The sequence below is a fragment of the Mycobacterium venezuelense genome (assembly GCF_054919535.1).
In genome coordinates, this window is sequence record NZ_JBONDW010000016.1 from 55,072 (window position 1) to 110,676 (window position 55,605).

The 55,605-nt window shown below is 67.9% G+C and carries 56 protein-coding genes and 1 riboswitch (2 of these 57 cut by a window edge); of the genes, 15 read left to right on the top strand and 41 right to left on the bottom strand.

The window, feature by feature from the left end; all coding sequences use genetic code 11:
- The 4 genes in view from cysS to carD are tightly spaced (at most 45 nt apart) and all read right to left on the bottom strand, a layout consistent with a single transcriptional unit that may run on beyond the window.
- Nucleotides 1-317, bottom strand: partial view of a cysteine--tRNA ligase gene (gene cysS, locus ACRCUN_RS23925; RefSeq protein ID WP_462144104.1) — the 5' portion only. It extends 1,090 nt beyond the left edge of the window; the window shows 317 of its 1,407 coding nt (coding positions 1-317); it begins with the start codon at nucleotides 315-317; the stop codon falls past the left edge of the window.
- A gap of 45 nt (nucleotides 318-362) precedes the next feature.
- Nucleotides 363-836 carry a 2-C-methyl-D-erythritol 2,4-cyclodiphosphate synthase gene (gene ispF / locus ACRCUN_RS23930; protein WP_462144105.1) on the bottom strand — a complete coding sequence of 158 codons (474 nt, stop codon included), beginning with the start codon at nucleotides 834-836 and terminating at the stop codon, nucleotides 363-365.
- On the bottom strand, nucleotides 836-1,501 hold the full coding sequence (ispD, locus tag ACRCUN_RS23935) for a 2-C-methyl-D-erythritol 4-phosphate cytidylyltransferase (RefSeq protein WP_462144106.1): 666 nt from the start codon (nucleotides 1,499-1,501) through the stop codon (nucleotides 836-838). The genes ispF and ispD overlap by 1 nt, the downstream gene beginning before the upstream one ends.
- A 6-nt stretch (nucleotides 1,502-1,507) precedes the next feature.
- Nucleotides 1,508-1,996 (bottom strand): RNA polymerase-binding transcription factor CarD, encoded by a 489-nt coding sequence (gene carD, locus ACRCUN_RS23940; protein WP_003921720.1) that lies wholly within the window; start codon nucleotides 1,994-1,996, stop codon nucleotides 1,508-1,510.
- Nucleotides 1,997-2,281: 285 nt separating this feature from the next.
- On the opposite strand from carD, the gene ACRCUN_RS23945 reads away from it, so the two are divergent.
- The 3 genes from ACRCUN_RS23945 to disA are packed head-to-tail and all read left to right on the top strand — an operon-like array spanning nucleotide 2,282 to nucleotide 5,449.
- Entirely contained in the window at nucleotides 2,282-2,863 is a 582-nt protein-coding gene (locus ACRCUN_RS23945) for a copper chaperone PCu(A)C domain-containing protein (protein WP_462144107.1), read from the top strand.
- Nucleotides 2,864-2,917: 54 nt separating this feature from the next.
- Complete coding sequence (gene radA / locus ACRCUN_RS23950; RefSeq protein WP_462144108.1) at nucleotides 2,918-4,309, top strand: DNA repair protein RadA; 1,392 nt, start codon at nucleotides 2,918-2,920, stop codon at nucleotides 4,307-4,309.
- Between the two features lie 60 nt (nucleotides 4,310-4,369).
- Nucleotides 4,370-5,449: a DNA integrity scanning diadenylate cyclase DisA gene (gene disA, locus ACRCUN_RS23955; protein WP_462144213.1), complete on the top strand. Its 1,080-nt coding sequence runs from the start codon at nucleotides 4,370-4,372 to the stop codon at nucleotides 5,447-5,449.
- Nucleotides 5,450-5,455: 6 nt separating this feature from the next.
- Here disA and ACRCUN_RS23960 read toward each other — a convergent pair whose 3' ends face one another.
- Both ACRCUN_RS23960 and ACRCUN_RS23965 read right to left on the bottom strand, forming a co-directional pair.
- The gene (locus ACRCUN_RS23960; RefSeq protein WP_462144109.1) at nucleotides 5,456-6,226 is read right to left on the bottom strand and encodes a hypothetical protein; all 771 of its coding nucleotides are present in this window, start codon (nucleotides 6,224-6,226) and stop codon (nucleotides 5,456-5,458) included.
- A 71-nt stretch (nucleotides 6,227-6,297) separates the two neighbouring features.
- Nucleotides 6,298-6,918 (bottom strand): carbonic anhydrase, encoded by a 621-nt coding sequence (locus tag ACRCUN_RS23965; RefSeq protein WP_462144110.1) that lies wholly within the window; start codon nucleotides 6,916-6,918, stop codon nucleotides 6,298-6,300.
- Between the two features lie 25 nt (nucleotides 6,919-6,943).
- On the opposite strand from ACRCUN_RS23965, the gene ACRCUN_RS23970 reads away from it, so the two are divergent.
- Complete coding sequence (locus ACRCUN_RS23970) at nucleotides 6,944-7,831, top strand: iron-sulfur binding domain-containing protein (protein WP_462144214.1); 888 nt, start codon at nucleotides 6,944-6,946, stop codon at nucleotides 7,829-7,831.
- Nucleotides 7,832-7,882: 51 nt separating this feature from the next.
- Nucleotides 7,883-9,286 carry an FAD-dependent oxidoreductase gene (locus ACRCUN_RS23975; RefSeq protein ID WP_462144111.1) on the top strand — a complete coding sequence of 468 codons (1,404 nt, stop codon included), beginning with the start codon at nucleotides 7,883-7,885 and terminating at the stop codon, nucleotides 9,284-9,286.
- Here the strand turns inward: ACRCUN_RS23975 and ACRCUN_RS23980 are convergent.
- Entirely contained in the window at nucleotides 9,226-10,206 is a 981-nt protein-coding gene (locus tag ACRCUN_RS23980) for a helix-turn-helix domain-containing protein (protein ID WP_462144112.1), read from the bottom strand. The genes ACRCUN_RS23975 and ACRCUN_RS23980 overlap by 61 nt on opposite strands.
- Nucleotides 10,207-10,277: 71 nt before the next feature.
- On the opposite strand from ACRCUN_RS23980, the gene ACRCUN_RS23985 reads away from it, so the two are divergent.
- A complete protein-coding gene (locus ACRCUN_RS23985) occupies nucleotides 10,278-10,499 on the top strand; it encodes a hypothetical protein (RefSeq protein ID WP_462144113.1) in 222 nt (73 codons plus the stop codon).
- Here ACRCUN_RS23985 and ACRCUN_RS23990 read toward each other — a convergent pair.
- Nucleotides 10,482-11,243: an alpha/beta fold hydrolase gene (locus ACRCUN_RS23990; protein ID WP_462144114.1), complete on the bottom strand. Its 762-nt coding sequence runs from the start codon at nucleotides 11,241-11,243 to the stop codon at nucleotides 10,482-10,484. The two genes, ACRCUN_RS23985 and ACRCUN_RS23990, sit on opposite strands and share 18 nt — an antisense overlap.
- Nucleotides 11,244-11,282: 39 nt before the next feature.
- On the opposite strand from ACRCUN_RS23990, the gene mhuD reads away from it, so the two are divergent.
- Both mhuD and ACRCUN_RS24000 read left to right on the top strand, forming a co-directional pair.
- Nucleotides 11,283-11,600: a mycobilin-forming heme oxygenase MhuD gene (gene mhuD, locus ACRCUN_RS23995; RefSeq protein ID WP_085143313.1), complete on the top strand. Its 318-nt coding sequence runs from the start codon at nucleotides 11,283-11,285 to the stop codon at nucleotides 11,598-11,600.
- On the top strand, nucleotides 11,575-12,939 hold the full coding sequence (locus ACRCUN_RS24000; protein ID WP_462144115.1) for a serine hydrolase: 1,365 nt from the start codon (nucleotides 11,575-11,577) through the stop codon (nucleotides 12,937-12,939). The genes mhuD and ACRCUN_RS24000 overlap by 26 nt, the downstream gene beginning before the upstream one ends.
- A gap of 8 nt (nucleotides 12,940-12,947) precedes the next feature.
- On the opposite strand, the gene ACRCUN_RS24005 is transcribed toward ACRCUN_RS24000, so the two are convergent.
- The 6 genes from ACRCUN_RS24005 to lysS all read right to left on the bottom strand — a co-directional run bounded on the left by ACRCUN_RS24005 (nucleotide 12,948) and on the right by lysS (nucleotide 19,515).
- Entirely contained in the window at nucleotides 12,948-13,496 is a 549-nt protein-coding gene (locus tag ACRCUN_RS24005) for a histidine phosphatase family protein (protein ID WP_462144116.1), read from the bottom strand.
- Nucleotides 13,493-14,269 carry a CbtA family protein gene (locus ACRCUN_RS24010; protein WP_462144117.1) on the bottom strand — a complete coding sequence of 259 codons (777 nt, stop codon included), beginning with the start codon at nucleotides 14,267-14,269 and terminating at the stop codon, nucleotides 13,493-13,495. The genes ACRCUN_RS24005 and ACRCUN_RS24010 overlap by 4 nt, the downstream gene beginning before the upstream one ends.
- Before the next feature lie 22 nt (nucleotides 14,270-14,291).
- Nucleotides 14,292-14,504 carry a CbtB domain-containing protein gene (locus ACRCUN_RS24015; protein WP_462144118.1) on the bottom strand — a complete coding sequence of 71 codons (213 nt, stop codon included), beginning with the start codon at nucleotides 14,502-14,504 and terminating at the stop codon, nucleotides 14,292-14,294.
- A riboswitch (cobalamin riboswitch) is annotated at nucleotides 14,461-14,651 on the bottom strand. Its footprint overlaps the gene before it by 44 nt.
- A gap of 37 nt (nucleotides 14,652-14,688) precedes the next feature.
- Complete coding sequence (clpC1, locus tag ACRCUN_RS24020; protein ID WP_462144119.1) at nucleotides 14,689-17,238, bottom strand: ATP-dependent protease ATP-binding subunit ClpC; 2,550 nt, start codon at nucleotides 17,236-17,238, stop codon at nucleotides 14,689-14,691.
- Nucleotides 17,239-17,492: 254 nt separating this feature from the next.
- Nucleotides 17,493-17,837: a histone-like nucleoid-structuring protein Lsr2 gene (gene lsr2, locus ACRCUN_RS24025; protein WP_462144120.1), complete on the bottom strand. Its 345-nt coding sequence runs from the start codon at nucleotides 17,835-17,837 to the stop codon at nucleotides 17,493-17,495.
- Between the two features lie 118 nt (nucleotides 17,838-17,955).
- Nucleotides 17,956-19,515 carry a lysine--tRNA ligase gene (gene lysS / locus ACRCUN_RS24030; protein WP_462144121.1) on the bottom strand — a complete coding sequence of 520 codons (1,560 nt, stop codon included), beginning with the start codon at nucleotides 19,513-19,515 and terminating at the stop codon, nucleotides 17,956-17,958.
- Between lysS and ACRCUN_RS24035 the strand changes: the two genes are divergently transcribed.
- Complete coding sequence (locus tag ACRCUN_RS24035) at nucleotides 19,503-20,732, top strand: alanine racemase (protein WP_462144122.1); 1,230 nt, start codon at nucleotides 19,503-19,505, stop codon at nucleotides 20,730-20,732. The two genes, lysS and ACRCUN_RS24035, sit on opposite strands and share 13 nt — an antisense overlap.
- Here ACRCUN_RS24035 and ACRCUN_RS24040 read toward each other — a convergent pair.
- The 12 genes from ACRCUN_RS24040 to ftsH all read right to left on the bottom strand — a co-directional run bounded on the left by ACRCUN_RS24040 (nucleotide 20,729) and on the right by ftsH (nucleotide 33,331).
- The gene (locus ACRCUN_RS24040; RefSeq protein ID WP_462144215.1) at nucleotides 20,729-23,347 is read right to left on the bottom strand and encodes a LuxR C-terminal-related transcriptional regulator; all 2,619 of its coding nucleotides are present in this window, start codon (nucleotides 23,345-23,347) and stop codon (nucleotides 20,729-20,731) included. The two genes, ACRCUN_RS24035 and ACRCUN_RS24040, sit on opposite strands and share 4 nt — an antisense overlap.
- A 35-nt stretch (nucleotides 23,348-23,382) precedes the next feature.
- Complete coding sequence (locus tag ACRCUN_RS24045) at nucleotides 23,383-24,198, bottom strand: type III pantothenate kinase (protein ID WP_462144123.1); 816 nt, start codon at nucleotides 24,196-24,198, stop codon at nucleotides 23,383-23,385.
- Nucleotides 24,198-24,605: an aspartate 1-decarboxylase gene (gene panD, locus ACRCUN_RS24050; protein WP_462144124.1), complete on the bottom strand. Its 408-nt coding sequence runs from the start codon at nucleotides 24,603-24,605 to the stop codon at nucleotides 24,198-24,200. The genes ACRCUN_RS24045 and panD overlap by 1 nt, the downstream gene beginning before the upstream one ends.
- A complete protein-coding gene (gene panC / locus ACRCUN_RS24055; RefSeq protein ID WP_462144125.1) occupies nucleotides 24,605-25,546 on the bottom strand; it encodes a pantoate--beta-alanine ligase in 942 nt (313 codons plus the stop codon). Before panC ends, panD begins: the two co-directional genes overlap by 1 nt.
- Entirely contained in the window at nucleotides 25,543-26,490 is a 948-nt protein-coding gene (locus ACRCUN_RS24060; RefSeq protein ID WP_462144126.1) for a Rossmann-like and DUF2520 domain-containing protein, read from the bottom strand. The genes panC and ACRCUN_RS24060 overlap by 4 nt, the downstream gene beginning before the upstream one ends.
- Nucleotides 26,491-26,572: 82 nt before the next feature.
- On the bottom strand, nucleotides 26,573-28,057 hold the full coding sequence (locus ACRCUN_RS24065) for a DUF6779 domain-containing protein (protein WP_462144127.1): 1,485 nt from the start codon (nucleotides 28,055-28,057) through the stop codon (nucleotides 26,573-26,575).
- Between the two features lie 77 nt (nucleotides 28,058-28,134).
- Entirely contained in the window at nucleotides 28,135-28,611 is a 477-nt protein-coding gene (locus ACRCUN_RS24070) for a DUF3180 domain-containing protein (RefSeq protein WP_462144128.1), read from the bottom strand.
- Complete coding sequence (gene folK / locus ACRCUN_RS24075; RefSeq protein ID WP_462144129.1) at nucleotides 28,611-29,147, bottom strand: 2-amino-4-hydroxy-6-hydroxymethyldihydropteridine diphosphokinase; 537 nt, start codon at nucleotides 29,145-29,147, stop codon at nucleotides 28,611-28,613. The genes ACRCUN_RS24070 and folK overlap by 1 nt, the downstream gene beginning before the upstream one ends.
- Nucleotides 29,144-29,524, bottom strand: a complete 381-nt coding sequence (gene folB, locus ACRCUN_RS24080; protein ID WP_462144130.1) for a dihydroneopterin aldolase — start codon at nucleotides 29,522-29,524, stop codon at nucleotides 29,144-29,146. Before folB ends, folK begins: the two co-directional genes overlap by 4 nt.
- Nucleotides 29,517-30,326, bottom strand: a complete 810-nt coding sequence (gene folP / locus ACRCUN_RS24085; protein ID WP_462144216.1) for a dihydropteroate synthase — start codon at nucleotides 30,324-30,326, stop codon at nucleotides 29,517-29,519. The genes folB and folP overlap by 8 nt, the downstream gene beginning before the upstream one ends.
- Before the next feature lie 20 nt (nucleotides 30,327-30,346).
- On the bottom strand, nucleotides 30,347-30,976 hold the full coding sequence (gene folE, locus ACRCUN_RS24090; protein ID WP_462144131.1) for a GTP cyclohydrolase I FolE: 630 nt from the start codon (nucleotides 30,974-30,976) through the stop codon (nucleotides 30,347-30,349).
- Nucleotides 30,977-30,994: 18 nt separating this feature from the next.
- Nucleotides 30,995-33,331: an ATP-dependent zinc metalloprotease FtsH gene (gene ftsH, locus ACRCUN_RS24095; protein ID WP_462144132.1), complete on the bottom strand. Its 2,337-nt coding sequence runs from the start codon at nucleotides 33,329-33,331 to the stop codon at nucleotides 30,995-30,997.
- Between the two features lie 159 nt (nucleotides 33,332-33,490).
- Here ftsH and ACRCUN_RS24100 point away from each other — a divergent pair, with 159 nt between their 5' ends.
- From ACRCUN_RS24100 to ACRCUN_RS24110, 3 genes are read left to right on the top strand one after another with little or no spacing between them, the layout of a single operon-like run.
- The gene (locus ACRCUN_RS24100) at nucleotides 33,491-34,453 is read left to right on the top strand and encodes an alpha/beta fold hydrolase (protein WP_462144133.1); all 963 of its coding nucleotides are present in this window, start codon (nucleotides 33,491-33,493) and stop codon (nucleotides 34,451-34,453) included.
- Nucleotides 34,450-35,628 carry an LLM class flavin-dependent oxidoreductase gene (locus ACRCUN_RS24105; protein ID WP_462144134.1) on the top strand — a complete coding sequence of 393 codons (1,179 nt, stop codon included), beginning with the start codon at nucleotides 34,450-34,452 and terminating at the stop codon, nucleotides 35,626-35,628. The genes ACRCUN_RS24100 and ACRCUN_RS24105 overlap by 4 nt, the downstream gene beginning before the upstream one ends.
- Nucleotides 35,628-36,644, top strand: a complete 1,017-nt coding sequence (locus tag ACRCUN_RS24110; RefSeq protein WP_462144135.1) for a zinc-binding dehydrogenase — start codon at nucleotides 35,628-35,630, stop codon at nucleotides 36,642-36,644. The genes ACRCUN_RS24105 and ACRCUN_RS24110 overlap by 1 nt, the downstream gene beginning before the upstream one ends.
- Before the next feature lie 3 nt (nucleotides 36,645-36,647).
- On the opposite strand, the gene ACRCUN_RS24115 is transcribed toward ACRCUN_RS24110, so the two are convergent.
- Genes ACRCUN_RS24115 through ACRCUN_RS24125 form a run of 3 tightly spaced genes read right to left on the bottom strand, consistent with a single transcriptional unit; the run spans nucleotide 36,648 to nucleotide 40,532 of the window.
- The gene (locus ACRCUN_RS24115; protein ID WP_462144136.1) at nucleotides 36,648-37,736 is read right to left on the bottom strand and encodes an NADH:flavin oxidoreductase/NADH oxidase; all 1,089 of its coding nucleotides are present in this window, start codon (nucleotides 37,734-37,736) and stop codon (nucleotides 36,648-36,650) included.
- Nucleotides 37,702-39,066 carry an MFS transporter gene (locus ACRCUN_RS24120; RefSeq protein ID WP_462144137.1) on the bottom strand — a complete coding sequence of 455 codons (1,365 nt, stop codon included), beginning with the start codon at nucleotides 39,064-39,066 and terminating at the stop codon, nucleotides 37,702-37,704. Before ACRCUN_RS24120 ends, ACRCUN_RS24115 begins: the two co-directional genes overlap by 35 nt.
- An 11-nt stretch (nucleotides 39,067-39,077) precedes the next feature.
- Complete coding sequence (locus ACRCUN_RS24125; protein ID WP_462144138.1) at nucleotides 39,078-40,532, bottom strand: aldehyde dehydrogenase; 1,455 nt, start codon at nucleotides 40,530-40,532, stop codon at nucleotides 39,078-39,080.
- Between the two features lie 138 nt (nucleotides 40,533-40,670).
- On the opposite strand from ACRCUN_RS24125, the gene ACRCUN_RS24130 reads away from it, so the two are divergent.
- Entirely contained in the window at nucleotides 40,671-41,399 is a 729-nt protein-coding gene (locus ACRCUN_RS24130; RefSeq protein ID WP_462144139.1) for an SIMPL domain-containing protein, read from the top strand.
- A gap of 9 nt (nucleotides 41,400-41,408) precedes the next feature.
- Here the strand turns inward: ACRCUN_RS24130 and ACRCUN_RS24135 are convergent, their stop codons facing one another.
- From ACRCUN_RS24135 to dacB, 5 genes are read right to left on the bottom strand one after another with little or no spacing between them, the layout of a single operon-like run.
- Nucleotides 41,409-43,634: a molybdopterin-dependent oxidoreductase gene (locus ACRCUN_RS24135; RefSeq protein WP_462144140.1), complete on the bottom strand. Its 2,226-nt coding sequence runs from the start codon at nucleotides 43,632-43,634 to the stop codon at nucleotides 41,409-41,411.
- 36 nt (nucleotides 43,635-43,670) lie between these two features.
- Complete coding sequence (gene hpt, locus ACRCUN_RS24140) at nucleotides 43,671-44,282, bottom strand: hypoxanthine phosphoribosyltransferase (protein WP_462144141.1); 612 nt, start codon at nucleotides 44,280-44,282, stop codon at nucleotides 43,671-43,673.
- Between the two features lie 9 nt (nucleotides 44,283-44,291).
- A complete protein-coding gene (gene tilS, locus ACRCUN_RS24145; RefSeq protein ID WP_462144142.1) occupies nucleotides 44,292-45,251 on the bottom strand; it encodes a tRNA lysidine(34) synthetase TilS in 960 nt (319 codons plus the stop codon).
- Nucleotides 45,230-46,276 carry an Rv3626c family coenzyme F420 biosynthesis-associated protein gene (locus ACRCUN_RS24150; RefSeq protein WP_462144143.1) on the bottom strand — a complete coding sequence of 349 codons (1,047 nt, stop codon included), beginning with the start codon at nucleotides 46,274-46,276 and terminating at the stop codon, nucleotides 45,230-45,232. Before ACRCUN_RS24150 ends, tilS begins: the two co-directional genes overlap by 22 nt.
- A complete protein-coding gene (gene dacB, locus ACRCUN_RS24155) occupies nucleotides 46,273-47,658 on the bottom strand; it encodes a D-alanyl-D-alanine carboxypeptidase/D-alanyl-D-alanine endopeptidase (protein ID WP_462144144.1) in 1,386 nt (461 codons plus the stop codon). The genes ACRCUN_RS24150 and dacB overlap by 4 nt, the downstream gene beginning before the upstream one ends.
- 140 nt (nucleotides 47,659-47,798) lie before the next feature.
- On the opposite strand from dacB, the gene ACRCUN_RS24160 reads away from it, so the two are divergent.
- Both ACRCUN_RS24160 and ACRCUN_RS24165 read left to right on the top strand, forming a co-directional pair.
- Complete coding sequence (locus ACRCUN_RS24160; protein ID WP_462144145.1) at nucleotides 47,799-48,287, top strand: inorganic diphosphatase; 489 nt, start codon at nucleotides 47,799-47,801, stop codon at nucleotides 48,285-48,287.
- Nucleotides 48,288-48,376: 89 nt separating this feature from the next.
- Nucleotides 48,377-48,853 carry a 2-oxo-4-hydroxy-4-carboxy-5-ureidoimidazoline decarboxylase gene (locus ACRCUN_RS24165; RefSeq protein ID WP_462144146.1) on the top strand — a complete coding sequence of 159 codons (477 nt, stop codon included), beginning with the start codon at nucleotides 48,377-48,379 and terminating at the stop codon, nucleotides 48,851-48,853.
- 3 nt (nucleotides 48,854-48,856) lie between these two features.
- On the opposite strand, the gene ACRCUN_RS24170 is transcribed toward ACRCUN_RS24165, so the two are convergent.
- The 7 genes in view from ACRCUN_RS24170 to ACRCUN_RS24200 are tightly spaced (at most 16 nt apart) and all read right to left on the bottom strand, a layout consistent with a single transcriptional unit that may run on beyond the window.
- A complete protein-coding gene (locus ACRCUN_RS24170; RefSeq protein ID WP_462144147.1) occupies nucleotides 48,857-49,825 on the bottom strand; it encodes a 2-hydroxyacid dehydrogenase in 969 nt (322 codons plus the stop codon).
- 1 nt (nucleotide 49,826) lies between these two features.
- Nucleotides 49,827-51,176: an enolase C-terminal domain-like protein gene (locus ACRCUN_RS24175; protein WP_462144148.1), complete on the bottom strand. Its 1,350-nt coding sequence runs from the start codon at nucleotides 51,174-51,176 to the stop codon at nucleotides 49,827-49,829.
- Between the two features lie 16 nt (nucleotides 51,177-51,192).
- Complete coding sequence (locus tag ACRCUN_RS24180; protein WP_462144149.1) at nucleotides 51,193-51,993, bottom strand: IclR family transcriptional regulator; 801 nt, start codon at nucleotides 51,991-51,993, stop codon at nucleotides 51,193-51,195.
- A gap of 1 nt (nucleotide 51,994) precedes the next feature.
- Nucleotides 51,995-52,756: a sulfite exporter TauE/SafE family protein gene (locus tag ACRCUN_RS24185; RefSeq protein ID WP_462144150.1), complete on the bottom strand. Its 762-nt coding sequence runs from the start codon at nucleotides 52,754-52,756 to the stop codon at nucleotides 51,995-51,997.
- Nucleotides 52,714-53,697: an ABC transporter ATP-binding protein gene (locus tag ACRCUN_RS24190; protein WP_462144151.1), complete on the bottom strand. Its 984-nt coding sequence runs from the start codon at nucleotides 53,695-53,697 to the stop codon at nucleotides 52,714-52,716. Before ACRCUN_RS24190 ends, ACRCUN_RS24185 begins: the two co-directional genes overlap by 43 nt.
- The gene (locus tag ACRCUN_RS24195) at nucleotides 53,690-54,670 is read right to left on the bottom strand and encodes an ABC transporter ATP-binding protein (protein ID WP_462144152.1); all 981 of its coding nucleotides are present in this window, start codon (nucleotides 54,668-54,670) and stop codon (nucleotides 53,690-53,692) included. Before ACRCUN_RS24195 ends, ACRCUN_RS24190 begins: the two co-directional genes overlap by 8 nt.
- A gap of 11 nt (nucleotides 54,671-54,681) precedes the next feature.
- Nucleotides 54,682-55,605 carry the 3' portion of an ABC transporter permease gene (locus tag ACRCUN_RS24200; protein ID WP_462144153.1) on the bottom strand. The gene runs 69 nt beyond the window's last position, so the window shows 924 of its 993 coding nt (coding positions 70-993); its start codon lies off the right edge, out of view — the gene reads right to left on this strand; its stop codon occupies nucleotides 54,682-54,684.

Genomic DNA, 55,605 nt, shown 5'->3' on the forward strand with positions numbered 1-55,605 from the left:
GCCTCGTAGGCGGCCGTGAAAGCGCGCTCATAGGTCGCGGCCCACTCCCACCACGGGCGGCCCGCATCGGCGGCCTTGTTGAGGATCTTGTCGTCGATGTCGGTGACGTTGCGGATGAACGCGACGTCGTAGCCGTTGGCGGTCAGCCAGCGGCGCAGCACGTCGAACGCAACCCCACTACGGACGTGACCGATGTGTGGCAGACCTTGCACGGTCGCGCCGCACAGGTAGATAGAGGCGTGGCCCGGCCGCAACGGCACGAAATCACGTACGGCACCGGCCATGGTGTCGTAGAGACGTAGGTCGGTGTCGGTCACTTCGGCCGACCGTTCGCTCCGCTCACGACGCGCCAGCTTACCGGGCTATTCAGCGGGAATTACCAGAGCGGTCGCGATGGCGGCCAATCCTTCGCCCCGACCGGTGAGCCCGAGGCCGTCGGTGGTGGTCGCCGATACCGACACCGGCGCGCCGACCAACCCCGAGAGCACCCGCTGGGCTTCCTCCCGGCGCGGCCCGACCTTCGGCCGGTTACCGACCACCTGCACCGCGGCGTTGCCGACGCGATAACCGGCTGTCTGAAGCAATCCGTGCACGTGACGCAGCATGTCGGTGCCGCTCACCCCCTGCCATTCCGGGCGCCCGGTGCCGAACACCGTCCCGAGATCGCCGAGGCCCGCAGCGCTCAGCAAGGCGTCGCACAGGGCGTGCGCGGCGACGTCGCCGTCGGAATGGCCCGCGCAGCCGTCGGCGTCGTCGAAGTGCAGGCACAGCAGCCAGCACGGCCGGCCCGCCTCGATGGGATGGACGTCGGTTCCCAGCCCGACCCTCGGCAGCATCACGAGTTCCTGGCCAGCACTGCCTCGGCGAGCAGCATGTCCATCGGGGTGGTGATCTTGAACGCGAGCGGATCCCCGTCCACGATCTGCACCGGGGTGCCGAGCTGCTCGACGAGCGACGCGTCGTCGGTCACGCCACCCGCACCTGCGCGCCCATAGGCGCGGCGCAGCACGTCGGCGTGAAAACCCTGGGGAGTCTGCACGGCACGCAACCCGGCGCGTTCCGGTGTGCCGAGCACCGCACCGTTCGCGTCGACGGCTTTGACGGTGTCGGCCAGCGGGAGGCCGGGAACCACTGCCGCATGCCCGTCCCGCAGCGCCTGCACGACGCGGGCGATCAGGGCGGGCGGCGTCAACGCCCTCGCGGCGTCATGCACCAGGATGAATTCGGCATCGCCGGCCGCTGCCAGCGCCAGCCCCACGGATTCCGTCCGGTCGGCACCACCGGCGACGATTTCGGCGTCGCCACCGAACACGAGCTTCGACTCGTCGGTCAGTGCGGGCGGAACCGCGACCACGACCCGGTCGATCACCCCAGAAGCACGAAGCCCCGCGAGGGCGTGCTCCAACAGGGGCGAACCCCCCAATTTGACGAATGCTTTCGGTCGACCCGCGCCGAGCCGCTCACCAGAGCCGGCAGCCGGGACGACGGCAACCGTTGCCACAGCGTGTCAGGACGCGGCGGCCAGAACCTCGTCGAGGATGGTCTCAGCCTTGGCATCGTCGGTGTTCTCGGCCAGCGCGAGCTCACCGACGAGAATCTGCCGAGCCTTGGCCAGCATGCGCTTCTCACCGGCGGACAGGCCGCGCTCCTGATCACGACGCCACAGGTCGCGGACGACCTCAGCAACCTTGTTCACGTCGCCCGAGGCCAGCTTCTCGAGGTTGGCCTTGTAGCGGCGCGACCAGTTGGTCGGCTCTTCGGTGTGCGGCGCACGCAGCACCTGGAAAACCTTGTCGAGACCTTCCTGGCCCACGACATCACGAACACCGACATACTCCGCGTTCTCTGCGGGTACTCGAACGGTCAGATCCCCCTGGGCGACCTTGAGGACGAGATATTCCTTCTGCTCGCCTTTGATAGTCCGGGTTTCGATCGCCTCGATCAACGCAGCACCGTGGTGTGGATAGACGACGGTGTCTCCGACCTTAAAAATCATCTGATTCGAGCCCCTTTCGCTACTCCATGCTAACACGGGCCTCGATCGCACGCGGACCAACGGCGCAGGTCAGGGGCACTGCAGGTGAAGAGTAGGGGTTGACATGGTGACGAAACCGTGCAACCACAGCACGTTTGCCGGGCCTGAAAGAGACCGCCGCGCAAACACGTTCCGAACAAGTTCGACCGCAGATCGGGCCCTCCACCAAGCCCTCGTATTCCGCCTATCACCGCCACCTACTACTCTGCATAGTCGAAGATGGGCGACCCAGTTCAGGAGGCTTGAGTGAACCGCTTGACATTCCGCGCCTCGGCCGGTTTGGCCGCGTGCGGCCTGGCCGCCGTGGCACTCACCGCATGTGGTGCCGGGCAGGTCTCCCAGACAGCCACCCAGGAGCCCGCGGTCAACGGCGTAAACGCCCAGGCCGGCGAGGTCTCGCTGCGCAATGTGCACCTGCGTGCCCCGCAGCAGGGCGACTACGTCCAGCCGGGCTCCGCGGTCGAGCTGTTGTTCGTCGCGGTCAACGACTCCCCCGAGGCCGACAACAAGCTCGTGTCGATCACGTCGGATGTCGGCGAGGTGACCCTGTCGGGTGACAGCACCGTCCCGGCGAGTGGCGTCCTCCTCGTCGGCGAACCCGACGGGCAGATCGCGCCGGTCGAGGAGGCCGAATCCGCTGACGCCGTCACGGCTGAGGTTTCGCTCACGAAGCCGGTCACCAACGGTTTGCTCTACGACTTCACGTTCAACTTCGAGAACGGCGAAACCACCGTCGCCGTGCCGATCTCGGCGGGTAACGAACCGCGCCGCGATCAGACCGGTGAGACCCAGGAAGCCGAGGGCGGCGAGGCCGGCGGCCACCACTAGGCCGCAGCGGGTGTCGTGACCGGAAGTGTCGGTGTCAGCCGATACTGTCACTGCGTGGCCGGTTCGAAAGTACGTTCGCAGTACCGCTGCTCGGAGTGTCAGCACGCCACGCCCAAGTGGGTCGGCCGCTGCGCCAATTGCGGCACGTGGGGAACGGTCGACGAGGTAGCCGTGCTGTCCTCGGTCGGCGGCTCGGTCCGGCGGTCCGTCGCTCCCACATCCCCCGCCGTCCCGATCACCTCGATCGACCCCGGCATCACCCGGCACTACTCCACCGGAGTCAGCGAACTCGACCGCGTGCTCGGCGGCGGGCTCGTTGCGGGTTCGGTGACGCTTTTGGCCGGCGATCCAGGGGTCGGTAAGTCGACGCTGCTGCTCGAGGTGGCCAACCGCTGGGCGCACACCGGCAGGCGCGCGCTCTACCTGTCTGGCGAGGAGTCGGCGGGCCAGATCCGGTTGCGGGCCGAACGCACCCGCTGCACCCACGACAACGTGTACCTGGCCGGCGAATCCGACCTGCAGATCGCGCTCGGCCACATCGACGAGGTCCGGCCCAGCCTGGTGGTGGTCGACTCGGTGCAGACCATGTCCACCACCGAGGCCGACGGCGTGACGGGCGGGGTCACGCAGGTGCGTGCGGTGACGACGGCGCTCACGGCCTACGCCAAGATGGCCACGGGAGACCCGGCGGTGGCCATGATCCTGGTCGGTCACGTCACGAAGGACGGCGCGATAGCCGGTCCCCGTTCGCTGGAGCATCTGGTCGACGTCGTGCTGCACTTCGAGGGCGACCACACCTCGAGCCTGCGAATGGTGCGCGGGGTCAAGAACCGCTTCGGCGCGGCCGACGAGGTCGGGTGTTTTCAGTTGCACGACAACGGGATCGAATGCGTCAGCGATCCGTCTGGTCTGTTCTTGGACCAGCGGACCGCGCCCGTCCCCGGGACCTCGGTGACCGTGACGCTCGACGGCAAGCGCCCGATGATCGGCGAGGTGCAGGCACTCGTCGCGGCCCCGGCCGGCCCGCCGCGCCGCGCGGTCAGCGGTATCGATTCGGCCCGCGCCGCGATGATCGGCGCCGTGTTGCAGACCCGCTGCGGGTTGCCTATCGGCGGCAATGACCTCTACCTGTCCACGGTCGGCGGTATGCGGCTCACCGACGCTTCCGCGGACCTCGCGGTGGCGCTGGCCATCGGCTCGGCCTACCTCGGGATCGCGCTGCCGATGAATGCGGTGGCGATCGGCGAGGTCGGGCTTGCCGGCGATCTGCGCCGCGTCACGGGCATGGAACGCAGGCTCACCGAGGCCGCCCGGCTGGGCTTCAACATCGCCGTGGTGCCGCCCGGGATTAACTCCGTACCCAATGGGCTGCGGGCCATCACGGTCGACAACATCGGGGCGGCGTTGCGGGCGCTGAAGGACATCGGAGAGGATGGCGCCAAATAGCGGCCGACACTAGGAGGGCTGATGGCCGTGAAGTCCGGCGGCAGAACCGGGCGCAACGTCGTGCACCTGGCCCGGCCGACGTTGCGCGAAACGCTCGGCCGGCTCGCCCCTGGCACGCCGCTGCGCGATGGGCTGGAACGCATCCTGCGAGGTAAGACGGGCGCACTGATCGTGCTCGGCTACGACGACAGCGTCGAGGCGATCTGCGACGGCGGCTTCGTGCTCGACGTACGCTACGCCCCCACCCGGCTGCGTGAGCTGTCGAAGATGGACGGCGCGGTCGTACTGTCCAGTGACGGAAGCCGCATCGTGCGCGCCAACGTCCAACTCGTGCCCGATCCCTCGATCCCGACCGACGAGTCCGGCACCCGGCACCGCTCCGCCGAGCGCACGGCCATCCAGACCGGCTATCCGGTCGTGTCGGTGAGCCACTCGATGAGCATCGTGACGGTCTACGTCGCGGGCGAACGCCATGTGGTGCCGGATTCGGCGACCATCCTGTCTCGGGCCAACCAGACCATCGCGACCCTCGAACGCTACAAGGGCCGCCTCGACGAGGTGAGCCGGCAGCTCTCGACGGCCGAGATCGAGGACTTCGTGACGCTGCGCGACGTCATGACCGTGGTGCAGCGGTTGGAGATGGTGCGGCGGATCAGCCTCGAGATCGACGCCGACGTGGTCGAACTCGGCACCGACGGCCGTCAGCTCAAGCTGCAGCTCGACGAGTTGGTGGGCGACAACGACACCGCCCGCGAGCTCATCGTGCGCGACTACCACGCCAACCCCGACCCGCCGACCGCCGCTCAGGTGAGCGCGACACTCGATGAACTGGATGCGCTGACCGACAACGAGCTGCTCGACTTCACCACGCTGGCAAGGGTTTTCGGGTACCCGTCGACGGCCGAGGCGCAGGATTCGGCGATGAGCTCCCGTGGCTACCGCGCGATGGCAGGCATATCGAGGCTGCAGTTCGCGCACGTGGACCTGCTGGTGCGTTCCTTCGGGTCACTGCAGGGCCTGCTGGCGGCCAGCGCCGACGACCTGCAGTCGGTAGAAGGCATCGGGTCGATGTGGGCCCGCCATATCCGAGAAGGGCTGTCGCTGCTGGCCGAGTCGACGATCGCCGACCGGCTGGCCTGAGTCTGCTCAGTTACCCGGGACGGGCGCTTCCACGGCGGGCGCGTCGGCCGGTGGCGGCGCGGGCTGCTGAGGATTCGGCTGCGCCAGTATGAACGGCACTGACGCCGATCTCAGGTTGCCGAGCTGAACGATCAGGTTGTACGTGCCCGGCCCGATCGCCTGCCGCGGGAGCGGGCACTGCGGGGCCGAACCCATCCCGGTCCAGGTCACCTCGGTCGTGACCTGCTCGCCCGGGTTGAAGGTCTTGACCAGGGTTTCGTTGGACGGGGCGCAGTCCAGGTTCGACCACAGCCGGGTGTTGTCCAGCGAGTAGACGTAGGCGGCCAGTACCGCGGCGCCTACGTCGCGCTGGCACGCGACCAGGCCGATGTTGGTGACCACCATGGTGAACTTCGGCTGATCGCCGACCACATACTCGGGCTGGCTCGTGATGCCTTTGACGGCCAGCGTCGAATCGGGGCAGTCGTCGCCCTCTTTGAGCACCGGCGGCGGAGTGACCGCGGCGGTGGGAGTGGGTGTGGGCGGCGGCGCCTGCTGCGCGGGCGGTACCACCGGGGTCTTGACTTCCGGATTCTCGCCGGGCAGCGGAGTCGGCGGGGCGGCCGTTGCGGTGGGCTGGTCGGCGGACTTGGTCTCGGCACCCGAGCTGTTGGTGACGATCACCGCGACGATTGCGGCGATGACCCCGATGACGACTACCGCGATTCCGATAGCCAGCGCCCTGCGCCGCCGGTAAATCTCCGGGGGCAGGGGGCCCTGAGGTTCGAGATCCAACACGACTTTCACGGTAAGCCCAGGTCATGCCTACTCGGCCCAGGCGCCCCGGCGTGTCGGCGGTGAGCTTCGCGTCAGGCTTCGCCGATGTCGCCCAGATGGCTGCGCATCTCGACCCGGCCGTCGGCCAGATGGTAGGTCGCGCCGACGATGGCTTGCGTGCCCGCGGCAAGCCCCTGGGCGATCGCGGACGAGCGCATCTGGAGCTGCGAGACCGTCTCCTTGACGTGCCAGGCCTCGAATTCGTCGACGCGGCTGATACCGGCGTGCCGGCCCATCAGGATCGACGGCGTGACCCGCTCGACGATGTCGCGCACGTAGCCGCCGGGCACCTGACCGTCGTCGAGTGCGTTGATGGCGGCCTTGACCGCGCCGCAGCTGTCGTGGCCAAGCACCACGATCAGCGGCACCTCGAGGATCGAAACCGCATACTCGATCGAGCCGAGCACCGCGTTGTCGATCACGTGGCCCGCAGTGCGGACGACGAACATGTCGCCCAGTCCCTGGTCGAACAGGATCTCAGCGGCCACCCGGCTGTCACCGCATCCGAACACCACCGCGGTCGGCTTCTGCGCGTGCGTCAGGCTGGCTCGGCGCGCGATGTCCTGGCTGGGATGCTGCGGTTCGCCAGCCACGAAGCGGGCGTTACCGTCCTTGAGTGCCTTCCACGCGGATACCGGATTCGAGTTGGGCATGCCTGCCATTCTGCCTGAGGCGTCGATGAGCATCGACTCCGGCGAGCTTGTGGGCTGGTATGCCCATGCCCAGCGGGACCTGCCGTGGCGGCGCCCCGGCGTCACCGCCTGGCAGATCCTGGTGAGCGAGTTCATGTTGCAGCAGACCCCGGTCGCCCGCGTCGAGCCGATCTGGCTGGCCTGGATCGACCGCTGGCCCACCCCGTCGGCGACGGCTGCCGCGGGTCCGGCCGAGGTGCTGCGCGCGTGGGGCAAGCTCGGCTATCCGCGGCGCGCCAAACGGTTGCACGAATGCGCCGTCGTGATCTCCGCCGAGCACGGCGACGTGGTGCCTTCGGATGTCGAGACGCTGCTGACGCTCCCCGGCATCGGCGCATACACGGCGCGCGCCGTGGCCTGCTTCGCCTACGGGGCGAGCGTTCCGGTCGTCGACACCAACGTGCGTCGAGTGGTCACCAGGGCCGTGCACGGCCGTGCCGACGCAGCGGCTTCGAGCAGCGCCCGCGACCTCGACGAGGTGGCCGCGTTGTTGCCTGCCGATGCGACGGCGCCGACGTTCTCGGCTGCACTGATGGAGTTGGGCGCCACGGTGTGCACCGCACGGGCGCCGCGCTGCGGCATCTGTCCGTTGAGCCGGTGCCAGTGGCGTTCGTCGGGCTATCCGGCGAGCACCGTCGTCCGCCGGGTGCAGCGGTACGCGGGCACCGATCGTCAGGTGCGCGGCAAACTACTGGATGTGTTGCGCGACAACAACTCTCCGGTCACCCGCGCGGAGCTCGACGTGGTGTGGCTGACCGATCCGGCTCAGCGCGACCGCGCGCTGGACTCGTTGCTCGTCGACGGCCTGGTCGAGCAGACCGCCGACGGCCGCTTCGCGCTCGCCGGCGAAGGTGAGCCGGCCGCCCGGGATTGAGGTACCCGGTTACCCTATTCGCCCACGCCCATCTCGCTGAACACTGCGACCATGGACGTTCGTGGCGATCACGCGGTAGTTCTTGGTGCGAGCATGGCCGGAGCACTGGCCGCCAGGGTGCTCGCCGACCACTACCGGACGGTGACTGTCGTCGAACGCGACGCATTGCCGGCCACCCCGGAGAACCGGCGCGGCGTTCCGCAGGGCAGCCATGCTCATGCACTGTTGGCCCGCAGCTCGCAGATTCTTGACGGGCTCTTTCCTGGCTTTCTTGACGAACTCGTTGCCGGCGGCGTCACCAAGTGGGACGACGGCGATCTGGCGAAGCTGTGGATCTCGGTAGGCGGCCATGTCTTGTTGCGGTCCGGCACCGTTCCCGACACCGCACCTCAGTACTTTCCGAGCCGGTCTTATCTCGACTGGAACGTACGCAGGCGATTGGCCGCGCTGCCGAACGTAGAAATCCGTACCGGCCGAAACGTCCGCAGTCTGATGACGACGCCGGATCGCCGCCGGATCACCGGGGTGCGGCTGGAGAGCACGGACGGCGAAGGCACAGAGCTGACGGCGGATCTCATCGTCGATGCGACCGGACGCGGTTCGCGGGCACCGGTGTTCCTGGACGAGCTCGGGTACGGGCGCCCTCGCGAGGACGAGCTGACGGTACGACTCGCCTACGCGAGCCAGTTGCTGGCGATGCCGTCCGAGGCGATCCCCCAGCACGGCGTCGCAATCTTTCCTGAGCCCGGCCGACCCAAGACGTGGGCGCTGATCGGCTACGAGCACGACACATGGATTTTGACCGTCGGTTCCATGGCTGGCATCGAGCCGCCCGCGAATTGGGACGAAATGCTGGAATACGGGGCGGATTTCGCGCCTCCGCACGCACTTGAGGCGGTACGGGCAGCCGCGCCCGTCGGCACGGTCGCGCACTACCGGGTGCCGTCCAACCGGTGGCGTCGCTACGACAAGATGCGGCGGCTTCCCGAGGGCCTGCTCGTGATCGGCGATGCCATCGCCAGCTTCAATCCGATCTACGGCCAGGGCATGACGCTCGCGTCGATCGAGGCGGTGTTGCTGCGCGACTGCCTTCGCCGGTCCGACCGCGACCTGCCGCGTCGTTTCTTCGACGCTTCGGCGCGCAAGCTGAAGGTCGCGTGGCAGACGGCGGTCGGAGCCGATCTGGCGCTTCCCGAGGTGTCCGGTCCCCGGCCGCTGTCCATGCGGCTGAGCAACGCCTATCTGGAACGCGTCATGACCGCCGCCGAACGGGATCCGGTGGTGACCAATCAGCTGACCCGGGTGACCGGCATGGTCGACTCACCGGCCCGGCTGCTGTGGCCCGCGTTCATGCTGCGCGTTGCGCGCTCCGGACGCGCCGCGGCGCCCGACGGTTACGCGGTGGCCTCCGCGACCTCGGATTCGTCGCCCGCACAAGCGAACCGGCGGCGATAGTCCGACGGCGTAACGCCGATCACGCGCCGGAAGTGGTGGCGCAACAAAGTGGCCGTACCGAATCCGGCCTGACCGGCGATCCAGTCGATGTCCAGATCGGTCTCCTCGAGGAGCCGGCGCGCATAGAGCACGCGCTGATCGGTGATCCATTGCATCGGCGTCGTACCGGTCTCCTCGACGAACCGGCGCGCGAAGGTCCGCGTCGACATCGCCGCCCGCTTGGCCAGAGTCGAGACGGTGTGCGGCTTGTCGAGGTTGCCGATGATCCAATCGAGGTGCGGGGCAAAGCGTTCCGAACACCGGACCGGGATCGGCTGGTCGATGAACTGTCGTTGGCCGCCGTCGCGCTGCGGCGGGACCACCATCCGGCGGGCGATCTTGTTGGTGACCTCGCTGCCCAGTTCCCGGCGCACGAGGTGCAGGCACGCATCGATGCCCGCGGCGGTTCCCGCGCTCGTGATGAGGTTGCCGTCATCGACGTAGAGCACGTTGCGGTCCACCCTCGCCGTCGGATACAGCCTGGCCAGTTCGTCGGCATGCATCCAGTGCGTTGTGCACGGCCTGCCGTCGAGCAGTCCGGCCGCACCGGCCAGGAACGCACCCGAGCAGACGGTCAGGATGATCGAGCCCGAGGCGGCGGCGGCCCGCACCGCGTCCAACGCCTCGGGCAGGTAGTCCGACCCGCCGATCGCCGGAATCGCCACCAGGTCGGCCCCGACGAGATCGTCGAGACCGTGGTCCGGCGTGATCGTCGCCCCGACCGACGTCCGCAACGGCTTACCCGGCTCCGGGCCGCAGACCTTGAAGTCGAATTTCGGCACCCCGTCGGCAGATCGGTCGATGCCGAAGACCTCGCAGATCACCCCGAACTCAAAAATCGCTAGCCCATCGAGCACTAGCGTCGATACGCTTTTAAGCATGGCAGCATTTTATCGCAAGGTGTCAGCGCTGCCACTGTTGGCGGGATTTCGACGCTACAAAAATTACTGCCATGACTGTTGCACTCGCTCTGTTGATCCTCATATCGCCGTTTGTGGTCGCCGCAGCGCTGAGCTGGGCAGCGCACCGTGACGGCATCCTGCGTTTCCGCATGGACCTGTTCGCCCCGGATTACGACTCGTATCGCGCCGAACACGAACTCGACGCGATCCGCACCCGCTTCGAGCACGATCCGGTCTGGCCGTCCGCCGGTGTCCTAGGTGAGCGACGCTAGAAAACCCGAGACGGCGTCGCGATAGATCTGCGGCTGTTCGTCGTGGATCAGATGACCGGCCCCGGCGACGTGCAAATACGTTGTCCGGTGGCCGGTTTCGTCCATCTGGCGCATTTGTCCGGTCGGCGCCACCGAGTTGCCCGCCTCAAGGAGCAGCGTCGGCACCTTCACCGCGCGCCACTGCTCCCAGTAGTCCCGCCTACCCCATTCGGCCGCGATGTCGAGCCACCACTGCGGATGGCCATGCAGGCGCCAGCCCGTGGCGGTCCGGTCGAACGCCTCGAGGAAATACTGGCCGGCGACCGGCCCGAACTCGTCGTAAACCTCTTGCGCTGAACCGAATTCGACCGGCAGCGCGTGTACCCACGGCTCCCACGGCCCCGTGGTGCGGCCCCGGAAGTCAGGCGCCATGTCCTCGACCACCACCGCGGTGACCAGATCCGGTCGCGAACCCGCCAGACACCACGAGTGCAACGCACCCATCGAATGGCCGACCAGGACGGCCGGTCGCCCCAGCGCGGCGACCGCGTCGCCGAGATCGGCCACGAACCGCTCGGTGCTGATCGGATACGGATCGGGAACGTCACGTCCGCGATGCCACGGCGCGTCGTAGGTGTACACCTCCCCCAGCCCGGTCAGCCACGGCAACTGACGCGACCACGTGCTGCCACGCCCCATCAGCCCGTGCACCAGGACGATGGGGGCGCCGTGACCACCGCGGTGGGTGAGGAGATCTGTGACCATGCCGTTATCTTGCCGAGGAGTCACGGTAGCCTGAACGGCATGCCCGTCGTGAAGATCAACGCCATCGAGGTCCCGCCCAACGCAGGCCCCGAACTGGAGAAGCGGTTCGCGCACCGTGCACACGCCGTCGACAATCAGCCGGGCTTTCTGGGCTTCCAGCTGCTGCGCCCGGTCAAGGGCGAAGACCGCTACTTCGTCGTGACGCAGTGGGAGTCCGAGGAAGCATTCCAGGCCTGGGCTTCCGGCCCCGCGATCGAGGCGCACAAGGGTCAACAGGCTAACCCCGTGGCAACCGGGGCTTCGCTGCTGGAGTTCGAGGTTGTGTTGGACGTTGCGGGGCCCGGCGCCCAGGCGTAGCCGGGGCCGGGCGTTGCGCCGCGCGGCCGGTCTGGCGACTATCGTCGCGGTCGCCGCAACCCTGGCTTGCGGCTGTTCGCACAGCGTGGCCCCAGCGGCCGAGGTGTCTTACGGCGCCCACATCGACACCAAGACTCCTCCCGGCTTACGGGCCAAGCAGACCATGGACATGCTGAACTCCGACTGGCCCATCGGGCCGATCGGGGTGCGCACCCTGGCTGCCCCGGAGGCGGTCGACGAGGTCGGCACGAAGATGGATTCCATCTGGTGGGATCGCCCGTTCCGGGTCACCTCGGTCGACATCGGCGCAGGCCAGGCCACGCTGCACGTACTCACGTCGTACAACGTGGCCCAGGACATCGAGCTGCGCACCGACGATCTCGGCATGGTGGACCGCTTCGAGATCAACACCGTGCATCCGACCATCGACAAGTGGTCCGATATCGACGAAGAGATCGCCAAGACCGGCGCCAAGTACTCGTATCAGGTGTCGAAGGTGACCGACGGCAAGTGCGAGACGGTCGCCGGCACCAACACCGATCTGTCGCTGCCGTTGGCTTCGATCTTCAAACTATATGTGCTGCTTGCGGTCTCGGACGCGATCAAGGCCAAGACGCTGAGCTGGGACGACAAGCTGACCATCACCAAGGACGGCAAGGCGCTCGGCTCGGCGGGGCTGGACAAGCTGCCGCCGGGCGCCCAGATCACCGTCCGGACCGCGGCGCAGCAGATGATCTCGGCCAGCGACAACATGGCCACCGATCTGCTGATCGCGCGGATGGGCACCGGCGCGGTGGAACGTGCCCTGGTCACCGCGGGTCATCACGACCCGGCCAGCATGACGCCGTTCCCGACGATGCACGAGGTGTTCTCGGTCGGCTGGGGTGAGCCGAACCTGCGCGAGCAATGGAAGAACGCTTCGCCAGAAGACCGGGTTCGGCTCTTCAAGCAGACCAATTCCCGCCCCTATCAACCAGATCCGAACCGCACCCATACCCCGGCCTCCAACGATGGCCTGGAGTGGTTCGGCAGCGCGGCCGACATCTGCCGCGTGCACGCGGCCCTGCAGAAGTCGGCGGTCGGTGAGGCAGCGCCCGTCAAGCAGATCCTCTCGGCGCTGCCCGGTATCGATCTGGATCCGGCGAAGTGGCATTACATCGGCGCCAAAGGCGGAAATCTGCCCGGCGATCTGACATTCAGTTGGTACGCGGTCGATCACACCGGGCAGCCGTGGGTCGTGAGTTTCCAATTGAACTGGCCGCAGTTCCGCAGTCCCACCGCGGCGGGGTGGCTGCTGTCGATCGCAAAGCGCGCATTCGCGCTCGCCCCGGTCGGGTAAGTGCTCGGCTAGTTGCTGCGCAATGTCCAGGCGTGGCCGCGGAAGTGCAGCACGGTGCGGCTGACGGGGGCGATGTCGATGCGCCAGAACGATTTCGGCGGTGCGTCTAGCGCAACGAGGATCGCGGCGCGGATCACCGCCGGATGAGTCACTGCAACGATCCGGCCCCGCATTGCGGGCAGGGTGTCCAACCAACCGCGCACCCGGTCGACCAATTGGACGACGGATTCACCGCCATGCGGTGCGCGGGTGGGATCGGTCAGCCAGATCGCGAGGTCGGCGGGCAACACCCCGCTGAGCACCCCGCCGCGCCAGCGACCGCAATCCAGGTCGGCGAGCTTGGGTTCGACCTCGGCTTGCAGGCCCAGCAGTTCAGCGGTCTGCCTGGTGCGTTTCTCGGGTCCGCAGAACACGTTGTCGGTGCGGCCCAGATCGATCGACGCGTCGGCCTGCCGGTGCCCGACCGGGTTCAACGGTTCATCGGTGGGAAACCGTCCGGCTGCCATGGCATCTGTCATGGCATGCGCCACGAGTGACAGCCGGACGACCTCACTCACGCCGCGACGTCCGCCTGTCGCCGGCTCGGGGCCTCACCGAGCAGCCGAGCCGCAAGCGGTGCGAACACCAGCCCGATCGTCGCCCACATGACGAGTTGCGTCAGCAGCGAGTACAGCCGGAACTCGTACAGATCGTCGGCAGGGAACGCACCCGGCGTCTCGTCGATGGTCGGCAGAACCAGCATGACGACCGCGATGGCCGCCACGTAGCCACCGGCAGCTAGCAACGTCGCGTTCCAGGTGCCGAACCGGGCCACGAGCTGCCTGCCGAGGTAGACCGCGGCCACCAACAACGCCGCCGATACGACGACCATCAGCAGGTACAGCAGCGTGCGCTGCTGGATGGTCTCGTCGAGGCTGACCGCGGGAGGATTGGCCGGATACTTCAGCGACGGCACGACGTACAGGGACACGAACATCCCGCCCGCCAGCAGCACCGACAACACCCGCGGAGAGATCGCCCCGACGCGGCCATAGGCGACGCAGTACGCGACGGCGAACAACGCGCCCATGGCCACGGCGAATGCGATCACGCCGAAGCCGAGCCCGATGTTGGCCTGCACACCGCGGCTGATCAGTTCGACCCCGTGCTCGTGGGCGCCGCCCGCCGCCGCGCCGTGGTCGTGGGCATGGGAGTGGGCATCGCCGCCGGTCTCCTCGAACGCGATCGCGCGGTCGATCACGGGTTCGACGAAGATGCGGGCGAAGATGAATGCGAGCAGGCCACCGAGGGCGCCGGCCAGAAGACCGCGCCCGATTATGCGCTTTTCCATTGTGCTTGGGTCTCGTCTGCCGTCAGTGGCAGGGGAAGCCAAGCAGGTGGCGGGCATCGTGCACGAACTCGTGCACGTAGGTGTTGTTGCCGAACACCGAGGTCGCGCCCTGATCAAGCCCGACGAAGTACAGCAACACCAACGCCAGGAATGCGGTCAGTGACAGCCACAATGCGGCCTTGGTTGCCGAGAGGTCGAGTGCGGGAGCGACGCTCTGACGTGTCGGTGAAGTCATCAGCTGGTCCTTTCTGGGATTTCGCGTCCCAGTCCGAAGAGTGACAGGCACAGGGTCTGACTGTGACAGTGGCGCGACCGTTCTGGACTTTCACCAGATTCCTTCGCCTGTCGATTACAACAAGCATCGTAAGCCACACAAAAGACCCCCGACGGAAGTCGGGGGTCTTTTGTGAATCAACTGCCTACTCGCTGGATGCGGCGCCCGGCGAACCGGCCGCGCTCGCGCCCGCGAGATCCGGCTCGGCCGGCTCGGCACGCTTGGGCCCACCCACGAACGTGAACTTCGCGTCCTCGCCGGGGCCTTCGCCGTCCCAGCCTTCGACGTCGACCGTCACCAGCTGGCCCGGGCCGACCTCCTCGAAGAGGATCTTCTCCGACAGCTGGTCTTCGATCTCGCGCTGAATGGTCCGGCGCAGCGGGCGGGCCCCCAGCACCGGATCGAACCCACGCTTGGCCAGCAACGCCTTCGCCTTGTCGGTCAGCTCCATGGCCATGTCCTTGGTCTTGAGCTGGTTTCCGACCCGGCCGATCATCAGGTCGACCATCTTGATGATCTCGTCCTGCGTCAGCTGGTGGAAGACGATGATGTCGTCGATACGGTTCAGGAACTCCGGGCGGAAGTGCTTCTTCAGCTCGTCGTTGACCTTCTGCTTCATCCGCTCGTAGTTGTTCTCGCCGCCGCCCTGGGAGAAGCCGAGCCCGACAGCCTTGGAGATGTCGGAGGTACCCAGGTTGGAGGTGAAGATCAACACGGTGTTCTTGAAGTCGACCGTGCGACCCTGACCGTCGGTCAGGCGACCATCCTCGAGGACCTGCAACAGGCTGTTGTAGATCTCCTGGTGGGCCTTCTCGATCTCGTCGAACAGCACGACGCTGAACGGCTTGCGGCGCACCTTCTCGGTGAGCTGGCCGCCCTCTTCGTAGCCGACGTAGCCGGGAGGGGCACCGAACAGCCGCGATGCGGTGAAGCGGTCGTGGAACTCGCCCATGTCGATCTGGATGAGCGCGTCGTCGTCGCCGAACAGGAAGTTGGCCAGCGCCTTGGACAGCTCGGTCTTACCGACACCGGACGGGCCGGCGAAGATGAACGAACCGGACGGGCGCTTGGGGTCCTTCAGGCCGGCACGGGTGCGGCGGATGGCCTTGGAGACGGCCTTGACGGCATCCTCCTGGCCGATGATCCGCTTGTGCAGCTCCTCCTCCATGCGCAGCAGCCGAGTCGTCTCCTCCTCGGTCAGCTTGAACACCGGGATGCCGGTCCAGTTGCCGAGCACCTCGGCAATCTGCTCGTCGTCGACTTCGGCGACCACGTCGAGATCACCCGAACGCCACTGCTTCTCCCGCTCGGCGCGCTGCGCGACCAACTGCTTTTCGCGGTCGCGCAGGCTCGCGGCCTTCTCGAAGTCCTGCGCGTCGATCGCGGACTCCTTCTCACGCCGCGCGTCGGCGATCTTCTCGTCGAACTCGCGCAGGTCTGGCGGTGCGGTCATGCGGCGGATCCGCATGCGGGCGCCGGCCTCGTCGATCAGGTCGATGGCCTTGTCGGGCAGGAACCGGTCGTTGATGTAGCGGTCGGCCAGGGTGGCCGCCGCGACCATCGCGGAGTCGGTGATCGAGACGCGGTGGTGCGCCTCGTAGCGGTCACGCAGACCCTTGAGGATCTCGATGGTGTGCTCGACCGTCGGCTCGCCGACCTGGACCGGCTGGAACCGGCGCTCCAGCGCGGCGTCCTTCTCGATGTACTTGCGGTACTCGTCGAGCGTGGTGGCACCGATCGTCTGCAGCTCGCCGCGGGCCAGCTTCGGCTTGAGGATGCTGGCGGCGTCGATCGCGCCCTCGGCGGCACCCGCGCCGACGAGCGTGTGCAGCTCGTCGATGAACAGGATGATGTCGCCGCGGGTGTTGATCTCCTTGAGCACCTTCTTGAGGCGTTCCTCGAAGTCACCGCGGTAGCGGCTGCCTGCGACCAAAGAACCGAGGTCCAGGGTGTAGAGCTGCTTGTCCTTGAGCGTCTCGGGGACCTCGCCGTGCACGATGGCCTGAGCCAGGCCCTCGACGACGGCGGTCTTGCCGACACCGGGCTCGCCGATCAGCACCGGGTTGTTCTTGGTGCGGCGGCTGAGCACCTGCATGACCCGCTCGATTTCCTTCTCGCGGCCGATGACCGGATCGAGCTTGCCCTCCATCGCGGCCGCGGTCAGGTTGCGGCCGAACTGGTCGAGCACGAGCGAGGTGGAAGGATTACCGGATTCCCCGCCACGGCCACCCGTGCCTGCTTCGGCGGCTTCCTTGCCCTGGTACCCGGACAGCAGCTGGATGACCTGCTGGCGCACGCGCGTCAGCTCGGCGCCCAGCTTGACCAGCACCTGTGCGGCGACGCCCTCACCCTCACGGATCAGGCCGAGCAGAATGTGCTCGGTGCCGATGTAGTTGTGGCCGAGCTGCAGCGCCTCGCGCAGGCTCAGCTCCAGCACCTTCTTGGCGCGCGGCGTGAACGGGATGTGGCCCGACGGCGCCTGCTGGCCCTGGCCGATGATCTCCTCGACCTGGCTGCGCACGCCTTCCAGCGAGATGCCCAGCGACTCCAGCGACTTGGCCGCTACGCCCTCGCCCTCATGAATAAGTCCCAAAAGGATGTGCTCGGTGCCGATGTAGTTGTGGTTGAGCATCCGGGCCTCTTCTTGAGCCAGGACGACGACCCTGCGGGCACGGTCGGTGAATCTCTCAAACATCGGTGGTTACCTGCTTCCATCACGTAGCGGTACTGACACGCGGCACTTCGCGCGTAATACCTGCCGTCCACTCTAATGGGCGGCGGCTCCGGGTGCGGAGGTTGGCGGTCCGTTCTCGCTAGACAACCCGGTGCTGCAGATGAGCAACGTCGCCGGTAGGCGATTCGTTTCCGGAAAAGGCGCGGGTGGGGTTCGCCGCTAGCGAAACGCCGGACCGGTCAGCTGACCCGGTCCGGCGTGCTGGCAACCATCGATTATGTTGCCGCGTGGAACGCATCGATCACGTCTGCGGGGATGCGGCCGCGGGTCGACACATTGTGCCCGTTGCGCCGCGCCCATTCCCGGATCGCCGCGCTCTGCTCGCGATCGATCGCGCCGCGTCCGCGTCCCGGGGCACCGGCCGCCCGCCCGCGCCTGCGACCGCCGACCCGTCGGCCGGCCTCGACCCACTGCTTGAGATCGTTGCGAAGCTTCGCGGCATTCTTGGAGGAAAGGTCGATCTCGTAGCTCACACCGTCGAGCCCGAATTCGACCGTCTCGTCGGCGGTGGCTTCACCATCAAAATCGTCAACCAACGTGACGGTCACTTTTTTCGCCATTACCCCGCACCGAACCCTTCTGCTTGCGCATTGGTGACTACTTAAGAGTATCCCGCACCCCGGCCCCAATGTGCCACAGAGACGCGCACTATTTCAACAACGCGCGTATCGAGGCAGTTCAGTTGCTCTGGCGTCGAACAATCGGGAACAAAACCGTCTCTCGAATTGACAAGCCGGTCAGAGCCATCAACAACCGATCGATACCCATTCCGGTTCCGGTCGTCGGCGGCATGGCGTACTCCAATGCGGCGAGGAAATCGTCGTCGAGAACCATTGCTTCGTCATCTCCGGCCGCCGCGGCGCGCGCCTGGGCTTCGAACCGTTCCCGCTGGATTACCGGATCGATCAGTTCGGAGTATCCGGTGGCGAGTTCGAAGCGGCGGATGTAGAGATCCCACTTCTCCGTAACCCCACTAATGCTGCGGTGAGCACGGGTCAGCGGAGTGGTCTCGACTGGGAAGTCGCGGACGAACGTAGGAGCCCACAACTTTTCCCCGACCGTGTGTTCCCATAGTTCCTCGACCAATTTTCCGTGACCGAAGCCACGGTCGCGGGGAATCTCGAGCTCGAGGCCATCGGCAATCCGCCACAAGTCTTCAGCCGGAGTGTCGGGTGTGATCTCGTCCCCAAGCGCTTCCGAGAGTGACGGATACATTTCGAGCGTCGCCCATTCACCGTCAAGGTCGTAGATCGTGCCATCCGGCAATGGCACCTCGCGGGTGCCGATCGCGTCGTCGGCGACCTCCTGAATAAGCTCGCGCGTCACGATCGCGGAATCGTTGTAGTCACCGTAGGCCTGATATGTCTCCAACATCGCAAATTCCGGCGAGTGAGTTGAATCGACACCTTCGTTACGAAAGTTGCGATTTAACTCGAAAACCTTCTCAAAACCGCCGACGAGACAACGTTTGAGGAACAGTTCCGGAGCGATGCGCAGATACAGATCGACGTCGAGCGCGTTGGAATGAGTGATGAACGGCCGCGCGGCCGCCCCGCCGGCGAGGGTCTGCAGCATGGGCGTTTCGACCTCGAGGAAGCCACGGCGCTCGAGAGCCGACCGCACGGCCCGAACCACCGCGACCCGCTGCCGCGCGATGGTGCGCGCCTCGGGCCGCACGATGAGATCGACGTAACGCTGGCGCACGCGAGCCTCTTCGCTCATTTCTTTGTGAGCAACCGGAAGTGGCCGCAATGCCTTGGCCGCCATCTGCCAGGAATCGGCAAGAACCGAAAGCTCGCCGCGCTTTGAGCTGATCACTTCGCCGTGGACGAACACGATGTCGCCGAGGTCGACGTCACTCTTCCACGCGTCGAGCGACTCCTGACCGACCTGCGCCAGGCTGATCATGGCCTGCAGTTGCGTGCCGTCGCCCTCCTGCAGCGTCGCGAAACACAACTTGCCGGAATTCCGGGCAAACACCACGCGGCCCGAGACGCCGACGATCTGCCCGGTCTGGGTGTCGGCGGGCAGGTCGGGGTAAGCGGTGCGCAACTCGGCGAGGGTGTGCGTACGGTCGACCTTCACCGGATACGGGTCACGCCCCTCGGCGAGCAAGCGCTCCCGCTTGGCCTGACGGATCCGGAACTGCTCGGGAAGGTCGGCCTGGGATTCGGACGCTGCGTCGCTATCGGCTGGGGTCACGAAATGCCAGCTTAAATGAACACGTGACCGCAGCATGGAGCGCGCCGAGCCTGGCCGCATTGGCCGACGAGCCGATCGACTGGCGATTCAAGGGACTGCCTACCTCGTGGTGGGGCCAGACGCCTGCGCAGATCGGCGCCCGCCGCCCCCGGCTGTTCGACGACGACGTCGTCGGTCCGGTATGCGTTCTGCGCGAATCCGCGCTCGCCCACAATCTCGTGACGATGGCGAACTGGTGCCGCGCCCGCGGCGTCGAACTGGCCCCGCACGGCAAGACCCACATGGCTCCGCAGCTGTTGAGCCGCCAGTTCGAGGCGGGTGCCTGCGCGGTGACCGCCGCGACCGTGAGCCAGGTGCGCGTGTTCCGAGCGTTCGGTCTCCGCGACGTCGTGCTGGCCAACGAGGTCACCGACACCGCGGGCCTGCGCTGGCTGGCCGGCGAGCTGGATGCCGACCCGGATTTCCGCGTGGTGTGCTGGGCGGATTCGGTCGCCGGTGTTGAGCTCATGACGGCTGCGCTGGCCGGGTCCGGGCGTCCGGTCGACGTGTGCGTCGAGCTGGGTATGGCCGGTGGGCGCACCGGATGTCGTAGCGCCGACGAGGTCGACCAGGTCGCTGCTGCCGTGGCCGCCAGCCCGCGGTTGCGGCTTGTCGGAGTGGCGGGATACGAGGCGGCCACCGGGCATGACGTGACGGCGGGTGCGGTAGCCGAGGTGCGCACTTATCTGACTGGACTACGCGACGCCGTGGTGCGGCTGGCCGGTCATTTCGAGACCGACGAGGTGATCGTGACCGCGGGCGGCAGTACGTACTTCGACGCGGTCGCCGATGCGCTCACCGGCGGCTGGCCCGATGGCTTGGCGGTGCGGACCGTCCTGCGCAGCGGGTGTTACCTCACCCACGACGACGGCCTGTACGCACGAACGTCGCCGCTGGAACTGCGGGCCGCTATGCAGGTGTGGGCGCAGGTGGTTTCGCGGCCCGAGCGCGAACTGGCGCTCGTGACCATGGGCAGGCGCGACGTGTCGTTCGACGCCGGGCTTCCGGTCCCGCTCGGCCTGACCGCCGGCTCGGTGACAAAACTCAACGACCAGCACGCGTTCGTGCGATTGGGAGCCGCCGATTCGGTTCGGGTCGGCGATTGGCTGCCGTTCGGAATCTCACATCCTTGCACCACATTCGACAAATGGCAGTTGATTCCGGTGCTCGATGACGACGACCGTGTGATCGATCTGGTGCGGACGTTCTTCTAGTTCGCGCCTTCGGCCCGGTTCACGATCGCGGCGAGGGCAGCGCGGTCGGCGGCACCGGTCTTCGTCATCGCCCGGTATATGTGACCTTCGACGGTTCGTACCGAAAGCGACAGGCGCTCAGCGATATCCCGGCTCGACAGTCCCCGACCGACGAGCATCGCGACCTCACGTTCCCGCGCACTCATCTGCACCGGGTTGGCCGCGGCACGCAACGCGGGTGTGCTCGCACCACACTGCACGGCAAGGGTGCGGGCACGGCTGAGCGCACCCATGGCCGATCCGTTGCGGTCACCGCGGCGAAACACCCGGCTCGCGTGCGCTGCCGCGTCGGCCGCCGCGACGAGATCGCCGATCCGCTCGCAGTCGTGCGAAACGGCAAGCAGTTCAACCGCGTTCCCATCACGCAGTGCGGTGGCCAGCCGCGCCATGAGTTCGACCCTCGGGCCTTCGACGACTGCCGCGAGCTCGCTCAGGCGGCCGCCACACGACCTGTCCCCGAACTGCACGGCCGTCTGTAGACACATCACCTCCGCGGCGAACTTCCCCGTCTCCCTTGCCCATTCGGCGGCCTTCCGGGCGTCCGAGATCGCTTGGCTGACGGCACCCTGCGCGGCGGCCACCCAGGCCCGCGCGATGCCCAGCTCGTAATCCAGATACCGCCAGGACGGGTGACGGTGTTCCTCGGCCGTGCGCAGTGCCGAGACCGCCTCATCGGTGGCGCCGGACATAGCGAGCGCGATGGTTCGCGGGATCTGGCAGCGATATGCCCAACCGTTCACGGCACCGGGATAGTTCTCGAGGGCGCTTGCCAGTAGTTGGGACTGCGCCTGCACCGGACGCCCCGAGGCCAGCGCGAGCCGTCCCCAGATGCCGTCGACAACGGCGACGTAGGCGGGATTTCCGGCCAATCCGTCGCCCGGCCGCCCGAGTACCTGTTCGGCGACATTCATGGCTTCGGCGATATGGCCGGCCAACAACAACGCGCTGACGTGTGCGTCGGCGACGATGACGAAAGACCGCACCGGCACGGCGTATCCGGCGTGGGCCGCGGCCTGCGCTTCGGCCGTACGGCCGGCCTCGCCGCGGACAACCGTGACTGCCCACGCCTTGATGCGTGCGGCGATCAGATCCGGCAGCTTCATGAGATCGAGTTTTTCGGAGGATGTTTCATCCGGTTCGGGCTCGCCCATGGTCGCGGCATGAACGCGGAGCAGGGCGTCGAGGCAACCGTCATCCGGACCCGGGTGGGCGTCCAGGACGGCGCGGGCGCCCGCCGGATCGGCCAGCGCGAAAAGCCTGTTGAAGGCCCGCAGAAACGCGACCCTCGCCGCGTCGGAGTCAGCCAATTCGTCGACGGGAATCCCGGCGAGCAGAGCGTCTGCCCGCTCGCCATCACCGAGCCAGGTCAGCGAATAGGCACGTACGAACCGCGCTTCGGCGCCCGCACCGGCCTCATACGCAGCGACGGCCAAGCGACCGGCGAGCGATGCGGCACTTGCCGCTTTGGTCGGTGACTGCACACTCACAAGCCACAGCGCACTCTTCGCAGCCGTGATGAGTAACTCAGGGTCGGGCTTGGAATCCGACTCAAGCTCCAACAGGGCTCGGCGCACCACGACGTGGGCCTCATCGCTATCTGCGCCCAGCCCCAACTCGCGGGCCAACGCGCCGCGCAGCTGCCGAAGTCTGGTCTGAGCGATGTTATTTCGGCGAACTTCGGTGTAGAGCGGATGCGCGGCACGGACCTCGACGAGGTGTCTGTTCGTCTCCAGGTGGTCGAGGGCTATCAATCCGAGCGCTTCGGCCTCGTCGACTGCGACGCGATCGACGATTCCGGTCAGCGCGCCCCATTCGATGGGCTCACCGACGGCCAGCGTGTCGATCACGTCGCGGATCCGCGTCGACAGCCCGGCCAAGCGGGTCTCGATGAGTTCGACGAGGCCCGGCGGCAGCACGGGGTCCCCCACCCAGCGCCAGGACCCGTCGCGCTCGGCCATCCGGCCGCAGGCGATCTCGTGTTCGACGACGTTGCGCAGATACAGGGCATTCCCCCGCGTCAATCGCCACAGGCGCCGCCCCGCCTGCGGGTCGACCGGACCGCCCAGCGCGATCGACATCAGCTCAGCGGTTTCCCGCTGCGACAGTGGCTGAAGGTCGAGTCGGCCGAAACGCCGGCTCTCCCATAGCCTTTGCAAGGCGGGAGGGATCGGCTCACCGTCCCGCAGCGTCACGACGAGCGTGGCACTGCGCCGCCGAACGATCTCGTGCAGCACCGACACCGACAGATCGTCCAGCAGGTGGGCGTCATCGACGCCCACGATGACCTGCTTGTCCCGTGGCGCGGCCGTGATGGCATCGCTGACCCCGCCGACCACCGGACCGGGTGCCGTACCCACCCAAGGTGCGAGGGCACCCAACGGCAGGCCGCGGGCGACGGAGGTGGCGGCCACCCACCGGGTTTCACATCCGCCGGCCTGCGCTCGCGCGAGCGCTTCGCGCGCGATCCGGCTCTTTCCGACGCCGGATCCGCCGCGCACGACGACGCCGCACAACTCTGAGGCGATCGCCGCCTCGAGGAACGACATCTCTTCGTCGCGGCCGGTGAGCGGCCACATAACGCGCACTTCGAAAGGTTAAGAGGTGAAGCGCACTACCGGGCCGGCTTGAGCCGGCCGCGCTGATTGTCGCGGTTGCGTTCGAAGACCAGTCGCAGACCGTCCAGGGTGAGATGGCGGTCGTAGTGTTCGACCGTTCGGAGATCGGGCAGCACCAGCGGTGCGGTGTACCCGGTTGCGACGACCGCGACGTCGGTGCCCGCGAAGCCGTCGACGTCCTCTCGGACGCGGTTGACGAGACCGTCGACCAAACCGGCGAATCCGAACACCGCGCCGGCCTGCATGCACTCCACGGTGTTCTTGCCGACCACGGAGCGCGGTCGGGTCAACTCGACCCGGCGCAGTGCCGCCGAACGGGCCGCCGCGGCGTCCGACGAGACCTGCACGCCCGGAGCGATCGCGCCGCCGAGGAACTCGCCCTTGGCCGAGACCACATCGACACAGATCGATGACCCGAAGTCGACGACAATCGCCGCTGTCCCGTATTTGTGATATGCCGCAAGGCAATTCACGATCCGGTCAGCGCCGACCTCCTTGGGATTGTCGACGAGCAACGGAATACCGGTGCGCACCCCTGGCTCGATGAGCACGTGCGGCACGGTCGGCCAGTACTGCTCGAGCATCAACCGGACCTCGTGTAGCACGGAAGGAACCGTCGACAATCCGGCAGCCCCGGTGAGCCGTTCGGAGTCGTCACCGATCAAGCCGTCGATGGTGAGCGCCAACTCGTCGGCGGTCACCTCGGATTCGGTCCGGATCCGCCACTGTTGCGCAACTTTCGCGTGATCCCCGGATCCGGAGATCAGCCCGACGATGGTGTGCGTGTTGCGGACGTCGATGGCGAGCAGCATTATCGCGGCGACATCAGTTCGGCGGCGTCGACAGGCACGAAGGCTGGATCGTGGCCGAGGTCGATCTGCTTGTTGTCGGCGTCGACGAACACCACGCGCGGCCGGTAGCTGCGCGCTTCGGCGTCCTCCATCACGCCGTAGGCGATGAGGATCACCAGATCACCCGGATGGATGAGATGTGCTGCGGCACCGTTGATTCCGATGACGCCTGTGCCGCGCTCACCGGTGATTGCGTAGGTCACCAGCCGGGCGCCGTTGTCGATGTCGACGATCGTCACCTGCTCGCCTTCGAGCAGGTCGGCGGCTTCCATGAGGTCGGCGTCGATGGTGACGGAGCCGACGTAGTGCAGGTCGGCCTGCGTCACGGTCGCGCGGTGGATCTTCGATTTCAGCATTGTGCGCTGCATCAGTTCCTCCATGGGAGTTCATGGTTGTCGTCAGAGACCCGCGGGTGTCCGTCGATGCCGGCGGATGCTCCGATGTCGACGGCGATGTTGTCAAGCAGCCTGGTCCGCCCCAGCCGAGCGGCGACGAGCAGCCGGGCCGCGCCCTCGTGTGGCGCCGGGCCCAGCATGGGGTCGCGGACCTGCAAGTAATCGACCTGGATCGCGGGGACCTCGTCGAGTACGGCCCTCGCGGCGTCCACGGCCGCAGCGGCGCCGCCCGCCGCGGCATATTTGCCCGCGAGCAGCGCCGCCGACAGCGCCCCGGCCTGTTCGCGTTCGTCGGCGTCGAGGTAGCGGTTGCGAGACGACAGGGCCAGCCCGTCGGATTCGCGCACGGTCGGGACGCCGATGATCTGCACGTCCACATTGAGGTCGGCGACCATCTGCCGCAGCAGCGCCAACTGCTGGTAGTCCTTTTCACCGAAGTAGGCGCGATCGGGTCGCACGATCTGGAGGAGCTTGAGCACGACGGTCATGACGCCCGCGAAATGCCCTGGGCGAGAGGCGCCTTCGAGTTCGTCACCGAGGGGTCCCGGATGCACGGACGTACGGGGACCGGTCGGATACATGTCCGATCCGGACGGGGTGAACGCGATCTCGACGCCTTCGGCGCTCAAGGCCGCGAGGTCGTCGTCGAGGGTGCGCGGGTAGGCGTCGAGGTCTTCGCCCGCACCGAATTGGAGCGGGTTGACGAATATCGAGACCACGACAACGGCACCGGGAACCCGCTTGGCGGCCCGCACGAGCGTCAGGTGGCCTTCGTGGAGCGCGCCCATCGTCGGCACGAGCGTGACGCGTCGCCCGCTGGTCCGCAGTGCGCGCGTGACCGCGGCGACGTCGGCGGGTGCGGAGTACACGTTGAGTTCGCCCGGCGTGAACTTCGGCGCCTTGCTGATTGTCATTGTTCGCTCGCTTCTGCCAGCACCGCAAAGATCTCCTTGGGCGCGTGGGCCCGCTGCGCGGTGCGCAACGAATTGGCCCGATACGACTGTGCCAGTTCAGGATCCAGTTCCTGCAAGGCATCCAGGTGAGCTGCGACGGCAGCCGCGTCGCCTCGTGCCACCGGCCCGGTGAGGGCGGCCTGCCCGCGTTGCAGCGCGTTCTCCAACGCCGCGCGGGCCAACGGGGCCACCACACGTTCGGCGATGCCGCCCGGTTCGTCACCGACGAGTTCCTGGCCGAGCAGCTCCTGACCGCGCAACGACGCCCGCAGTGCGTCGACCGCGTCGAGAACGAGCGTGACCAGATGATTGCTGGCGTGCGCGAGGGCCGCGTGGTACTGGGTCCTGGCGTCCTCCCGGACCCGGAACGGCTCGCCGCCGATCTCCAGCACGAGCGATTGGCCGATCGCGTAGCCGACTTCGTCGGCGGCGGTGATTCCGAAGCAGGTGTCGGGCAGGCGGGCGATGTCCTCGTCGGATCCGGTGAACGTCATCGCGGGGTGGATGGCCAATGGGATGCAGCCCTGTTCGGCGAGCGGAGAAAGTATGGCTACACCATTGGCGCCGGAGGTGTGGGCGACGATTGTGCCCGGCCGCACGGCCCCGGTCGTCGCCAGCCCGGAGATCAGCCCCGCGAGTTCGGCGTCGGGAACGGTCAGCAGGAGCAGCTCGGCCCGCTGCGCGACATCGTGGACCGGCAGGATCGCGGTGTCGGGGAGTCGGCGCTGCGCCCGTAATCGGGACGCCTCCGAGATGGCGCTGCAGGCGACCACGACATGCTCGGCTCGCTCAAGGGCGTAGCCGAGTGCGGTGCCGACGCGGCCGGCGGACACGATGCCGACGCTCAGCCGCGCCGGACGCAGTCCGTCAGGGGGGCTCCACCCGCGCGCGGGGGACTGCTCCATTGCAGACGACCTCACAAGTCGAAGTGGTTTCATACGTTCCAGTCCCGCGCTGCGGGTACCGGACGGTTGCCACGAGACTAACTCACTCGTCTCGGCGGCGGCGACGCCCGCCTCCCGTAGGGGCGGCTTGGAAGCGGGCGAGCAGTTCGGCCGCCGATTGGCCACCGGCGTGCTGACCAGTCGGTTCGTCGTCGCTGCGGTGCCGGGACGGCCGCTCTGGCTGCGGTGGTGGCGGCGGTTCGGCGGGCTCGGTTGCGAGCACCGGGGTGGGTTGCGGGCCAGGGCGGCCGGGGTCGCCTGCGTCGGCCGGGGCGGAGTGGCGGCCGCGGGGCGGTTCTGGCGCCGGAGCAGACATCGCCGGCGGAGCCGGCGCACCAGCCTGAGTCGGCGGAGCCGGCGCACCAGCCTGAGTCGGCGGAGCCGGCGCACCAGCCTGAGTCGGCGGAGCCGGCGCGGCGGCCTCCGGCTCCGGTGCCCGTCGTCGGCCGACGTATTCGGGTGCCGCGCCGTTTTCCTGCACTGGCGCAGCCCAGTTGCTGCCGGGTGCACCTGCCGGGATCCACTGGCCTTCGGCGGGCGCGGGCGTCCAGCCCGCCGCCGCGGGTTCGCTGCGCGGTTCGGGCTTCGGCGCGTCGATCGTCGGAGATGGCTGCAATGGCGGCATGGCCGGCGGTGGCGGGGGTGGCGCCCAGGCCGACTGGGGTTCGGGTTGGCGAGGCTCGGGCCTGGCGTCCACCGGGTGACGGCGCGCCGCGGGTTCTTCGACCGGGCGCTCGGCCTGACGGGCGGCGGGCTGCGGCGCCGGCTTCGGTTCGGGCTGCGGTTCGGGCCTGCGCGGCGCCGGCGCAGGCTGCTCTTCGGCCTGGCGGCGCCGGCGGCGTGGCTGTTCGGCGGTGGGCGGGCGCTGTGACGGGAACCGGTGCGCACCGCCGTCGGTCGGAGGCGTCGGCACCCAGTCGTTCTCCGGCGGGTGCGGTTCGGCCGGCACGTCGATGATGGGGCTTTCCTCGGTGCGGACCGAGCGGATATCAGTGGCTTCGACGTCACGAACCTCGGGCACGTCGAGCCGGCTGGCTTTGACGCGGCCGGCGGCTCGCACCGCGCTCTTGTCGGTCTCGATGGCCGGGCGGTGGGCGAGGTCGGTGTCGAACAGTATCTCGAGGTTGGCCCGCAACGCTGCCAGCTCGGCGCGCAGGGCCGCGACCTCGTCGGCGGCCTGTGCCCGCAGCTCCGAGGCCAGCTCGCGACGCAGCTGCGTCTCGACGGTCAGCTCGTATTCGCGCCGCGCCGAAATCTCGCGGTCCAACTGCAGGTCGTAGACGAGTTTCAGGTCCCGCGCCTTGGCCTGGTCGAGGTCACTCTGGCGGCGGTAGATGACGGAAACGAAGGCAGCCACCACGGCAGCCCACAACGCCAGAATGACGGCTAATTTCAGCAACTCCACACGATCGGTGAACACCAGTGCCGAGCTCGCCAAAATGGCGAGCACCAGCAACACCGTTAAGAGCAGCCAGCCTGGCCTTCGGCCGCCGCGCCGTGGCCGACCACCGCGGGGCAGAACGGTCATGGGCCGACTGTACCTGCCACTGGTCACCTAGCGTGTCGACCGCGGCGGCGATTCGGCGATCCAAGTTCGGCCCGCGTTCACTCCGGCGCCGCGTCACCGTTCTCCGGCGGCTCCTCCGGCGACTTGCAGCAATGTTGCAACCACAGCCCCGCGACGGCGAGTGCGAGCGCGCTGACGGCGGCCACCACCACGCCGGGAGTGTCCTCGCCGGCCACGCGAATCGTGGCGCGCCTGGGCAACAGGTAGACGAGCACGCCGATCCACCAACCCGCCACGAGCGCACCCACCCAGGCCGATGCCTTGGCGATCACCACGGAGCGGGCCACGGTGAGCGGGTGCAGCCTGCCCCCGCCGACCCCGATCTCACCGTCGTTGATCTTGGCCCGCACGTAGAAAGCCCAGCCCGCCTCGGCGATCGCGACCGCGAGCAGCGACAAACCCGTCCACAGGGTTATCGGCGGGAACCACCGGTACAGCAAGGTCATCAGTAGGAAGCCGAGTATGGCGACGACGACGGCGCCGGCGGTGAGGTCGCGTTTGCGGGTCGGGCCCATCAGTCGGCTGTTGGCTCGGTTCGCGGTTCGAGCACGAGGTCGGTGCGCGTGACCCCGGCTCGCTCGGCCGGATCGATTTCGGACAGGAGACGCTGCACCGGTCGCGACTCCCCCGACACGGTCAAGGCGGCGTCCGGGTCGACCGCAAGCCATGGGATCAGCACGAACGCGCGCAGGTGTGCCAATGGATGCGGCAACGTCAGCCCGTCGTCGCGGGAGATGATCTCGTCGTCGCCGTCGTGGCACGTGACCAGGTCGACGTCGAGGGTCCGGGGACCCCAGCGCTGGCCTCGCACGCGCCCGGCGGCCTCTTCGAGTTCCTGGCCACGTCGCAACCAACCGTGTCCGTCGAGGTGCGGATCGTCGGCGATGAGCACGGCATTCAGGAACGGCCCTTGCTCGACGCCACCCCATGCCGCGGTCTCATAGACCGGCGACACCGCCCGCACGGCGGGGCCGAGCCCGTCTAGCACGGACTGCAACCGTGCGAGGCGATCGCCGAGATTCGACCCGATCGACAACACCACGCGGCTCATTTCGCGCTCCGCTCACCACGCCGCGACCGCCTGGCCACCACCGCGACATCGTCGAAGGTCAGCGGGATCGGCGCACTCGGCTTGTGGACGACGACCTCGACGGCGTGCAGGCGCTCGTCGGCCATGATGTCGTCGGCGATCTCGGCGGACACCGTCTCGATGAGATTGCGCGGCGGGCCCGCGACGATGTCTGCGGCACGCTGGGCCAGTGCCCCATAGTCCAGGGTTTCGGCGAGGTCGTCGGTGGCCGCCGCCCCACGCAGGTCAAGCCATACCGTGATGTCGACGACGAAGTCCTGGCCGTCACGGCGCTCGTGGTCGAATACGCCGTGGTTGCCGCGAACTCTCAAGCCGCGCAACTCGATTCGATCAGCCACTCCGACCTCCCGAGTTCCAGGCGTCCAGCACCTTGAGCGCGTCGACGGAAGCTACCACGTCGTGCACGCGAACGCCCCATGCGCCGTGCAGGCCGGCCAGGGCAGAGATCACCGCGGTGGCGGTTTCGCGGCCGCCGGGCGGTCGCGGCTCGCCGTCCGGACCGGCCAGCAGCGAACCGAGGAAGCGTTTGCGCGATGCGCCGACCAGAACCGGGATGCCGGTCGCGACGAACTCGGGCAGTGCGTGCAACAAGGTCCAATTGTGCTGTGCGGTCTTGGCGAACCCGAGCCCCGGGTCGATGATCAGCCGGTCCGCATCGACACCCGCGGCGACGGCCGCGTCGACCGCGCCGAGCAGTTCGGTGCGCACCTCGGCGACCACGTCGCCGTAGCCGGGGACTTCATGCGGGCGGTTGGCGCCCACCGACCGCCAGTGCATGAGAACCCACGGAACCTTGGCGTCTGCCACCACGCCTGCCATGTTCGGATCGGCAAGCCCGCCCGAGACGTCGTTGACGATCGCGGCGCCGTTTTCCAGCGCAACCCGCGCGACGCCGGCGTGCATGGTGTCGATACTGACGGTGATGCCTTGTGCGGCAAGCTCTCTGATCACCGGCGCGACCCGGGCCGCCTCCACGTCCGGATCCACCCGCACGGCGCCCGGCCGCGTCGACTCACCACCGACGTCGATGATCGCGGCGCCCGCCGCGGCCAAGGCGAGCCCGTGTGCGACGGCGCGGTCACGGTCGATGAACTTGCCACCGTCGGAGAACGAATCGTCGGTGACGTTCACGACGCCCATGACCTGCACGCGCGGTGACTTCACTTGCGCAGGATGAGTTCCAGCGCCTCAGCCCGAGATGCCTTGTCGGTCTTGAACTGTCCGCGCACCGCCGACGTCGTCGTGACCGCGCCGGGCTTGCGGACCCCACGCATGGCCATGCACAGGTGCTCGGCCTCCACCACGACGATGGCGCCGCGCGGGTCGAGCTTGCGCATCAGCGCGTCGGCGATCTGCGCGGTCAACCGTTCCTGCACCTGTGGCCGTTTGGAGTAGAGGTCGACGAGCCGCGCGATCTTCGACAACCCGGTCACCCGGCCGTCCACGCCAGGGATGTATCCGACGTGCGCCACCCCGTGGAAGGACACCAGGTGGTGCTCGCACGTGGAGTACATCGGGATCTCCTTGACGAGCACGAGCTCATCGTGGCCTTCGTCGAAGGTCGTGTTGAGCACCGCGTCCGGGTCGGTGTAGAGGCCCGCCATAAGTTCCTTGTAGGCGCGCGCGACCCTGGCCGGGGTGTCGACGAGTCCCTGCCGGTCCGGATCCTCACCGATCGCGATGAGCAACTCCCGCACCGCCGCCTCTGCCCGCGGTTGGTCGAACACCCGGTTCGCCGTGGCGGCACCGTCGCTGACGGTGTTGTTGTGCTCGCGAAGGGACCGCGTCATGAAGCCTCCGATCTCGGATCAGCCGTGCGCCGGTGGGTTCGACCGGTCACCGGTGTGCCCGCCGTCCTGGCCGGGTTCCTCGTGCGACCGCCCGGAGGGATCCGGGGTGCCGGCCTGTTGACCAGGATGCGGGTAAGGCTGATACGGGTACGGCTGGGGCTGTTGCCATCCCGACGGATGCGGCGGCGGGTACCAGTAGCCCTGCTGGGGCTGGTATCCGGGCTGTTGCGGTTGCTGTTGCTGCGGCGGCGGTGGCCAGCCGGGCGCGTGCCAGCCCGCGGGAGCGCCGTAGTCGGGCTGGGTCGGATTGGGCGCGCCGTTGCTCGGCGCCCCGTTGGTACCCGAGCCGTTCTTCTGCCTGGCTGCCTCGGCCTCGCGGCTGGCCTGAGCGATCGCGGCCTTGAACGCCGGCTCGGGAACCGGCGGCGGCCACGGTTCGCCACGTTCGATCGCGAGCTCGCCCGGCGTCTTGATCGGCGGCTTGTCGGACGGCACGCGGCCACCGAAGTCATCGAACATGGTCAGGCGCGGACGCTTCTTCACTTCACCGAAGATCGCCTCGAGTTCGGCGCGGTGCAGCGTCTCCTTCTCGAGCAGCTCGCCGGCCAGCGTGTCGAGCACGTCCCGGTACTCGGTGAGGATTTCCCACGCCTCGGTGTGGGCGGCCTCGATGAGTTTGCGGATCTCGTCGTCGATGATCTGGGCGACTTCGTGGCTGTAATCGGCCTGAGTTCCCATGGTGCGACCGAGGAACGGGTCGCCGTGCTCGGTGCCGTACCGGACCGCGCCGAGCTTGGAGCTCATGCCGTACTCGGTGACCATCGCGCGTGCGATCTTCGTGGCCTGCTCGATGTCGGACACCGCGCCCGTCGTCGGCTCACGGAACACCAGCTCCTCGGCCGCGCGTCCGCCCATCGCGAACACGAGCCGCGCGATCATCTCCGAGCGGGTCATCAGACCCTTGTCGTCCTCGGGCACCGCGACGGCGTGACCGCCGGTGCGGCCGCGCGCGAGGATCGTGACCTTGTAGATCGGCTCGATGTCTGGCATCGCCCAGGCCGCGAGCGTGTGCCCACCCTCGTGGTAGGCGGTGATCTTCTTCTCGTGCTCGCTGATGATGCGGCTCTTGCGGCGCGGGCCACCGACGACGCGGTCGACGGCCTCCTCGAGCGCGGGGCCGGTGATGACGGTGCCGTTCTCGCGGGCGGTCAGCAGGGCCGCCTCGTTGATCACGTTGGCCAGATCGGCGCCGGACATGCCGACCGTACGCTTGGCGAGCCCGTCCAGATCGGCGTCAGGCGCGATGGGCTTGCCCTGCGAGTGCACCTTCAGCACGGCACGTCGGCCGGCCAAATCCGGGTTGGACACCGGGATCTGGCGGTCGAAGCGGCCGGGCCGCAGCAGGGCCGGGTCGAGGATGTCAGGTCGGTTCGTGGCAGCGATCAGGATGACGCCCTGACGATCGCCGAAGCCGTCCATCTCGACCAGCAGCTGGTTGAGTGTCTGCTCGCGCTCGTCGTGGCCGCCGCCGAGGCCGGCGCCGCGCTGGCGGCCGACCGCGTCGATCTCGTCGACGAAGATGATGCAGGGGCTGTTCTGCTTGGCCTGCTCGAACAGGTCGCGAACCCGGGACGCGCCGACACCGACGAACATCTCGACGAAGTCGGAGCCCGAAATCGTGAAGAACGGCACACCGGCCTCACCCGCGACGGCACGCGCGAGAAGCGTCTTACCGGTACCGGGCGGGCCGTAGAGCAGAACGCCCTTCGGGATCTTGGCGCCAAGCGCCTGATACCGCGACGGGTTCTGCAGGAAGTCCTTGATCTCGTAGAGCTCCTCGACCGCCTCGTCGACGCCTGCGACGTCGGCGAACGTGGTTTTCGGCATGTCCTTGGACAGCTGCTTGGCGCGCGACTTGCCGAAGCCGAAGCCCATGCGGCCGCCGCCCTGCATGCGCGAGAACATCACGAACAAGCCGACCAGCAGCAACAGCGGCAGCATGTAGATGAGCAATGAGCCCAGCACGCTGCCCTGGTTGACGACGGTATTGGTTTTGGCGCCCTTGGCCTGCAACGCGTCGAACAGTGTCACCGCGTACCCGGTCGGGTACTTGGTGATGATCTTGTTGCTGTCCTCGGTCGCGTCGTTGCCGCTCTTCAGATCCAGCCGTAGTTGCTGTTCACGGTCGTCGATCTGCGCACTGTTGACGTTGTCGCTGTTGATCTGGGCGAGCGCCACAGAGGTGTCGACGGGCTTGTAGCCGCGGGTGTCGTCACTGAAATAGAAGAACGACCAGCCCAGCAGCAGCACAACCGCGATCACGGTCAGCGTGCGAATAACATTTTTCCGGTTCATCGATCATCGGCCTTCGTTGGCTTCATCTTTATCGGCCGCCCGGCCGGGGTCCTTCCTAATACGCGCAGCAAGGCAAGTTATAAGGCTACCGCTAGACCAACGCTCGGCAGTTCCCGACGGTGTCTGGCCCCCGGCCGCCTCCTGTGCTTGGGTGAGACGGTGATCACACCGACCGAACGGTTAGTCGATACCAATGGCGTCACGTTGCGGCTGACAGAAGCGGGTGAGCCGGGAAACCCCGTCGTCGTACTGGCCCACGGATTCCCCGAACTCGCCTACTCGTGGCGACACCAGATTCCGGTGCTGGCCGAGGCCGGCTACCACGTCCTGGCCCCCGACCAGCGGGGTTACGGCGGCTCGTCCACGCCGCAGGCCATCGAGGACTACAACATCGTGCAGCTGACCGCCGACATCGCCGGGTTGCTCGACGACGTGGGCGCCGAGCAAGCCGTGCTCATCGGCCACGACTGGGGCTCCCCCGTCGCGACGAACTTCCCACTGTTCTTCCCGGACCGGGTCGCCGGCGTTGCCGCGCTGAGTGTTCCCCCGATCCCGCGGTCGCCGGCAGCCCCCACCCAGATCTGGCGCAACATCTTCGGCGACAACTTCTTCTACATCCTGTACTTCCAGGAGCCCGGGGCGGCCGACGCCGAGCTCGGCGGCGATCCCGCCCGCGCCATCCGCAGGATGCTGGGTGGTCTGCGTACCACCGGTGACGAGTTCGCAGCCGAACGCATGATCGCGCCCGGACCGGAAGGCTTCATCGACCGTCTGCCCGAACCGGACGGCCTGCCGGACTGGATCACTGCCGAGGAACTCGACCACTACATCGCGGAGTTCAGCCGCACCGGCTTCACCGGCGCACTGAACTGGTACCGCAATTTCGACCGCAACTGGGAGCTCACCGAAACGACCCCGGCCAGCACCATCGACGTACCCACCCTGTTCCTGGCCGGCAGCGCCGACCCAGTGCTGAGTTTCACCCCACGCGACCACGTGCGCGACGTGGTGACCGGCGACTATCGCGAGGTGCTTCTCGACGGCGCGGGCCACTGGCTGCAGCAGGAGCGGCCCGACGAGGTCAACGCCGTGATTCTGGAGTTCCTGGGAGGTCTGAAGTGAGCAGGCCACTGAACTTCGGCGTCTTCATCACGCCGTTCCACCCCGTCGGCCAGTCCCCCACCACCGCACTGCAGTACGACATGGACCGCGTCGAGGCGCTCGACCGGCTCGGCTACGACGAGGCGTGGTTCGGCGAACACCATTCGGGCGGTTACGAACTCATCGCGTGCCCAGAGGTGTTCATCGCCGCGGCCGCCGAACGGACCCGGCACATCCGGCTGGGGACCGGTGTGGTCTCGCTGCCCTACCACCACCCGCTCATGGTCGCCGACCGCTGGGTACTGCTCGACCATTTGACGCGGGGCCGGGTGATGTTCGGGACAGGACCGGGTGCACTGCCGTCCGACGCGTACATGATGGGCATCGACCCAGTCGACCAGCGCCCGATGATGCAGGAGTCCCTCGAGGCGATCCTCGCGTTGTTCCGCGCCGCGCCCGACGAACGCATCAACCGCAAGACGGACTGGTTCACACTGCGCGACGCCGCACTGCACATCCGCCCCTACACCTGGCCATACCCGGAAATCTCGACCGCGGCGATGATCTCGCCCTCCGGGCCCCGGCTGGCCGGGGCGCTGGGCACGTCGCTGCTGTCACTGTCGATGTCGGTGCCCGGCGGCTACGCCGCCGTGGAGACCACGTGGGACATCGTGTGCGACCAGGCGGCCAAATCCGGCCGTGACGAGCCCGCCCGCAAGGACTGGCGTGTACTGGGCATCATCCATCTCGCCGACACTCGCGAGCAGGCCATCCAGGACTGCACGTACGGGCTGCAGGACTTCGCGAATTACTTCGGTGCGGCCGGCTTCGTCCCGCTGGCCAACGAAGCGGAAGAGGCGCCTTCGCCCTACGAGTTCGTGGAAAACTATGCGTCCAAAGGCAATTGCTGCATCGGCACGACGGCCGACGCGATCACCTACATCCAGGATCTGCTGGACCGCTCGGGCGGCTTCGGCACGTTCCTGATGCTCGGCCATGACTGGGCTCCGCCTGCGGCGACGTTCCACTCGTACGAGCTGTTCGCCCGCGAGGTCATCCCCCATTTCAAGGGTCAGCTGACGGCGGCGCAGGCCTCACACGACTGGGCCAAGGGCATGCGGGATCAACTGCTGGGGCGGGCCGGGCAGGCCATCGTGAACGCCATCACCGAACACGCGAAGGAAGGGCAGAGCTGATGCGCGCCGCGGTACTGCGCGACGGGCGGATGGTCGTGCGCGACGACGTGCCCGATCCCGTTCCCGGGCCAGGGCAGGTGCTGGTCGACGTGAAGGCGTGCGGAATCTGTGGCTCGGACCTGCATTTCGCCAAACACGGTGACGAAATGCTGGCTGCCGGCGCGCAGATGGAGGGGCTGCCCGACATCAACGCCGGGATCGACCTGTCCCGCGACATCTTCATGGGTCACGAGTTCAGCGCCGAGATACTCGATGCCGGGCCGGGAACCGAAACGCATGCGCCGGGCACCCTTGTGACCTCGATCCCCGCCCTCATCTCGGCGACCGGTGTCGACATGATCGTCTACAGCAACACCACGATCGGCGGCTACGCCGAGAAGATGCTGCTCTCGGCGCCGCTGCTGTTGCCGATACCGAACGGCCTCGACGCGGACCGTGCCGCGCTCACCGAGCCGATGGCCGTCGGGCTGCACGCGGTCAACGCGTCGCGCATCGAGCGTGGCGAGACCGCGCTCGTCGTCGGCTGCGGACCGGTGGGTATCGCGATCATCGCGGCGCTCAAGCTCCGTGGCGTGGAAGACATTGTCGCGTCGGACTTCTCGCCGGCCCGCCGCGAACTCGCGGCCACCATGGGTGCCCACGTCACGCTCGACCCGGCCGATGATTCTCCGTTTCACCAGTGTCAGCCCAAGGTGGTTTTCGAAGCCGTCGGAGCACCGGGGATCATCGACGACGTGCTGCGGCGCGCACCGGCGGGTTCCCGGCTGGTGGTGGCCGGGGTGTGTATGCAGCCCGACACCGTGCACCCGTTCTATGCGATCACCAAGCAGATCAACATCCAGTTCGTATTCGGCTACGACCCGGCCGAATTCGCGAGTTCACTGCGGGCGATCGCCGAAGGGGAGATCGATGTGGCACCGATGATCACCGGCCGCGTCGAGCTCGACCGGGTGGACGACGCGTTCACCGAACTCGCCGATCCGGACCGGCACTGCAAGATCCTGGTGACGCCCTAACAGTCAGGCGAAGGCCCGCGCGTACCGCGGCGGGTGCGGCAACGCCGCGCCGAGGTGCTGCGCGGCCTGCCACACCCACGCCGGGTTGCGCAGCAGCACGCGGCCGAGGAAAACCGCGTCGGCCTGCTCGCCGGTGATGATCTCGTCGGCCTGGTCCGGTTCGGTGATCAATCCAACTGCCGCGGTGGGCATTTCGGCCTCCTTGCGCACCCGGGCGGCGAACGGGACCTGATAGCTCGGGCCCACCGGGATCTTCGCGTCGGGCGCCGAACCGCCCGACGACACGTCCATGAGGTCCACGCCGAGCTGCTTGAGTTCGACGGCCAGCGCGATCGTGTCGTCGACCATCCAACCCGGACGAGGATCGTCGGTGTCCCCGCCGAGCCAGTCGGTGGCCGAGACCCGGAAGAACAGCGGCAGTTCGGCGGGCCAGCGGGTCCGCACGGCGCGCACGACCTCGAGCGCGAAACGTCTGCGGTTGGCCGGTGACCCACCGTAGGCGTCGGTGCGGTGGTTCGAATGCGGTGACAGGAACTGATGGATCAGATACCCGTGCGCGCCGTGGAGTTCCAGCACGCGGAATCCGGCGTCGGCCGCGCGTTCAGCCGCGTCGGCGAACGCCCGGACGACGGTGCCGATGTCGCCGACGGTGAGCTCCGACGGCGCAGGCAGCCTGCCGAACGGCACAGCGCTCGCACCGACGGTTTCCCACCGGCTTTCGCTGCGGTCCGGGTCGGGCCACGGACGCCCGGTCGACCCCTTCCGTCCGGCGTGGACCAGCTGGATGCCGGGGACCGAGCCCTGCGCGGTCACGAAATCGGTGATCCGCCGGAGGTTTCCGGCCTGAGTGTCATTCCACAGCCCGAGGTCGTAGTCACTGCTGCGCCCACGCGGTGAAACCGCGGTCGCCTCGACCATCACCAGGGCGGCACCCGCCGTGGCACGCGAACCCAGATGGGCCAGATGCCAGTCGGTGGCTGTCCCGGTGTCGGGCCCGTCGGGTACTGCGGCGAACTGCATCATGGGTGACATCCACGCCCGGTGGGCGAACGTGACGTCACGGATTGTCAGCGGTGTGAACAGGTTTGCCATGCTCGGTCTCCTGGTCGGCGTGGGGGTCTTCGGGTAGGGGTGCGCCACGGGTTTCGGGGGCGAATATCAGGCCGAGTACGGCAATCAGTCCCAGCGCGGCGACCGATGCCGTGGCCAGCCCCAGGTTTCCGCCGAACCACGAGGTGGCGATCACGCCCGCGACCAGCGGACCGAACGCCGTGACATAACGGCCGACGCTGTTGCAGACGGCCAGGGCCGTGGCCCGCACGCTGGCCGGGAACAGTTCGGGGCCGTAGATGAATGTTCCCGACAGCGCGCCGAACAGACCGAAACCGAGAATCGGCATCGCGACGAGGAATTCGGTGTAGCTGCGATCGAACGCGAAGGTGTAGACGATGGCCGCGGCAGACACCGCGAAGCTCAGCGCGAAAGTCTTTCTCCTGCCGGCGAAGTCGGCGAGGAATCCCCACGAGGCGTAGCCGATTATGCCGCCCGCGTTGAACAGCATCGACGCGATCGCCACGCGGTGATCGGCCACGTCGCGGCCCGATCCGGCCGCAATGGTGACCTCGCGGACGAGTTGCGGGTACCAGGTCGAGACGCTCCAGAACGCGATCAGAGCCCCGGTCGCCAGCGCGGTGCTCACCAACATCGGGCGCAGCAGCGGCGGCGTGAACAACCGGCGCAGCACGAACTGATCGGCAGACGTGTTGTTGCCCAGGCGTTTACGGGCTTTGCGGGCCTCGATGTTGGCACCGACCTCCGGCGGCTCGGGCACATAGCGGCGGATGAACCAGACGAGCACGGCGGGCAGCACGGCCAGCGCGAGCATCGGGCGCCAGCCGGCCGAGCCCAGCACCGCGTACACCGCGGCGGCCACGAAGAACCCGGCGGCGTAGCCCGACATCATGATGCCGCCTGCCCGGGCGCGGTAGCGGTTGCGCCAGGTCTCGGCGATCAGTGCCGCACCGACCGGCGCCTCGACACCCGAGCCGAGCCCGGCGATGAACCGCAGTATGCCCAGCTGCCACCACGTGTCGGAGAATGCGGCCAGCGCGGTGAACACCGCGTAGGTCAGGATGCCCAGCGAGAGCACCCTGGTGCGGCCGAAGTAGTCGGCGAGGATGCCGAACAGTATTCCGCCGGTTGCCCATCCGAGTAGGAACAGGCTGACCGTCAGCCCGCCGTAGAAGCCGATCGATGCCGGCGCCACGGCGATGCCGCTGTGCGGCAGCAGTTCGGTCATGGCGGGGCCGAGCACCAGCACATAGAGGCTGCCCGCGAATCCGTCCAGACCCCAGCCGAGCGTGGTGCCCGCCAGCACCAGCCACTGCACTCGGCTGATCTGTTGCGTAGAACCCGTTGTCACGTCAGTGCCTTTCAATTGAGCCGGCCGTTGTCCTGCCGGCCGTACCAGTCGACGGGTTCGGCAGCGGTGCGCACCACGACGGTCTTGACCCACGAGAAGTCGTCGAAGGACTCGGTGCCCGCGTCCTTGCCCGTTCCGGATTCTTTGACCCCGCCCCATGGCAGCGACGGTTCTAGGCGGTGGTGGTCGTTGATCCACACCATGCCCGCGACGATGCGGGCCGCCACCCGGTGTGCGCGGGCCAGGTCGGTGGTCCACACCCCGGCGCCCAGGCCGTAGCGGTTGTCGTTGGCCATCGCGACGGCCTCGGCTTCGTCGTCGAACGGGATGACGACAGCGACGGGCCCGAAGATCTCCTCGGTGGCCACGGTCATGTCCATGGTCACGTCGGCGAGGACGGTTGGCTGCAGGAAGAACCCGTCGCGCAGCGGGCCGGTCAGCTCGGGCACCTCGCCACCGGTGGCGAGCCGTGCCCCTTCGCTAATCCCGATGTCGATCAGTCCGCGAACCTTGTCCCGTTGCCGTTCACTGATCAGCGGCCCCATCTGGGTGTCGGCCTCGGCCGGGTCACCGATCCGGATCTCGGCCGCCCGCTTCGACAGTGCGGTGACGAAGTCGTCGTAGATGCTGCGGTGCACCAGAAACCGTGAGCCCGCCACGCAGGACTGGCCCGCGGCGACGAACGCCGCGAACGCCGCGCCTTCGGCCGCCACGACCGGGTCGACGTCGCCGAACACGATGACCGGCGTCTTGCCGCCGAGTTCGGCTGTCACCCTGGCGAATCGGGCCGCGGTGGCCACCGCGGCCGAACGCCCCGCCTCGGTTCCGCCGGTGAGCGTGACCTTGGCGATCCCGGGGTGTTCGGTCAGGCGCACGCCCGCGTCACGACCGCCGGTGACGACGGTGACGACGCCGTCTGGCAAGCCCGCACCTGCCATGATGCGCGCCAGCGCGAGCGTGGTGAGCGGCGTGAGTTCGGACGGTTTGACCACAACGGTGTTGCCGTTGGCGAGGGCCGCGGACAGGCTACGGGCGAGGATCAGCATCGGATGGTTGAACGGCGTGATGATGCCACACACGCCCAGCGGCAGCCGTTGCTGGTAGGTCAGGTACGGGCCGTCGCCGGGCAGCACGCCGTAGCGCTGCGCCGCCAGCAGACCGGCGTTGTAGCGGAACCATTCCGGCGCCCGCGAAAGCTGTGCGCGCGTCTCGGTGATGGGCCGCCCGTTGTTGCGGGTCTCCAGCCGGTACAGCTCCTCGGAGTGCTCTTCGATGGCGTCGGCGATGCGCAGCAGGAGCCGGGCCCGCTCACTGCGGGTGAGCGCGGGCCACGCGCCCCCGTCGAACGCTGCCTGTGCGCGGGCCACGGCCGCGTCGACGTCGGCAGGGCCGTGTTCGGGAACGGTGTCGATGACCGCGCCGGTGGCCGGGTCGACGATGCTCCTGGTGCCAATCAAAGAAGTCATGGCTACGAGTGTCGGCACGAGGTGTGACCCACATCAATGTTTTGGAGCACACAACTGCGCGCCCGCTTATGTGATGAGTCACATCGCAGCATTGTGACGTGCGGCATCGAGGCCCGAGCGGGCCGGTAGGGTGCGGTCATGCCGTTCGCTGCGAAAACGAAGTTGCGGGTTCTGGTCATCGCCGGCTTGATGGCAGTCGGCGCCACGGCGTGCGACGCGAACTCGGGTCCCGTCGGATCGGGTTCGGGCGATCCACGTCAGGTGACCGTCGTCGGCTCCGGTCAGGTTCAGGGGGTCCCCGACACGCTCACCGCCGACGTCGCGATGGAGTTTTTCGCCCCCGACGTGTCCGGTGCGCTCAATCAGTCGAGCCAGCGCCAGCAGGCGGTGATCGACGCTCTGGTGGGCTCGGGTGTGGACCGCACCGACATCGCCACCACGCAGGTCAGCGTGCAGCCCCAATTCCCGCCCGACGGCACCGTGACCGGGGCGCCGACGGGCTACCGGGCCAGCAACGCCATCCAGGTCAAGATCCGCGACACGGCAGAAGCCTCCGAGACCTTGGCGCTCATCGCGGGCACCGGCGGTGACGCCACCCGCATCAACTCCGTGGCCTACTCGATCGAAGACGACTCGGATCTGGTGCGCGACGCGCGATCTCGCGCCTTCGACGACGCCAAGAGCCGTGCCGAGCAGTACGCGCAACTGTCGGGTCTGAGCCTGGGCAAGGTCATCTCGATATCGGAGGAGTCCGGCGCCGCACCACCGCCGACGCCGATGCCGCGCGCGGCCATGGAGGCAGTGCCGCTGGAGCCAGGACAGCAGACCGTGAACTTCTCGGTGACGGTGGTCTGGGAGCTGACCTGACCCGCCGGCTCAGCCGGCGGGTGCGATGTCGACGGGGATGCCGTTGAGCACCGCGGTGCCCGACAACCTGTCGAGGTTGTTGCCGTCGTTGAGCTGATTGACGTTCACGCCGGGCTGGCCGGCGGCCACGCCCTGTCCCGTGCCCGCACGGTCGTGCCCCCACCCGTGCGGCAGGGACACGACGCCGCGGCGCATACCGTCCGACATCTCTACGGGCGCGCGCAGTTCCCCGCCGGGTCCTTTGACGACAACGGTTCCGGTGACGCCGAGCTCGGCGGCGTCGTCGGGATGGATGCGCAGCGTGCAACGGTTGGTGCCGCCAACGAGCGCGGGCACGTTGTGCATCCAGCTGTTGTTGGAGCGCAGGTGGCGCCTGCCGATGAGCACAAAACCGTCCGGGTTCCTGCCGAGCGTCTCACGCATCCGCGCGGCGTCGGCGACCAACGGCTCGGGTGCGAGTTCGATTCGCCCCGTTGAGGTTCGCAGCACTTCGAGCAGGCGTGGCCGCAGCGGCCCGAGGTCGATGCCGTGCGGCGCGGCCTTGACACGCGCCAGGGTCAGCCCCTCGGGCTCGGCGCCGAATGCATCGCCGTACGGGCCGAGCCGCAGCATCATGTCGAGCCGGCGCTCATAGCCGGGCCCTGACGCGATCATCGCGGTCAGTTCCTCGACGGGCCGCCCGGCGACGGGAGACGCGGGGTCGGCGGTCTCCTTGGCCAGCGTGGTCGAGATGACCTGCTCGTCCACCAACGCCGGATCGCCATCGGGCCCGAGGCCGAACACGATCAGGGCGATGCGAGCCAGGATCTCTGCCTCGTCGGGTCGCTCCGCGGACGGCAGCACCGGCGGTGAGTACCGCACGTTGTTGCGCACCGCGAGATTGTTGAGCGCGAAGTCGAAGTGCGGGCTCTGCGACGGCGGTGGCGGCGGCAGTATGACGTCGGCGTGGCGCGTCGTCTCGTTGAGGTACGGGTCGACCGAAACCATGAACCCCACGGAATCCAGTGCGCGGTCGAGGCGGTCGCCGTCCGGCGCCGACAGCACCGGGTTCCCGGCGATCGTGATCATCGCCTTGATCTGGCCCTCACCCGGTGTGTCGATCTCTTCGGCGAGCGCGGCCGCAGGGATCTCCGACAGGGCTTCTGGATAACCCGAGACGCGGCTGTGCCAGCGCCCGGTCCGGAATCCCCGCCCGGGTTTCGGCGGCCGAGGGGCGGGGGCCGTGGCGCCGAGCGGGAACATCGCGCCACCCGGACGGTCAAGATTACCCGTGAGGACGTTGACAACGTCGACGAGCCAACTGCCGAGCGTGCCGAATTCCACTGTGGAAGTACCGATCCGGCCGTAGACCGCCGCCGTCGGCGCGGCGGCGATCTCGCGGGCCAGTACGCGGATCTCCTCGGCGGCTACGCCGCAGTGGTCTGCCACCGTATCTGGCGCGAAATCGGCTGCCAGCGCTCGGATTTCGTCGACACCGTTGACGTGGCCGGCGAGCGCGCCGAGATCGACCAGGCCTTCGTCGAAGAGCACGTGCACGATTCCCAGCAGCAGGGCCGGATCGGTGCCGGGCCGCGGGGCGAGATGGTGATCGGCGAGTTCGGCGGTGCGGGTGCGTGCCGGGTCGATCACCACGAGCTTGCCGCCGCGCTTGCGCAGCGCGCGCAGCTTGCCAGGGAAGTCGGCCGCGGTTGCCAGGCTGCCGTTGGACACGAGCGGGTTCGCGCCGATGATCACGAGGTAGTCGGTGCGGTCCAGGTCTGGCACGGTGAACGCCACCGGGCTGCCGAACATATAACCCAGCGCCACGTGCTTGGGCATCTGGTCGAGCGTGCTCGCACTGAACACCTGCCGCGTGCCGAGCCCGCGGATGAGCACCGGCGGATACAGCGCGCCGGCGACGGTGTGGGCGCTCGGGTTGCCCAGATAAACCCCGACCGATGTGGCACCGTGCTCGCGGATGGTGGCGCCGAGACCTTCGGCGACCGCGGCGAATGCCTCGGCCCAGCCCACCTCGGTGAGCTTGCCGTCGCGGCGCACGAGTGGCCGGCTCAGCCGGTCGGGATCGTTGTCCAACTCCGCGAAACTCGCGCCTTTCGGGCAGATGAAGCCCTTACTGAACACGTCTTCGCGATCACCGCGGGCGCCGGTCACCCGGCCGTCGGAAATCGTCAGCGTCAGGCCGCAGGTGGCCTCGCACAGGGGGCAGATGCGGAGCGCGGTGGCTGTATCGCTCATGATCTTCTTCCTGCGCCCGAACGACGCCGTTGGTTATTACTGCGTGTACACCTTCGGGTCGAGGGTGCCGATGTAGGGCAGATCGCGATAACGCTCGGCGTAGTCCAGGCCGTAGCCGACGACGAATTCATTCGGGATGTCGAAACCGACGTACTCGACGTCGATGTCGGTGCGCACCGCGTCGGGCTTGCGCAGCAGCGTGCAGACGCTCAGCGAGCGTGGCCGCCGGGTCGCCAGGTTGCGCAGCAGCCACGACAGGGTGAGCCCGGAGTCGATGATGTCCTCGACGATGAGCACGTCACGGTCGTTGATGTCGCGGTCGAGGTCTTTGAGGATGCGCACGACGCCGGACGACGACGTGGAGGAACCGTACGAGCTGACCGCCATGAATTCCAGCTGCGTGGGCAACGGAATGCTGCGGGCCAGATCGGTGACGAACATGACCGCGCCCTTCAGGACGGTGATCAACAACAGATCGTCGTTGCCGAGGTCATCTCGGTAGCGTTCGGCGATCATCTCGGCGAGTTCGGCGGTGCGCGTCCGGATCTGTTCCTCGGACAGCAATACCGACTTGATGTCCCCCGGATACAGCTCGGCAGAATCGGCAGCCACTTGGACAGCGTGCCATGCGATGTGCCCGCTGACCAACGCGACCGGCTATACCTCTTCGACGTGCAACGCGAGCACGCCGTCACGACGGGCCGCGATGAGCCGCTGCCTGCGCAACATAGACCCGACCGCGACGCCGCCCTGGCCGCGCCACGCGGTCACCAGCCGGTCCACGCCACGAATCTGGGTATCGGTCAGATCGGTCGCGCCGCCACCGAGCAGCCAGCCCCGGATCACCCGGCGCCGCACGGCGTCGGGCAGTCCGCTCAGTGCCGCGGTGTCGAGCCCGCCGTCCGGCGTCGTCGAGTCCGCCAGCGCGCGCTCAGCGAGCTCGTCGAGGGTTTCGGTGTCCTCTCGCAGCGCGGTCGCGGTGCGACCGAGCGCCTCGGCCACGCCACCGCCAAGCACCTCCTCCAGCAGCGGCATGACGTCGAGTCGCAGCCGCGCCCTGGTGAACCGCCGCTCGAAGTTGTGCGGGTCGTGCCACGGCTTGAGCCCCAGTTCTTCACAGGCGGCGTGGGTGACGGTTCGGCGCACGCCAAGCAGCGGCCGGTGCCACGGCGGGTCGTGCGGGCGCATGCCGGCGATGGACCGCGGCCCCGATCCGCGGCCGAGCCCGAGCAGCACGGTCTCGGCTTGATCGTCGAGCGTGTGACCGAGCAGCACCGGAGCACCGTCGCGCGCGGCCCGCAAAGCCGTGTAGCGCGCCTGCCGGGCTGCCGCCTCCGGACCGCCGGAACGTCCCACCACCACTGGAATAACCTGCGCCGCAGTGCATCCCACCGCAAGGGCCTGCTGGCGCGCCGTTTCGGCCACCGCGCGCGAGCCCGGCTGCAGACTGTGGTCGACGATCAGCGCGGTGGTCGGCCGGATACCGGCAGCGATCGCGGCCAGCGCAAGCGAATCCGGCCCGCCCGACAGCGCGACGCACCACCGCTCATCGTCGACCTTCGAACCGAACGCCGTCACCACCCGCCGCAGCGTCGCTACAGCACCCGATCGATCCATCGCCGTGGTTCGTCGATTTCGGTTGGCAGCGGCAATGTTTCGGCATTCGACCAGACGGTGTTGAACCGGGCCATGCCGACGGTCGACACGACCTCGTCGACGAAGGCCTTACCGCGGGTGTACTGGCTGATCTTGGCATCGAACCCCAGCAGCGCGCGCACCACGCGTTGCACCGGTGGCTGTTTACGTTGCCTGCGTTCATCGAAACGCCTGCGGATCGTGTTCACCGAAGGCACGACGGCCGGGCCGACGCCGTCCATCACGTGGTCGGCATGCCCTTCGAGCAACGTGCCGAGCACCAGCAGCTGATCGAGTGCCCGGCGCTGCGGCTCGGCCTGCACCGCCCGCATGAGGCCCAGTATGCCCGCCGAGTTCGGATCGGCCGCCGACCCGTTGCGCTGGCTGCGCACGTACTGCGCGAGCCGGCCGACGACCGCGGCGATGTCCTCGCCCGCGTCCTGGGTCAGCACGGCCAGCGCTTGCGACATATGGTCGGCGAGCCATGGATTGGCCCGGAACTGTACGCGGTGCGTGACCTCGTGCAGGCACACCCAGAGGCGGAAATCGGTTGGGGCGACACGCAGTTGGCGTTCCACCGCGATGACGTTGGGGTAGACCAGCAGCAGCTCGCCGCCGTCCGGCCCGAACGGGTCGTACTGGCCGAGGATGCCCGACGAGATGAAGGCCAGCACCGCACCGGTCTGCGCGCCGGTTACCCGCCCGGTGATGAAACCGGGCTTGTGCTCGTCGTCCCCGCCGGTCATGACGCGCATCGACCGGGTGGCCGCGCGGATCCACTCGGGGCGGTCGACGATGCGCGCCTCGGGCAGCTCGGCCCCCTCGTTGAGGCCCGTCAACTCACGCACGGGCAGCTCGGCGGCCCGCGCGCTCTCGGCCAGCTGTTCGATGGCCTGGCGCCGCGTGTAGTCGGTGGCGGCCGGAGCGGGTCTGGCCAGCTTCTCCCCGACCGTCGCGGCGAAGTCCCAGTCGACGGCGCGGCCCGCGGTCATCGTGGGGCCGCTCATGTGCCGCACCCGCACGTGCGCAGCACCGCGGCCAGCGCGTCGATCGCGGTGCGTCCGGTCGGCCCGGCGTTGTTGGAGATGAGCGCGAAGGTCAAGACGCGGCCGTCGTCGTCGGTGACGATGCCGGCCAGCGCGTTGGTGCCGGTGAGCGATCCGGTCTTGGCCCGCAGCCAGCCCGCGGCGGCCTTGCCTGCCTCGGTGTCGAGGTAGCGGTTGGACAGGGTGCCGCTGCCGCCCGCGATCGGCAGGAGGTCGACCAGCGGACGCAGCGCGGGCTGAGTATGACCCGCCGCGGCGTTGACGACCTCGTCGAGGGTCGTGGCCGTGAGCCGGTCATCGATCGAAAGGCCGCTGGAGTCGACGAGGTCGGCGCCCGTGGTGTCGATGCCGATGCCATCCAACTGATGGAGCACCGCGTCGACCCCGCCCTCGAAGCTCTGCGGGCGGTTGAGCTCGTCGGCGACTTCACGCGCGATCGACTCCGCCATCACGTTGTCGGATTCGTTCATCATCTGCCGCAGCCGTTCGATCAGCGGGGCGGACTGCACCTCGGCGATCTTGGTGCTGGGACCGCTGAGCCCGGACGGCAGCAGCGTCACGGTCTCGGGGTCGATACGCAGGGCGGCGGCCAACGCCTTGCCCGCATCGAGCGCCGGGCTGATGGACCGCCTGGACTCTACGGTCGTCGGTTGCGTGCGTCCGCCGTCGAGCATCACCGACTCCATGGGCGCGATGTCGCCGCCTGCGATGTCGGCCGGATCCCACCCGGGAGCCATGGTCGGACCGCTGTAGATGCTGGTGTCGACGCGCACCGTGGTGGCCCTGACCCCGCTCTGCCGGATCTGGTCGGCTAGGTCGCCGATCCGGGCGGCGCCCTTGTACCAGGTGTCGGTATCGGCCGGAGCCGCCGACAGCGTCGGGTCCCCGCCGCCCCGGAGCACGACGACGCCCGGCTGCGAATCCGAGGCCAGCACGGTCGTGGTCAGCCGCGCGTCGCGGTCGAGGGTGAGCAGCGCAGCAGCGGTGGTGAGCACCTTGTTGACCGACGCGGGCTGCATGGGCACGTCAGCACCCTGCGCCCAGAGTTCGGCACCGGTGTCGGCGTCGGTGATCCGGCCGGTGACCATGCCCAGATCGGGATCGGCGAGGGCAGGCGCCAACGCGGCTTTCAGACCGCCTCCGGTCGGGGTCGGCGCCGAGATGTCGACCGGCACGATGCCAGGGCTGGCCGTCGCAGGCGCCGGGGCGGGCCGGACCGCCTCCGCGGCGTCCGACCGGTGCCCCGTGAACAGGGCAGCGACCGCGACGAGAGCCGCGACCAGCACAATGACCGCGACGCCTACCGCCACATGGGTGGACCGCCGCCACCGAGTGGGCCGCATATTTCCCCTGCTCTCGATTGATCCGGACGAGCCACCCCTCATCGTCAGCCTATCGCTCATCTAATGTTGGCCCGGCGGGTCGACCCCGCGTCGTCGCCCGACGACCCCAGACTGAACGAAGATGCGAAGGAGCCGCGACGGTGGAGTTCGACGTCGTCATCGAGATCCCGAAGGGTTCGCGCAACAAGTACGAGGTGGACCACGAGACCGGCCGGGTGAAGCTCGACCGTTATCTCTACACCCCGATGGGCTACCCGGCTGATTACGGGTTCTTCGAGAACACGCTCGGTGAGGACGGCGATCCGCTGGACGCGCTCGTGCTGCTGCCCGAGTCGGTGTTCCCCGGCTGCATCGTCGAGGCCCGCCCGGTGGCGATGTTCAAGATGACCGACGAGGCCGGTGGTGACGACAAGCTGCTGTGCGTGCCCGCCGGTGACCCGCGCTGGGATCACATCCAGGATGTGGGCGACGTTTCGCAGTTCGAGCTCGACGCGATCAAGCACTTCTTCGTGCACTACAAGGACCTTGAGCCGGGCAAGTTCGTCAAGACCGCCGACTGGGTGGGCCGCGCCGAGGCCGAAGCCGAACTGCAGCGTTCGATCGAGCGGTTCAAGGTCGAGGGCCACTAGTCCGGCACCGACTCCGGTACTGATTTAGCGCACCCGTAACACGGGGTAACGCCGCTGTGCTCTGCGGCTCCGATGATGACCATGTGTTGATGCATCAGGGCATGGGGCTTGAGGCGTACAACGCATTGCCGATGCGGCGCGCGGTGCACGCGGTCTACGAGTGCTGCTACAGCGTGCCGCTGGCCGCCGACCTGGCTCGGGGGCGGCCCTACTCCGAACACGAGGCGTTGTTCCGCCAGGCCGACAGCCTGCTGTTCAGCCTCGGCGAGGATTCGATCGACGGGGTGCTGCAGGCCTATCCCCTCTTCGGCTGCCGCTGGGCCCATCGGCCCGAAGCGACGGCACAACTCGAAACCGCGATGGCCGACTACCTCCGACGGTTCGGCTTCACCTTCGTCATGTACACCGCCGACTGCGACGCCGACACCGTGCTGGCGTGTATCGCCGACCGGTTGCACAACGACCACGAGACCGAACGCAAAGTCGTCCGCAACGAGCTGGCCCGCATCAACCGCGTGCGGCTGGAGCGGATGCTCGGCCCAGAGGGCGGCTTCTACAACTGGTAGCCGCTACACCACGTTGCGCAGCGGCTCGCCGCGATCGAGCCTGCCGATGTTGTCCGCGATGTCGCGTGCCCTGGCGGCGAACGTATTCGTGGTGACACCCGATACGTGCGGGGTCATGAGCACGTTCGGCAGGGTGTGGAACGGCATGTCGCTCGGGCTGCCGTAGCCGGTGGCGTCCGGGTACCGGTACCACACGTCGATCGCCGCGGCCGCGATGCCACCCGTCGAAAGCGCTTCGTAGAGAGCAGCTTCCGCGATCAGCGGTCCCCTGCCGACGTTGATCAGGACACCGCGGGGCCCGAGGGCACTCAGTTCGGCCGCCCCGATCATGCCGACGGTCCGCTCGGTGAGCGGTGCGCAGACCACCACCACCTCGGATTCGGTCATCAACTGTTCGAGCCTGCCGGTGTCACCTGCCCACACGAGGCCATCGGCCGCGGCGTCGACGCGGCCGCTGCCCGTGACCGCGGCGCCTTCGACGCCGAACGCGCGCAGCAGGTTCCAACTACTGCGGCCGATATGGCCGAATCCGACGAACCCGACGCGTGCACCCTGCAGCGAACTGGACTGATCGATCGTGCGGTCATAGCCCGGCGTGGCCCACCGGCCGGTGCGCAAGGCCCGGTCCTGCTCGGGCAGGTGACGGCGCAGCATGACCGCGGCGCCCGCGACGTACTCGGCGATCGACTGCTCATGGTTGAACGTGTTGGCCACCAGCACGTCCGGGCCGAGGCTGTCGAACGCCACCTTGTCGGTGCCGGCACCGTTGACGTGCACCAGGCGCAACCGCCCAGCGGCCGCGGCCATCTCGGCGGTGAAGCGACTGCCCACGAACACATCGGCATCCCGCAGGTCATCGATGACGCCATTGTCCCCCGGCGTGTGCCAGTGCGCCGTCGCGTGCGGGGGCAGCGCGGCTTCCAGCTGCTGCCGGTGCGGTACCAGATACGCATCCGCGATCACGATTTTCATCTCAACCCCGTTGCAGCGCAGGACGTTTGCTGTCGAATTTCCAGCCAGGGATAAGGTATTGCATGGCCGCCGCGTCATCGCGGGCACCGAGCCCCTTGGCCAGGTAGAGTTCGTGGGCCGCGGCCACCCGCTCGTCATCCAGCTCGACGCCGAGGCCCGCAGCGGCTGGTACATCGAGGTATCCGTCGACGATCCGGTAGGGCTCCTTGGTGATGCGCTGGCCGTCCTGCCAGATCCAGTGCGTGTCGATGGCGGTGATGGCGCCAGGAGCGGCGGCCGCGACGTGGGTGAACATCGCCAGGGACACGTCGAAGTGGTTGTTGGAGTGCGAACCCCACGTCAGATCCCAGGCGTCGCACAGCTGCGCGACGCGCACCGAGCCGCTCATCGTCCAGAAGTGCGGATCGGCCAACGGAATGTCCACCGCACCGGACCGGATCGCGTGGCCCATCTCGCGCCAGTCGGTGGCGATCATGTTGGTGGCGGTCGGCAGGCCGGTGGCCCGCTTGAACTCCGCCATCACCTCGCGGCCCGAGAACGTGCCCTCGGGTCCGACGGGGTCCTCGGCGTAAGCCAGGACGTCGGTGAGTTGGCGGCACGTGTCGATCGCGTCGGCGAGCAGCCAGCCACCGTTGGGGTCGAGCGTGATTCGCGCGTCGGGAAAGCGCTCGGCGAGTGCGGTGACGGCCTTGGCCTCCTCGGCAGCGGGCAGCACGCCGCCTTTGAGCTTGAAGTCACGAAATCCGTAGCGAGCACGGGCGGCCTCGGCGAGCCGGACGACGGCTTCCGGGGAGAGCGCCTCGTCGTGGCGGATGCGCATCCAGTCATCGGCGCCCGCGGGTTCGTCGGCCGCCGACTGGTAAGGCAGATCGGTGCGGTTGCGGTCGCCGACGAAGAACAGATAACCCAGCGCCTGCACGCGATCGCGCTGCTGGCCTTCGCCGAGCAGCGCCGCGACGGGCACCCCGAGGTGCTTGCCGAGCAGGTCCAGCAGAGCCGACTCGACCGCGGTGACGGCGTGCACCGTGACCCGCAGATCGAAGGTCTGTGCGCCGCGGCCCGCACTGTCGCGGTCGGCGAACTCTCTACGGATGCCCGCCAGCACCGCGTGGTACTCCCCGATCGATCTGCCCTCGACGAGTCGGCGCGCATCATCGAGCGTGCGGCGGATCGCTTCGCCGCCAGGCACCTCGCCGACGCCGGTGTTTCCGGCGGAATCCTTGAGGATCAACAGGTTCCGCGTGAAGTACGGTCCATGCGCGCCGCTGAGGTTCAGCAGCATGCTGTCGTGGCCGGCGATCGGGATCACGGTCATGTCCGTCACGACCGGCGTGGCGGTCTTGGTGCTCATCATTTTCTCCTAGTTCTCATGCGAACCACTTGTCCCCGTTGGCAACCGGCCGAACGACACGTGACACCTTGTCGCACACCATGCGCAAGGCGTCGACGATCTCGCGCTCGCGGGCCGGCGTTAGCCGCGACAGCGGCACCGACGCACTGATCGCGTCCTGCGCGGGCTGCAGATAGCGCAGCGTGACCGCGAAGCACTTTATCCCCGTGGTGTTTTCCTCGTCCTCGGTGGCATATCCCCTGACCCGGGTCTCATCGAGCGACGCCTCGAGGGCGACTCGGTCGGTCACGGTGCGCGGGGTCAGCGGGGTCAACGTCGGCGGGATGTGCGCATCGAGTTCGGCACCGAACCGCTCGGCGAGCAGCGCCTTGCCGAGCGCGGTGGTGTAGGCAGGCAGCCGGCGGCCCACCTTGTTCGTCGTGCGCACGTACTGCCGGGATTCTCTCGTCGCCAGGTACACCACGTCGTGGCCGTCGAGCCGGCCGAGGTGAAAGGTCTCGTCGAGGTCGCCGCGCAGATCGTCGAGAAAGGGCGTGATCATCGGCAGGTAGGGGTCGGCGTCGAGGTAGCTCGTGCCGACGAGCAGCGCCCGTACACCGATGCTGTACTGGCTGCCCGCATCGTCGGAGCGGACCCAGCCCTGCGCGACCAGCGTGCGCAGCAGTGCGTGCGCCGAACTGCGCGGCATCTCAAGCGCCGCGCAGATGTCGCGGATGCGGCATGGCTGGTCGGGCCGGGCCGCCAGGTATTCGAGCAATTCCACGGTGCGCACCGCGGACTTCACCTTGCGCACCGAAACGCTGTCCTCGTCGGTCATTTCAGCCCCCCATCAACTGACGGACGATCAGCACCACGGCGCCGAGAGTGGATATCCCGATCGCGGCCCACCGCTGGCGCTGCCGGTCCAGATGGCGATTGACCCACCGCGACAATCCGTACCCGGCGACGCACGCGGGAATCAGCATGGCGAACACGACGACCGTGTGGCGGTCGATCGATCCGGTCAGCGCGAGCAACACGAGCGAAAGCACCGAACCCACCAGAAAGAAACCACTCATGGTTCCGCGCAAGCGGGCGCCGGTGTTGTTCTGCCACACCAGCGCCATGGGTGGCCCGCCGATCGAGGTCGCGGTGCCGAGCAGCCCCGATGTGGCCCCGGCCAGGACCAGGTTGCGCCGATGCGGAGCCGGTATCCAGCCGACGCTCGTCAGCGCGACGCCACCGAGCACGACAGCGGCGAGTGAATAGGCCAAAATCTGCTCGGGCAGCACCACGAGCAGCAACGCGCCCGCGATGGTCCCCGGCACGCGCCCCGCGAGCGCCCAGCCCGTGCCGGCCAGGTCGATGTCCTCGCGCTCGCGTACCACGACCATCAACGTGACCATGGTGGCCAGCATGATCAGGGTGCCCGGAATCAATCGGGGATCGACGATCGCGACGATCGGCGCCGCGAGCATTCCCATGCCGAAGCCGATCGAGGCCTGCATGCACGACGCCAGCACGATGGCGGCGGCGATGATCACATAGCCGGCGATGCTCACGCCGAAACCGGCACGGCCGGCTGCAATGGGTGATGGCATTCGGACATGTGGTCGGCGGCCTCGGCGTCGAAGCGTGGATCGGGCGCCTGCGTCGCGCAGATCTCGGTGGCCTTCCAGCATCGGGTGCGAAAACGGCATCCCGACGGCGGGTTCAGCGGGGACGGTACTTCGCCGCTCAACAGGATCCGCTCGTTGCGCTGGGCGGCATCGAGTTTCGGTGCGGCCGACATCAACGCCGCCGTATAGGGATGGCGTGGCTGTCCGTAGACGTCCTCGGTGGTGCCGCTTTCGATCATGCGGCCGAGGTACATCACCGTGACGCGGTCGGCGACATGGCGCACCACCGACAGGTCGTGAGAGATGAAGATGTAGGAGATCTGCAGTTCCTGTTGCAGATCGTTGAGCAGGTTGAGCACCTGCGCCTGCACCGAAAGGTCCAGCGCCGAAACCGGTTCGTCGCAGATGATGACGTCTGGGTTGAGCGCGAGCGCCCGGGCGATGCCGATGCGCTGCCGCTGCCCACCGGAGAATTCCTGCGGGTATTTGCCGGCGGCCTTCGCACCGAGCCCGACCATGTCCAGCAGCCCACGAACCCGCATCTCGCGGTCTTTGCGGTTCGGGTACAGCGTCTTGTGGGTGCGCCACGGCTCGGCGATGATGTCGCCCGCCGTCATGCGGGAGTTCAGCGATGCGTACGGATCCTGGAAGACCATCTGCACGCGGCGGCGGAACTTGAGCAAGTCATTGCCACGCAGACCGAAGGGGTCGATACCGTCGAATGTGACCGTCCCCGAATCGGGACGCTCGAGCATCATCAGAGTCCGTGCCAGCGTGGACTTTCCGCAGCCGGACTCGCCCACCAGCCCGAGCGTCTCACCGCGGGCGAGGTCGAGGTTGATGCCGTCGAGCGCGGCCAGCCGGTTCTTGCCGACCCGGAACGACTTACGCAGATCGCGGACGCTCAGCAGCTGATCAGACATTCTTGACCTCCTCCGGGAAATGGCATGCGCTGCGCCTTCCGTCGCCCTGCAGCGCGGGCCTGGTGGTGACGCAGATGTCGCGGGCCAGCGGGCAACGATCCTGATAGACACACCCGTCCGGAATCGAGTGCAGGTCGGGTGGCGCGCCGCCGATCGACTTGAGCGTCTCGCCACGCACCGCGCTGACCGGCACCGAGTTGAGCAGGCCCTTGGTGTACGGGTGGCGCGGGTTGGCGAAAACCTCTGCCACCGGTCCCGTTTCGACGACCTGACCGGCGTACATCACCGCGACGCGGTCGGCCTCCTCGGCGACGAGCGCGAGATCGTGCGTGATGAGCACGACGGCCATGTCGTACTCGGTGCGCAGGTCTCGCAGCAGCGCCATGATCTGGGCCTGCACGGTGACGTCGAGTGCGGTCGTCGGTTCGTCGGCGATCAGCACACTCGGGTTGAGCGCGACGGCCATCGCGATGAGCAACCGTTGGCGCATGCCGCCGGAGAACTGATGCGGATACGAGTTCAGCCGGGTCTCGGGCTGCGGGATCCCGACGCGGGCCATGAGCTCGACCGCTTTGCGTTTGGCTTCCCTGGCGGACAAACCCTGATGGATCCGAAACGGTTCGGCCAGTTGGGTTCCCACCGTGTAGAGCGGGTTGAGCGCGGTCAGCGCGTCCTGGAAGACGATCGCGAGTTCGGTGCCGGCGATCTCCCGCCGCTTCTTGCGGTCGGCGCTGAACAGATCGACCTCACTGTCCTTGCCGGTGAGCTTGGCGGTGCCCGACACGACGTCGGCGACCGGCTCGAGCAGGCCGACCAGGGCGGTCGCGGTCATCGACTTGCCGCAGCCGGATTCGCCGAGCAGCGCCAGGGTTTCGCCCCGCTCCGCCGAGAACGACACGTTGTTGACGGCGCGGACGGTACCGGTGATGGTGCGGATGTCGACGGACAGATCGTCGACCACCAGTGCGGTCATGACAGATCCCTTCAGGAGAGGCGCTTTGCGGCACCGGTGAAGCGGGACAGGCGTTTCTGCGGAACGGTGAGCCGCCAGCGCTGGCCTGGATCGGTGGCGATGCGGGCCCAGGCGGCGAGGATCGTGGCCGAAACCGTCGTGATGACGATCGCGAGCCCGGGGAAGAACGACAGCCACCATGCGGTGTGCAGGTAGGTGCGGCCCTGCGACACCATGAGGCCCCAGCTGATGTCGGGCGGCTGGATGCCGATGCCGAGGAAGCTCAGTGAGCTCTCGGCCAGCATGACGTAGCAGAAGTCGAGTGTCGCGACCGTGAGCAGCGTGGGCAGCACGATGGGTACGACGTGACGCATGATGATCGAGCTCGCGCCCGCACCGAACGTGCGCGCGGCGTCGACGAACACGCGGCTCTGCAGTTCGGCCGATTCGGCGCGGGCGGTGCGCAGATAGACCGGGATCCTGGTGATCGCCAGCACCAGGATGATGTTGGCGGCGCTCGGTGAGAACACGTACAGGACCACGACGGCCAGCAGCAGCGACGGGAAGCTCATGATGACGTCGGCGACGCGCATCGCGACGGTCTCGCGCCAGCCCCGGTGGAAACCGGCCCACATACCGATCAGCGAGCCGATGACCGCCGAGATGACCACGGCCGGAACGGCCACCGACAGCGTCGTACGGCTTGCGACGATGAGCCTGGCCAGCATGCTGCGGCCCAGCGGATCGGTGCCGAGAATGTTGGCCCACCCGTGGGCCAGTGTGAACGGCGCCTGATTGGAGTTGTCGAGGTCGATGTCGGTGGCGAGATCGCCGACCAGCATGGGCCCGAAGATCGCCACGAGGAACACCAGTACGAGCACGGTGGCCGCGGCTGCAGCCACCCGGTCGTTGCCCAGCATCCGCAGCCATACGCCGCGGTCGCGGCGGCGGGCCGT

Coding starts and splice junctions, on each gene's coding strand:
- ispF (WP_462144105.1), bottom strand. CDS start 836: ATGCTGCCGAGGGTCGGGCTGGGAACCGACGTCCATCCCATCGAGGCG.
- carD (WP_003921720.1), bottom strand. CDS start 1,996: ATGATTTTTAAGGTCGGAGACACCGTCGTCTATCCACACCACGGTGCT.
- ACRCUN_RS23965 (WP_462144110.1), bottom strand. CDS start 6,918: ATGCCCAACTCGAATCCGGTATCCGCGTGGAAGGCACTCAAGGACGGT.
- ACRCUN_RS23970 (WP_462144214.1), top strand. CDS start 6,944: ATGAGCATCGACTCCGGCGAGCTTGTGGGCTGGTATGCCCATGCCCAG.
- ACRCUN_RS23975 (WP_462144111.1), top strand. CDS start 7,883: ATGGACGTTCGTGGCGATCACGCGGTAGTTCTTGGTGCGAGCATGGCC.
- ACRCUN_RS23980 (WP_462144112.1), bottom strand. CDS start 10,206: ATGCTTAAAAGCGTATCGACGCTAGTGCTCGATGGGCTAGCGATTTTT.
- ACRCUN_RS23985 (WP_462144113.1), top strand. CDS start 10,278: ATGACTGTTGCACTCGCTCTGTTGATCCTCATATCGCCGTTTGTGGTC.
- ACRCUN_RS23990 (WP_462144114.1), bottom strand. CDS start 11,243: ATGGTCACAGATCTCCTCACCCACCGCGGTGGTCACGGCGCCCCCATC.
- mhuD (WP_085143313.1), top strand. CDS start 11,283: ATGCCCGTCGTGAAGATCAACGCCATCGAGGTCCCGCCCAACGCAGGC.
- ACRCUN_RS24010 (WP_462144117.1), bottom strand. CDS start 14,269: ATGGAAAAGCGCATAATCGGGCGCGGTCTTCTGGCCGGCGCCCTCGGT.
- ACRCUN_RS24015 (WP_462144118.1), bottom strand. CDS start 14,504: ATGACTTCACCGACACGTCAGAGCGTCGCTCCCGCACTCGACCTCTCG.
- clpC1 (WP_462144119.1), bottom strand. CDS start 17,238: ATGTTTGAGAGATTCACCGACCGTGCCCGCAGGGTCGTCGTCCTGGCT.
- lsr2 (WP_462144120.1), bottom strand. CDS start 17,837: ATGGCGAAAAAAGTGACCGTCACGTTGGTTGACGATTTTGATGGTGAA.
- lysS (WP_462144121.1), bottom strand. CDS start 19,515: ATGCTGCGGTCACGTGTTCATTTAAGCTGGCATTTCGTGACCCCAGCC.
- ACRCUN_RS24040 (WP_462144215.1), bottom strand. CDS start 23,347: ATGTGGCCGCTCACCGGCCGCGACGAAGAGATGTCGTTCCTCGAGGCG.
- ACRCUN_RS24045 (WP_462144123.1), bottom strand. CDS start 24,198: ATGCTGCTCGCCATCGACGTCCGCAACACGCACACCATCGTCGGGCTG.
- panD (WP_462144124.1), bottom strand. CDS start 24,605: ATGCAGCGCACAATGCTGAAATCGAAGATCCACCGCGCGACCGTGACG.
- panC (WP_462144125.1), bottom strand. CDS start 25,546: ATGACAATCAGCAAGGCGCCGAAGTTCACGCCGGGCGAACTCAACGTG.
- ACRCUN_RS24060 (WP_462144126.1), bottom strand. CDS start 26,490: ATGGAGCAGTCCCCCGCGCGCGGGTGGAGCCCCCCTGACGGACTGCGT.
- ACRCUN_RS24065 (WP_462144127.1), bottom strand. CDS start 28,057: ATGACCGTTCTGCCCCGCGGTGGTCGGCCACGGCGCGGCGGCCGAAGG.
- ACRCUN_RS24070 (WP_462144128.1), bottom strand. CDS start 28,611: ATGGGCCCGACCCGCAAACGCGACCTCACCGCCGGCGCCGTCGTCGTC.
- folK (WP_462144129.1), bottom strand. CDS start 29,147: ATGAGCCGCGTGGTGTTGTCGATCGGGTCGAATCTCGGCGATCGCCTC.
- folP (WP_462144216.1), bottom strand. CDS start 30,326: ATGGGCGTCGTGAACGTCACCGACGATTCGTTCTCCGACGGTGGCAAG.
- folE (WP_462144131.1), bottom strand. CDS start 30,976: ATGACGCGGTCCCTTCGCGAGCACAACAACACCGTCAGCGACGGTGCC.
- ftsH (WP_462144132.1), bottom strand. CDS start 33,331: ATGAACCGGAAAAATGTTATTCGCACGCTGACCGTGATCGCGGTTGTG.
- ACRCUN_RS24110 (WP_462144135.1), top strand. CDS start 35,628: ATGCGCGCCGCGGTACTGCGCGACGGGCGGATGGTCGTGCGCGACGAC.
- ACRCUN_RS24115 (WP_462144136.1), bottom strand. CDS start 37,736: ATGGCAAACCTGTTCACACCGCTGACAATCCGTGACGTCACGTTCGCC.
- ACRCUN_RS24125 (WP_462144138.1), bottom strand. CDS start 40,532: ATGACTTCTTTGATTGGCACCAGGAGCATCGTCGACCCGGCCACCGGC.
- ACRCUN_RS24130 (WP_462144139.1), top strand. CDS start 40,671: ATGCCGTTCGCTGCGAAAACGAAGTTGCGGGTTCTGGTCATCGCCGGC.
- ACRCUN_RS24135 (WP_462144140.1), bottom strand. CDS start 43,634: ATGAGCGATACAGCCACCGCGCTCCGCATCTGCCCCCTGTGCGAGGCC.
- tilS (WP_462144142.1), bottom strand. CDS start 45,251: ATGGATCGATCGGGTGCTGTAGCGACGCTGCGGCGGGTGGTGACGGCG.
- ACRCUN_RS24150 (WP_462144143.1), bottom strand. CDS start 46,276: ATGAGCGGCCCCACGATGACCGCGGGCCGCGCCGTCGACTGGGACTTC.
- dacB (WP_462144144.1), bottom strand. CDS start 47,658: ATGCGGCCCACTCGGTGGCGGCGGTCCACCCATGTGGCGGTAGGCGTC.
- ACRCUN_RS24165 (WP_462144146.1), top strand. CDS start 48,377: ATGCATCAGGGCATGGGGCTTGAGGCGTACAACGCATTGCCGATGCGG.
- ACRCUN_RS24170 (WP_462144147.1), bottom strand. CDS start 49,825: ATGAAAATCGTGATCGCGGATGCGTATCTGGTACCGCACCGGCAGCAG.
- ACRCUN_RS24175 (WP_462144148.1), bottom strand. CDS start 51,176: ATGAGCACCAAGACCGCCACGCCGGTCGTGACGGACATGACCGTGATC.
- ACRCUN_RS24180 (WP_462144149.1), bottom strand. CDS start 51,993: ATGACCGACGAGGACAGCGTTTCGGTGCGCAAGGTGAAGTCCGCGGTG.
- ACRCUN_RS24185 (WP_462144150.1), bottom strand. CDS start 52,756: ATGCCATCACCCATTGCAGCCGGCCGTGCCGGTTTCGGCGTGAGCATC.
- ACRCUN_RS24190 (WP_462144151.1), bottom strand. CDS start 53,697: ATGTCTGATCAGCTGCTGAGCGTCCGCGATCTGCGTAAGTCGTTCCGG.
- ACRCUN_RS24195 (WP_462144152.1), bottom strand. CDS start 54,670: ATGACCGCACTGGTGGTCGACGATCTGTCCGTCGACATCCGCACCATC.